68 protein-coding genes, 4 tRNA genes and 1 pseudogene (2 of these 73 only partly in view) are annotated in these 55570 nt (G+C 40.0%); 18 read left to right on the top strand and 55 right to left on the bottom strand.

Translation table 11 applies throughout. From position 1 onward, the window contains the following. The 3 genes in view from AC1M9J_RS12750 to AC1M9J_RS12740 are tightly spaced (at most 39 nt apart) and all read right to left on the bottom strand, a layout consistent with a single transcriptional unit that may run on beyond the window. Positions 1-529, bottom strand: the beginning of a protein-coding gene (locus AC1M9J_RS12750; protein WP_481596486.1) for a DUF6670 family protein. Its footprint begins 539 nt before the window's first position; 529 of the gene's 1068 nt are visible here — the first part of the coding sequence; it begins with the start codon at positions 527-529; the stop codon falls past the left edge of the window. An 18-nt stretch (positions 530-547) separates the two neighbouring features. Next, the gene (pssA, locus tag AC1M9J_RS12745) at positions 548-1372 is read right to left on the bottom strand and encodes a CDP-diacylglycerol--serine O-phosphatidyltransferase (protein ID WP_481952418.1); all 825 of its coding nucleotides are present in this window, start codon (positions 1370-1372) and stop codon (positions 548-550) included. Between the two features lie 39 nt (positions 1373-1411). Continuing rightward, positions 1412-2269, bottom strand: coding sequence for a 23S rRNA (adenine(2030)-N(6))-methyltransferase RlmJ (locus AC1M9J_RS12740; protein ID WP_481952417.1), 858 nt, complete (start codon positions 2267-2269; stop codon positions 1412-1414). A gap of 117 nt (positions 2270-2386) precedes the next feature. Here AC1M9J_RS12740 and AC1M9J_RS12735 point away from each other — a divergent pair, with 117 nt between their 5' ends. Together AC1M9J_RS12735 and AC1M9J_RS12730 are read left to right on the top strand one after the other, a co-directional pair. Beyond that, on the top strand, positions 2387-2989 hold the full coding sequence (locus AC1M9J_RS12735; RefSeq protein WP_092768036.1) for a 2OG-Fe(II) oxygenase: 603 nt from the start codon (positions 2387-2389) through the stop codon (positions 2987-2989). Positions 2990-3047: 58 nt separating this feature from the next. Continuing rightward, entirely contained in the window at positions 3048-3575 is a 528-nt protein-coding gene (locus AC1M9J_RS12730; RefSeq protein WP_035269895.1) for a hypothetical protein, read from the top strand. Positions 3576-3600: 25 nt separating this feature from the next. Here the strand turns inward: AC1M9J_RS12730 and AC1M9J_RS12725 are convergent, their stop codons facing one another. The 5 genes from AC1M9J_RS12725 to AC1M9J_RS12705 form a co-directional block, all read right to left on the bottom strand. Continuing rightward, entirely contained in the window at positions 3601-3852 is a 252-nt protein-coding gene (locus AC1M9J_RS12725; RefSeq protein WP_035269894.1) for a DUF2789 family protein, read from the bottom strand. Positions 3853-3971: 119 nt separating this feature from the next. Then, positions 3972-4211 (bottom strand): DUF2789 family protein, encoded by a 240-nt coding sequence (locus AC1M9J_RS12720; RefSeq protein WP_179999322.1) that lies wholly within the window; start codon positions 4209-4211, stop codon positions 3972-3974. A 148-nt stretch (positions 4212-4359) separates the two neighbouring features. Then, positions 4360-5346, bottom strand: coding sequence for a malate dehydrogenase (locus AC1M9J_RS12715; RefSeq protein ID WP_035269892.1), 987 nt, complete (start codon positions 5344-5346; stop codon positions 4360-4362). Between the two features lie 173 nt (positions 5347-5519). Next, complete coding sequence (locus tag AC1M9J_RS12710) at positions 5520-6182, bottom strand: ribonuclease T2 family protein (protein WP_481596487.1); 663 nt, start codon at positions 6180-6182, stop codon at positions 5520-5522. Positions 6183-6208: 26 nt separating this feature from the next. Next, positions 6209-8122 (bottom strand): lytic transglycosylase domain-containing protein, encoded by a 1914-nt coding sequence (locus AC1M9J_RS12705; protein ID WP_481596536.1) that lies wholly within the window; start codon positions 8120-8122, stop codon positions 6209-6211. A 360-nt stretch (positions 8123-8482) separates the two neighbouring features. Between AC1M9J_RS12705 and miaB the strand changes: the two genes are divergently transcribed. From miaB to AC1M9J_RS12670, 7 genes are all read left to right on the top strand, one after another. Next, complete coding sequence (gene miaB, locus AC1M9J_RS12700) at positions 8483-9940, top strand: tRNA (N6-isopentenyl adenosine(37)-C2)-methylthiotransferase MiaB (RefSeq protein ID WP_481952416.1); 1458 nt, start codon at positions 8483-8485, stop codon at positions 9938-9940. A gap of 38 nt (positions 9941-9978) precedes the next feature. Continuing rightward, on the top strand, positions 9979-11064 hold the full coding sequence (locus tag AC1M9J_RS12695) for a PhoH family protein (RefSeq protein WP_092768044.1): 1086 nt from the start codon (positions 9979-9981) through the stop codon (positions 11062-11064). A gap of 30 nt (positions 11065-11094) precedes the next feature. Then, positions 11095-11583: an rRNA maturation RNase YbeY gene (ybeY, locus tag AC1M9J_RS12690; protein ID WP_481952415.1), complete on the top strand. Its 489-nt coding sequence runs from the start codon at positions 11095-11097 to the stop codon at positions 11581-11583. A 74-nt stretch (positions 11584-11657) separates the two neighbouring features. Further along, complete coding sequence (locus tag AC1M9J_RS12685) at positions 11658-11948, top strand: antibiotic biosynthesis monooxygenase family protein (protein ID WP_481952414.1); 291 nt, start codon at positions 11658-11660, stop codon at positions 11946-11948. Positions 11949-12206: 258 nt separating this feature from the next. Next, positions 12207-12887: a hypothetical protein gene (locus AC1M9J_RS12680; protein WP_179999309.1), complete on the top strand. Its 681-nt coding sequence runs from the start codon at positions 12207-12209 to the stop codon at positions 12885-12887. A gap of 141 nt (positions 12888-13028) precedes the next feature. Continuing rightward, entirely contained in the window at positions 13029-13742 is a 714-nt protein-coding gene (locus tag AC1M9J_RS12675; RefSeq protein WP_035265223.1) for a DUF3108 domain-containing protein, read from the top strand. A gap of 82 nt (positions 13743-13824) precedes the next feature. Further along, on the top strand, positions 13825-14400 hold the full coding sequence (locus AC1M9J_RS12670) for a xanthine phosphoribosyltransferase (protein WP_035265221.1): 576 nt from the start codon (positions 13825-13827) through the stop codon (positions 14398-14400). Positions 14401-14436: 36 nt separating this feature from the next. Here the strand turns inward: AC1M9J_RS12670 and AC1M9J_RS12665 are convergent, their stop codons facing one another. The 3 genes from AC1M9J_RS12665 to AC1M9J_RS12655 all read right to left on the bottom strand — a co-directional run bounded on the left by AC1M9J_RS12665 (position 14437) and on the right by AC1M9J_RS12655 (position 17433). Beyond that, entirely contained in the window at positions 14437-15291 is an 855-nt protein-coding gene (locus tag AC1M9J_RS12665) for a MetQ/NlpA family ABC transporter substrate-binding protein (protein WP_481952413.1), read from the bottom strand. Beyond that, positions 15288-16337 carry an isopenicillin N synthase family dioxygenase gene (locus AC1M9J_RS12660; RefSeq protein ID WP_481596490.1) on the bottom strand — a complete coding sequence of 350 codons (1050 nt, stop codon included), beginning with the start codon at positions 16335-16337 and terminating at the stop codon, positions 15288-15290. The genes AC1M9J_RS12665 and AC1M9J_RS12660 overlap by 4 nt, the downstream gene beginning before the upstream one ends. A gap of 115 nt (positions 16338-16452) precedes the next feature. Further along, positions 16453-17433, bottom strand: a complete 981-nt coding sequence (locus AC1M9J_RS12655; protein WP_481952412.1) for an aliphatic sulfonate ABC transporter substrate-binding protein — start codon at positions 17431-17433, stop codon at positions 16453-16455. A 271-nt stretch (positions 17434-17704) separates the two neighbouring features. Here AC1M9J_RS12655 and AC1M9J_RS12650 point away from each other — a divergent pair, with 271 nt between their 5' ends. Then, positions 17705-18079, top strand: a complete 375-nt coding sequence (locus tag AC1M9J_RS12650; RefSeq protein ID WP_035265212.1) for a hypothetical protein — start codon at positions 17705-17707, stop codon at positions 18077-18079. A 51-nt stretch (positions 18080-18130) separates the two neighbouring features. Here AC1M9J_RS12650 and wrbA read toward each other — a convergent pair whose 3' ends face one another. Further along, positions 18131-18727 carry an NAD(P)H:quinone oxidoreductase gene (gene wrbA / locus AC1M9J_RS12645; RefSeq protein ID WP_481952411.1) on the bottom strand — a complete coding sequence of 199 codons (597 nt, stop codon included), beginning with the start codon at positions 18725-18727 and terminating at the stop codon, positions 18131-18133. Between the two features lie 114 nt (positions 18728-18841). On the opposite strand from wrbA, the gene AC1M9J_RS12640 reads away from it, so the two are divergent. Next, a complete protein-coding gene (locus tag AC1M9J_RS12640; protein WP_481597835.1) occupies positions 18842-20086 on the top strand; it encodes a YihY family inner membrane protein in 1245 nt (414 codons plus the stop codon). Between the two features lie 37 nt (positions 20087-20123). Here the strand turns inward: AC1M9J_RS12640 and yddG are convergent, their stop codons facing one another. Then, positions 20124-21011, bottom strand: coding sequence for an aromatic amino acid DMT transporter YddG (gene yddG / locus AC1M9J_RS12635; protein ID WP_481614235.1), 888 nt, complete (start codon positions 21009-21011; stop codon positions 20124-20126). Then, positions 21008-21949, bottom strand: a complete 942-nt coding sequence (locus AC1M9J_RS12630) for a DMT family transporter (protein WP_481952410.1) — start codon at positions 21947-21949, stop codon at positions 21008-21010. Before AC1M9J_RS12630 ends, yddG begins: the two co-directional genes overlap by 4 nt. A gap of 102 nt (positions 21950-22051) precedes the next feature. Here AC1M9J_RS12630 and AC1M9J_RS12625 point away from each other — a divergent pair, with 102 nt between their 5' ends. Further along, positions 22052-22855: an AraC family transcriptional regulator gene (locus AC1M9J_RS12625; RefSeq protein WP_481592032.1), complete on the top strand. Its 804-nt coding sequence runs from the start codon at positions 22052-22054 to the stop codon at positions 22853-22855. Positions 22856-22906: 51 nt separating this feature from the next. Here the strand turns inward: AC1M9J_RS12625 and AC1M9J_RS12620 are convergent, their stop codons facing one another. Together AC1M9J_RS12620 and AC1M9J_RS12615 are read right to left on the bottom strand one after the other, a co-directional pair. After that, positions 22907-23545, bottom strand: a complete 639-nt coding sequence (locus AC1M9J_RS12620; protein WP_481592033.1) for a fumarylacetoacetate hydrolase family protein — start codon at positions 23543-23545, stop codon at positions 22907-22909. A 45-nt stretch (positions 23546-23590) separates the two neighbouring features. Then, the gene (locus tag AC1M9J_RS12615; RefSeq protein WP_035265193.1) at positions 23591-24094 is read right to left on the bottom strand and encodes a YcxB family protein; all 504 of its coding nucleotides are present in this window, start codon (positions 24092-24094) and stop codon (positions 23591-23593) included. Between the two features lie 171 nt (positions 24095-24265). Here AC1M9J_RS12615 and AC1M9J_RS12610 point away from each other — a divergent pair, with 171 nt between their 5' ends. Continuing rightward, a complete protein-coding gene (locus tag AC1M9J_RS12610) occupies positions 24266-25573 on the top strand; it encodes an SRPBCC family protein (protein WP_481952409.1) in 1308 nt (435 codons plus the stop codon). A 74-nt stretch (positions 25574-25647) separates the two neighbouring features. Here AC1M9J_RS12610 and AC1M9J_RS12605 read toward each other — a convergent pair. The 4 genes from AC1M9J_RS12605 to AC1M9J_RS12590 all read right to left on the bottom strand — a co-directional run bounded on the left by AC1M9J_RS12605 (position 25648) and on the right by AC1M9J_RS12590 (position 26388). Next, positions 25648-25724, bottom strand: a tRNA-Arg gene (locus AC1M9J_RS12605). A 360-nt stretch (positions 25725-26084) separates the two neighbouring features. Next, positions 26085-26161, bottom strand: a tRNA-Arg gene (locus AC1M9J_RS12600). 43 nt (positions 26162-26204) lie between these two features. Beyond that, positions 26205-26281 (bottom strand) — tRNA-Arg (locus AC1M9J_RS12595). A 16-nt stretch (positions 26282-26297) separates the two neighbouring features. Further along, a tRNA-Ser gene (locus AC1M9J_RS12590) sits at positions 26298-26388 on the bottom strand. Positions 26389-26650: 262 nt separating this feature from the next. Between AC1M9J_RS12590 and rnr the strand changes: the two genes are divergently transcribed. The 3 genes from rnr to AC1M9J_RS12575 all read left to right on the top strand — a co-directional run bounded on the left by rnr (position 26651) and on the right by AC1M9J_RS12575 (position 31551). Continuing rightward, positions 26651-29089, top strand: a complete 2439-nt coding sequence (gene rnr / locus AC1M9J_RS12585) for a ribonuclease R (protein WP_481608177.1) — start codon at positions 26651-26653, stop codon at positions 29087-29089. Positions 29090-29261: 172 nt separating this feature from the next. Beyond that, positions 29262-31301, top strand: coding sequence for a M3 family metallopeptidase (locus AC1M9J_RS12580; protein ID WP_481952408.1), 2040 nt, complete (start codon positions 29262-29264; stop codon positions 31299-31301). A gap of 40 nt (positions 31302-31341) precedes the next feature. After that, positions 31342-31551: a YheV family putative zinc ribbon protein gene (locus tag AC1M9J_RS12575; protein ID WP_481586819.1), complete on the top strand. Its 210-nt coding sequence runs from the start codon at positions 31342-31344 to the stop codon at positions 31549-31551. 92 nt (positions 31552-31643) lie between these two features. Here AC1M9J_RS12575 and AC1M9J_RS12570 read toward each other — a convergent pair whose 3' ends face one another. The 5 genes from AC1M9J_RS12570 to AC1M9J_RS12550 form a co-directional block, all read right to left on the bottom strand. Beyond that, on the bottom strand, positions 31644-33029 hold the full coding sequence (locus tag AC1M9J_RS12570) for a TRAP transporter large permease subunit (protein WP_373687203.1): 1386 nt from the start codon (positions 33027-33029) through the stop codon (positions 31644-31646). A 1173-nt stretch (positions 33030-34202) separates the two neighbouring features. Then, complete coding sequence (gene rrtA, locus AC1M9J_RS12565) at positions 34203-34790, bottom strand: rhombosortase (RefSeq protein ID WP_092768072.1); 588 nt, start codon at positions 34788-34790, stop codon at positions 34203-34205. Between the two features lie 84 nt (positions 34791-34874). Next, positions 34875-35918 (bottom strand): hypothetical protein, encoded by a 1044-nt coding sequence (locus tag AC1M9J_RS12560; protein ID WP_035265182.1) that lies wholly within the window; start codon positions 35916-35918, stop codon positions 34875-34877. Between the two features lie 537 nt (positions 35919-36455). Then, complete coding sequence (locus AC1M9J_RS12555) at positions 36456-36770, bottom strand: hypothetical protein (protein WP_481592038.1); 315 nt, start codon at positions 36768-36770, stop codon at positions 36456-36458. 61 nt (positions 36771-36831) lie between these two features. Beyond that, positions 36832-37092, bottom strand: coding sequence for an FAD assembly factor SdhE (locus AC1M9J_RS12550; RefSeq protein WP_035265169.1), 261 nt, complete (start codon positions 37090-37092; stop codon positions 36832-36834). Between the two features lie 179 nt (positions 37093-37271). On the opposite strand from AC1M9J_RS12550, the gene AC1M9J_RS12545 reads away from it, so the two are divergent. Further along, entirely contained in the window at positions 37272-38444 is a 1173-nt protein-coding gene (locus tag AC1M9J_RS12545; protein WP_035265167.1) for an acyl-CoA dehydrogenase family protein, read from the top strand. Positions 38445-38492: 48 nt separating this feature from the next. Here AC1M9J_RS12545 and AC1M9J_RS12540 read toward each other — a convergent pair whose 3' ends face one another. The 30 genes and pseudogenes from AC1M9J_RS12540 to AC1M9J_RS12395 all read right to left on the bottom strand — a co-directional run bounded on the left by AC1M9J_RS12540 (position 38493) and on the right by AC1M9J_RS12395 (position 54723). Further along, on the bottom strand, positions 38493-39992 hold the full coding sequence (locus AC1M9J_RS12540) for a flavin-containing monooxygenase (RefSeq protein ID WP_481952421.1): 1500 nt from the start codon (positions 39990-39992) through the stop codon (positions 38493-38495). 179 nt (positions 39993-40171) lie between these two features. Then, positions 40172-40537: a 50S ribosomal protein L17 gene (gene rplQ, locus AC1M9J_RS12535; RefSeq protein ID WP_034587447.1), complete on the bottom strand. Its 366-nt coding sequence runs from the start codon at positions 40535-40537 to the stop codon at positions 40172-40174. Between the two features lie 18 nt (positions 40538-40555). Next, the gene (locus AC1M9J_RS12530) at positions 40556-41563 is read right to left on the bottom strand and encodes a DNA-directed RNA polymerase subunit alpha (protein ID WP_035265161.1); all 1008 of its coding nucleotides are present in this window, start codon (positions 41561-41563) and stop codon (positions 40556-40558) included. 17 nt (positions 41564-41580) lie between these two features. Further along, entirely contained in the window at positions 41581-42207 is a 627-nt protein-coding gene (rpsD, locus tag AC1M9J_RS12525) for a 30S ribosomal protein S4 (protein WP_035265160.1), read from the bottom strand. A gap of 12 nt (positions 42208-42219) precedes the next feature. Further along, positions 42220-42606: a 30S ribosomal protein S11 gene (rpsK, locus tag AC1M9J_RS12520; RefSeq protein WP_001040166.1), complete on the bottom strand. Its 387-nt coding sequence runs from the start codon at positions 42604-42606 to the stop codon at positions 42220-42222. A gap of 19 nt (positions 42607-42625) precedes the next feature. Next, positions 42626-42982 (bottom strand): 30S ribosomal protein S13, encoded by a 357-nt coding sequence (rpsM, locus tag AC1M9J_RS12515; protein WP_035265156.1) that lies wholly within the window; start codon positions 42980-42982, stop codon positions 42626-42628. 106 nt (positions 42983-43088) lie between these two features. Beyond that, positions 43089-43205 carry a 50S ribosomal protein L36 gene (rpmJ, locus tag AC1M9J_RS12510; RefSeq protein WP_000867907.1) on the bottom strand — a complete coding sequence of 39 codons (117 nt, stop codon included), beginning with the start codon at positions 43203-43205 and terminating at the stop codon, positions 43089-43091. A 20-nt stretch (positions 43206-43225) separates the two neighbouring features. Beyond that, positions 43226-44545 (bottom strand): preprotein translocase subunit SecY, encoded by a 1320-nt coding sequence (secY, locus tag AC1M9J_RS12505; protein WP_171076742.1) that lies wholly within the window; start codon positions 44543-44545, stop codon positions 43226-43228. A 45-nt stretch (positions 44546-44590) separates the two neighbouring features. Continuing rightward, positions 44591-45031 (bottom strand): 50S ribosomal protein L15, encoded by a 441-nt coding sequence (rplO, locus tag AC1M9J_RS12500; protein WP_179999269.1) that lies wholly within the window; start codon positions 45029-45031, stop codon positions 44591-44593. Positions 45032-45034: 3 nt separating this feature from the next. Then, complete coding sequence (rpmD, locus tag AC1M9J_RS12495) at positions 45035-45211, bottom strand: 50S ribosomal protein L30 (RefSeq protein ID WP_004786899.1); 177 nt, start codon at positions 45209-45211, stop codon at positions 45035-45037. 6 nt (positions 45212-45217) lie between these two features. Continuing rightward, positions 45218-45715, bottom strand: coding sequence for a 30S ribosomal protein S5 (gene rpsE / locus AC1M9J_RS12490; RefSeq protein WP_035265141.1), 498 nt, complete (start codon positions 45713-45715; stop codon positions 45218-45220). A 2-nt stretch (positions 45716-45717) separates the two neighbouring features. Next, entirely contained in the window at positions 45718-46068 is a 351-nt protein-coding gene (gene rplR / locus AC1M9J_RS12485; protein WP_035265138.1) for a 50S ribosomal protein L18, read from the bottom strand. A 14-nt stretch (positions 46069-46082) separates the two neighbouring features. Further along, positions 46083-46616, bottom strand: a complete 534-nt coding sequence (rplF, locus tag AC1M9J_RS12480; RefSeq protein ID WP_035265135.1) for a 50S ribosomal protein L6 — start codon at positions 46614-46616, stop codon at positions 46083-46085. A 13-nt stretch (positions 46617-46629) separates the two neighbouring features. Then, a complete protein-coding gene (rpsH, locus tag AC1M9J_RS12475; protein ID WP_035265132.1) occupies positions 46630-47025 on the bottom strand; it encodes a 30S ribosomal protein S8 in 396 nt (131 codons plus the stop codon). Between the two features lie 12 nt (positions 47026-47037). Continuing rightward, positions 47038-47343 (bottom strand): 30S ribosomal protein S14, encoded by a 306-nt coding sequence (gene rpsN / locus AC1M9J_RS12470; protein ID WP_067731180.1) that lies wholly within the window; start codon positions 47341-47343, stop codon positions 47038-47040. A gap of 9 nt (positions 47344-47352) precedes the next feature. Then, complete coding sequence (gene rplE / locus AC1M9J_RS12465; protein WP_004809796.1) at positions 47353-47889, bottom strand: 50S ribosomal protein L5; 537 nt, start codon at positions 47887-47889, stop codon at positions 47353-47355. Between the two features lie 16 nt (positions 47890-47905). Then, positions 47906-48223, bottom strand: coding sequence for a 50S ribosomal protein L24 (gene rplX / locus AC1M9J_RS12460; RefSeq protein ID WP_035265122.1), 318 nt, complete (start codon positions 48221-48223; stop codon positions 47906-47908). Positions 48224-48234: 11 nt separating this feature from the next. After that, positions 48235-48603 (bottom strand): 50S ribosomal protein L14, encoded by a 369-nt coding sequence (rplN, locus tag AC1M9J_RS12455; RefSeq protein ID WP_035265119.1) that lies wholly within the window; start codon positions 48601-48603, stop codon positions 48235-48237. A 91-nt stretch (positions 48604-48694) separates the two neighbouring features. After that, positions 48695-48952, bottom strand: a complete 258-nt coding sequence (rpsQ, locus tag AC1M9J_RS12450; protein ID WP_004691314.1) for a 30S ribosomal protein S17 — start codon at positions 48950-48952, stop codon at positions 48695-48697. Next, positions 48949-49146: a 50S ribosomal protein L29 gene (rpmC, locus tag AC1M9J_RS12445; RefSeq protein WP_035265113.1), complete on the bottom strand. Its 198-nt coding sequence runs from the start codon at positions 49144-49146 to the stop codon at positions 48949-48951. Before rpmC ends, rpsQ begins: the two co-directional genes overlap by 4 nt. Continuing rightward, complete coding sequence (gene rplP, locus AC1M9J_RS12440) at positions 49146-49559, bottom strand: 50S ribosomal protein L16 (protein WP_035265110.1); 414 nt, start codon at positions 49557-49559, stop codon at positions 49146-49148. Before rplP ends, rpmC begins: the two co-directional genes overlap by 1 nt. Beyond that, positions 49499-50315 (bottom strand): annotated as a pseudogene (gene rpsC / locus AC1M9J_RS12435) (30S ribosomal protein S3). Before rpsC ends, rplP begins: the two are co-directional and overlap by 61 nt. Position 50316: 1 nt before the next feature. Beyond that, a complete protein-coding gene (gene rplV / locus AC1M9J_RS12430; protein WP_035265103.1) occupies positions 50317-50646 on the bottom strand; it encodes a 50S ribosomal protein L22 in 330 nt (109 codons plus the stop codon). Between the two features lie 11 nt (positions 50647-50657). Further along, positions 50658-50933 carry a 30S ribosomal protein S19 gene (rpsS, locus tag AC1M9J_RS12425; RefSeq protein WP_004281508.1) on the bottom strand — a complete coding sequence of 92 codons (276 nt, stop codon included), beginning with the start codon at positions 50931-50933 and terminating at the stop codon, positions 50658-50660. 19 nt (positions 50934-50952) lie between these two features. Continuing rightward, complete coding sequence (rplB, locus tag AC1M9J_RS12420) at positions 50953-51777, bottom strand: 50S ribosomal protein L2 (protein WP_035265099.1); 825 nt, start codon at positions 51775-51777, stop codon at positions 50953-50955. An 11-nt stretch (positions 51778-51788) separates the two neighbouring features. Further along, positions 51789-52109, bottom strand: a complete 321-nt coding sequence (rplW, locus tag AC1M9J_RS12415) for a 50S ribosomal protein L23 (RefSeq protein ID WP_035265097.1) — start codon at positions 52107-52109, stop codon at positions 51789-51791. Beyond that, the gene (rplD, locus tag AC1M9J_RS12410) at positions 52106-52708 is read right to left on the bottom strand and encodes a 50S ribosomal protein L4 (RefSeq protein ID WP_035265093.1); all 603 of its coding nucleotides are present in this window, start codon (positions 52706-52708) and stop codon (positions 52106-52108) included. Before rplD ends, rplW begins: the two co-directional genes overlap by 4 nt. A gap of 11 nt (positions 52709-52719) precedes the next feature. After that, a complete protein-coding gene (rplC, locus tag AC1M9J_RS12405) occupies positions 52720-53358 on the bottom strand; it encodes a 50S ribosomal protein L3 (protein ID WP_035265091.1) in 639 nt (212 codons plus the stop codon). Positions 53359-53417: 59 nt separating this feature from the next. Beyond that, positions 53418-53729: a 30S ribosomal protein S10 gene (rpsJ, locus tag AC1M9J_RS12400; RefSeq protein ID WP_004725677.1), complete on the bottom strand. Its 312-nt coding sequence runs from the start codon at positions 53727-53729 to the stop codon at positions 53418-53420. 235 nt (positions 53730-53964) lie between these two features. Next, positions 53965-54723 (bottom strand): type 1 glutamine amidotransferase, encoded by a 759-nt coding sequence (locus tag AC1M9J_RS12395; protein ID WP_481596502.1) that lies wholly within the window; start codon positions 54721-54723, stop codon positions 53965-53967. Positions 54724-54875: 152 nt separating this feature from the next. Between AC1M9J_RS12395 and AC1M9J_RS12390 the strand changes: the two genes are divergently transcribed. Further along, positions 54876-55570, top strand: partial view of a PLP-dependent transferase gene (locus AC1M9J_RS12390; protein WP_481952407.1) — the 5' portion only. 508 nt of this gene lie beyond the right edge of the window; 695 of the gene's 1203 nt are visible here — the first part of the coding sequence; the start codon lies at positions 54876-54878; the stop codon falls past the right edge of the window.

Here is a 55570-nt window from a genome sequence, read left to right as displayed (position 1 = left end):
TATATGTTTGTTCTTTATAGGTCACTGTTCCTTTGCATTGACACACTAATGACCAGTGATCAAATAAACCTAATTTTAGTTTGGTAAAGTGCGAAATAATTGGTTGAGTTTGAATATTCAGATCAACGGAAAGTTCATTGTCCTTTCTTATTAATTTGAAGTTTGGGATTGAGCCTTCTAGTTGCTCTCTTTGTCCGAATACAAATTTATTCTCTTTAATCTCGCAATCATTAATGATTGAATAACCATGAAAATGTCCAACCATATGTGGACTAATGCTCGTAATGAGTGAAACAGTATCCAAGGCTCTTGTTTTAATTGCATAATCATTACGCAGCATTGGAACATTCGGCTGTCCGATAATGGTTAAAAAATTAAAATAATGAAGTGGAGATGGTAATCCTGGAATCATCAATCCTTGATGAATAATTTTATAGATTCCTCGTGGACCGTGATAATCCAACCGAAGAGGAAAAGGAGCCTGATTCAGCTGTTTTGAATCGTCCGCTAAACTCATCAACAACTGCATACCAAACTCCTTTTTTATTTATATTGTTTTTTCTCGAGCCAAAAATGTAGTGACGAAACCTGAAAGTGAATAAATTATCGAGAGCACTAAAATACCGACAGGAATATTGTATGTAATCGCAGCAAAGATAAACACAACAATAGGCAAGACTGCGAACGGCACACGTTTACGATCTACGGTTTTAAACGAATAGTATTTAATATTCGAAATCATCAGCAAGCCAACTGCAATAATAATGACTGCATTTATCGTCTGAATCATTGGATCAGATAGGACAAAAATTTCAGGGAAATCACGCCCCACCCAAACCAAAGAAATGATCATTACTGCGGCTAGAGGACTAGCTACACCAATAAAATAGCGTTTATCAACCACACCTATTTGCACATTGAAACGTGCCAATCGGAATGCAGCACAAGCAGTATAGACAAAACATGCAGCCAAACCGATTCGACCTAGATCATGGAGGCTCCAGCTATACATCAAAATTGCAGGCGCAACACCAAATGCCAACATATCTGATAATGAATCAAACTGCTCACCAAAAGGGCTTTGCGCTCCAATTGCTCGTGCGACCCGACCATCTAAACCATCAAATAAAGCAGCGATAAAAATGGCATAAATGGCTTGTGTGAATTCGCCATTCATACTTGCAATAATTGAGTAAAACCCTGACAACAATGCCGCAGTAGTAATCAGATTTGGCCACAGATAAATCCCACGACGCTTAACCTTTTGCCCTTCTTGTGTATGTTCCTCTTCTTCAACTTCGAAAGTAATACCATCAAAGCCCGGAACATTTCTTGGAGAAGATTCAGTTTCAGGTTTATTTATATTTGTCATTGTCATTCGTCCTAACTGTAGCCTTATCTCTCAATATTCTTATTCGCCGACCAACCAACGAACGGCAGCATGACCACCATTTTCACTCATTCTTAAGTGCGGAAAAAGCCATTGCAATGCTTCATCTGCATCTTCAGAAAACTTCCAAGGTGGATTAATCACTAATAAACCACAACCGTTTAATCCTACAGGTGTATCGTCTGGCCATACACATACTTCACAAACCAATTGACGGCGAATACCAGTCTTAATCATTTTTTTCTCAAAACGATCAATCATTGCGCGGTCTTTAATTGGGTACCAAATTGCAAATATGCCTGTAGGCCATTTCTTATATGCCGTAGCGATGAGTTCAACCAACTGCGGAAAATCCTTTCGCTCCACCTCATATGGTGGATCAATCATGACCAATCCACGTTTTTCTTTAGGAGGAATCACACCGAGCAAACCTTCATAAGCATCACGCTCATGCAAACCTGCCCGACGATCACGCACATTCATGTAAAGTTGCTGAAATACATCTCGTTGCATCTCAAAAATTGTTGCTTTATCTGTTTCGCGCATTCCTTCCAAAGCGAACCATGGCGAACCCGGATAAGCGCCTTTTCCGGCACCTGCACGCATATCTTCTACAACTTTAAGATATTGCTTAACACCTTCAGGGGCATTACGCTTAATTGAGTCATCGAGTTTAACTAAACGGTGAATACCATTTAAAAACTCTCCCGACTTCTGTGCTGCAGACGTTGATAAATCGTATTTACCTGCACCACCATGTGTATCAATGTAATGATACGGCTTATCTTTTTGATTAAGACGTGACAAAATCTGAAGCAACAATACATGCTTCATGACATCGGCAAAGTTTCCAGCATGGAAATGGTGACGGTAATTCATGTTTCAATTATTCCTAAGATCAACAATCATTTTAACATGAAAAAGTGTTTCATTCAGAATCGATTATTACTCTAAAATAGCTGACCTTTTTTTTATACAGTAAATAGCGAGATAAATATGGAAGCAGTTGTCATCCCAGGGGATTGGAATGTTGATCAAATCCTTGATGATTTAGATCAACATGGCTTCAGTATCATCGATCATGCATACCCACCAAGCTATTTAAAAAACGTTGTAAATGAATGCCAAATCCATCTTGATGATTTTCGAAATGCAGCAATTCAAAATGGCATTGTCAGCACAATCCGCAGCGATCACATTTTGTGGTTAGATCCAAAACTATCAATTTCCCATCAACACATAAAAACCTTAGATTTACTCTCTCAGGAATTAAATCGTGCATTTTATTTAGGCATTCAAGAAGTCGAAGCCCACTTCGCTTGTTATAATCCTGGTGATTTCTATGCTTTACATCGAGACAACCCTCAAGGCAAAAATGGTCGTGTGATGTCGACAGTTTTTTATCTGCATGAGGAATGGCATCAGCATTGGGGTGGTCAACTAAAGCTACAAGATAAGAATAATCAGTGGCATATTATTGAACCCAAACCTAATCGCATCGCTCTATTTCAAAGCGATTTATTACATGAAGTTCTTGTTGCACACCACCAACGTCTTTCGATTACAGCTTGGTTAAGGACCGCACGAACTTTAATTTAGCGCTTTATTTTTTCGAAGTTGCCTCCATATAGGTTTTAAACCTGATGAGGACTCATCCATGCAATCAAATACCAAGCTAATTATTCAACGCATTGGTGAAACAGACCAACTTTACTTACAAAAAAATACGCCTGAGCTTGCCTTTGAACGTGCCGAATTGCGTTTAGAGCTGGTCAGTATGAGTAAGCTTCGTCAGGAACAAATTCATTTTCTTCAAGAAGCGATTGTTCTTCTTGAACAAGGTCGAGTAGATTTCGAAGAAATGCCAATGCGTTTGTATATTAATCTTACCCTGATGTTAGCTAGAGCCTACATGATGTATTTTGAGATTACTCAAGATGAAAAATTTGCGATCATCACTCAGCAAATTTTAAAATCATTAACATCGACCAATCATAGTGATGTTTATTTTAATCTGGCTTATGCTTGCGCTTCTCGTAAAGAGTCAGCACTTACACGCCATTGGCTAAATAAATATTTTAAAACTATTGATCATGATTTAGAGGTGATAAGAACTCACCCTGCTTTCAAACAATTTCATGACCAAGAGTGGTTTATCCAGTTAACCAAACCTAAGATGCATTAAAAAAAGCCCCATGAAAGGGGCTTTTTTAGGCCATTTTTAATTTATATGCATCCATATGTAACTGTTGATTAAGTTCATCTATCCATATTGCCCAATCATCATCTTGTACTAAATGACTAATTAAGAAGTCGCGCTGACCTTTATTCCAAAATGGTGCATCATGTAAATTTTGTTGAGCGGAAAGCTGATGTGTACGGATATAGAGTTCAATTGCCGCTGGACTATTTGCCAACCCCAATTGAGAAAACAATAACGCTAAGGAAGGTTTATGTTCCATCAAGGGACTCCCCTTATCAGATTTTAATAAAATTATTATTTAAATAACTTATAAGAAATCCATGAAAAAACCCAGCTTTTGGTCTGGGTTTATTGTTTTAATTTGTGATTATATTTTCATCACTTTGTATCGTTTGTGAGCTGCTCACTCAATTGGTCAATGACAATGGCCCATTCATTATCTTTTTTCCAATGACTAATAATAAAATCGCGTTGCGATGGGTTCCAAAAATCAGCTTCATGCATCGGCGTATTGGGATCAAGCCGATGTGTTTGTATAAATTGATCAATCCCTTCAGGTGAGCTATCTAAGCCCAATTGCTCAAAAAGTAATTCTTGATTTACTTCCATATCCAACATGGATTGCTCCTTGAATTTTCATGATTTTGTTCAAGATAACATGTCAATACAAAGTTCTATGTAGAAGGATTTCTTAAGCATTGTTAAGTTTTGTGCATTAAAAAAGCACTCCGAATGGAGTGCTTTTTTAATTTAGTTGAGAACTAAATTATTTAACCATGTCAGCAATCGCTGCACGTTCTTCTTCTAACTCATTAAGCGTGAAGTTGATACGCTCACGGCTGAATTCGTCAATTTCAAGACCTTGAACGATTTTGTACTCGCCATTTTCACAAGTTACAGGGAAACCGAACATTACGCCTTCAGGGATACCGTAAGAACCATCAGAAGGAATACCCATAGTTACCCATTCGCCGTTTGTGCCAAGAGCCCAATCGCGCATATGGTCGATTGCAGCGTTTGCAGCAGAAGCAGCAGAAGAAAGACCACGCGCTTCGATGATCGCAGCACCACGCTTACCAACAGTTGGAAGGAATACGTCTTTATTCCATGCAGCATCGTTGATTTTGTCTTTTAAGCTTTCGCCGTTTACGTTAGCAAAACGGTAGTCAGCATACATTGTTGGAGAGTGGTTACCCCAAACTGTCATGTTTTTGATGTCAGAAACTGCAACACCAGCTTTTTGAGCAAGTTGAGTTAACGCACGGTTGTGGTCAAGACGTAACATTGCTGTGAAGTTTTTCGCTGGAAGATCTGGAGCAGATTTCATTGCGATATAAGCATTCGTGTTAGCAGGGTTACCTACAACAAGAACTTTAACGTCACGGCTAGCAACTTCGTTAAGCGCTTGACCTTGACCGATGAAGATTTCACCGTTGACTTTAAGAAGGTCAGCACGTTCCATACCAGGACCACGTGGACGTGAACCAACAAGAAGCGCGTAGTCAGCATCTTTGAATGCAACTTTAGGATCATCAGTACCGATCATGCCAGCCAATAATGGGAAAGCACAGTCGTCAAGTTCCATCATCACGCCTTTAAGCGCTTGTTGAGCTTTCTCAACAGGAATTTCTAATAATTGAAGAATAACTGGTTGGTCTTTACCCAACATTTCACCGCTAGCGATACGGAATAAAAGGCTGTAACCAATTTGACCAGCAGCGCCAGTAACGGCAACGCGAACAGGTTGCTTCATGTAATTATCTCCAGTTGAGAGGATAGTCAATGCGATTAAATAGCTGTTCTATCTAATCTTAATAATCATAAACGGCGAAGATTGTACTCCAATACTTTGACAGATGCATTGAAAAGAGAATGAATTTCAACAAAAGTCTGATAGGAAATATAAATTAACTTCGCGGAAATAAATTAGTAGGCGCCCTCTATGTCAAATCTATTTGGGCAGGTCGAGACAATATCAGACGCACATGACTTGAATTGACCATTCGTGCGATAACAGATTTCAACCCCCGTTAACACTGGGCGACCATTTAAGCTTTGGCATTGAAATTCAATACCTTGGCTGGGTAATTTTGGGTTGAGTTTGATGAATTGTGATCGTAATGTCGCCATAGAGACTGTTTTACGATCCACTCCTGTTAAGGAATCAGGAACTTTTAATTGGTCTGCATGATTAATAATGGTACGAAAATACTGACTGGCATTCATTGGAACGCAACCACCATAGTTGGCCCATAACCTAATTCTAGCCTGCTCATCAGGCATCACCCTAGCAACAACCCTCTTCTGTAGCGGTGCCAAGGTGGCAGATGAACTCGTTTGGCAATCATGACGACTGGTTTCTGGGATAAGACCCTTTATCGTCAGTGAATATCCTTCTAGGCATTTACGGTGTTTCGCTTTTGTTCGATCTAATGCACAAATGGCAGGTGTCATCTGTACTTGAAGCACATATCCTTGTAAACCTTTCCCGGATGCCATCACATCTGCTGAACACAACAAAGCCCCTACGCTCAAACTACAGAGGAGGTAAGTGTGTTGACGACTAAACAGCAGTTTTGCGTGATTCATCCAAGCTCACAAAAGTAGTTGAAATGCTATTGCGTATTTCTTACTGGAATAGGCGGCATACGACTTTCGATCGCTTGCGGCCCCTGACCAAGCAAAACACCATAATGAGCAGCATTGGTCATAACTTTCTTCACATAGTCACGTGTTTCATGAAGTGGTATTGACTCTGTGTATTGATCCGCCGCAATACTTTTAAACTCTGGTTGCCAACGGCGTGCTCTAGTCAGCCCTGCATTATAGCCAGCCGTAGCTAGAACTGGACTGTTACTCAGCATACCTTGAATCATTGACAGGTAATATGTCCCATAACGAATATTGGTATTCGGATCTGATAATGCAGCAGGATTATACGTTTCACCCATTTTTCGTGCCACATCTTTTGCTGTTGCAGGCATAATTTGCATCAATCCACCAGCACCTACATGTGAACGGGCCGTGGTTACAAAGCGACTTTCTTGACGCATTAAACCATAAGCCCACGAAGGATCAATCCCTGCATTTTTACTATGCGTCACCACTAGATTTTGATGTGGTGTCGCATAACGATATGCATAGTTATGACGTTTAAGTGTTCTTTCCGCCGCATAAATAGCACGGTCATACCACCCCATTTCTGTGGCACGTTTTGCCGCAGCCAGTAATAGACCATCATCTTGCTTAAGATAAGCTTGGCGGACAGCCCAATTCCATTCACGGTTTGTGTAAGTTGCTGAAGCATTGATATTGCGTAATGCAAAAGCACGTCTAAAGTGAATATCTTGATCTAAACGTTGAATATCCTGTGCGCTTGGTTGTGCTCGATCATGTGCTTCATTATAACGAATACCTAAATGATCTTTTGCCAACAGATTGTGATAATCATCGCCAGCGGCAGCTAATCGTTGATAAATACTTTTTGCAGCTTGCTTGGAAGCTTGATCTTTGCGATTTTCATACGCTCTCGCCATCCAATATTGCCAGCGATCTTCTTGTTTTTGCGTAACGCTCATACTATCTATGGCGCGCAACACACTTTCCCACTCACCAAAACGAATCGCTTGACGCGCGTAAATTTCAGCCTCTTCTGGTGTAAAAGGCACGCCATAACTGTAATCAAAGTTCTTCAGCACTTCAGGATTAAAATTATTTTTCATCACTGTCGTGCCTCCAATATACGCCACCGTGCGGTACATATACTTTTGAACATCTGCAGGAACACCTTGCACGACACGAGGAAGATTTTGAAGCGCCGTGTTCAAGTCAGCATCTGCAGCACGACCTAAAGCAAACACCAAATAAGCATAATCTACTGTTGTTCCTTTGGTCGCAGACCATAAATAATTCAAAGGATCTGCCTGAATTTGATTTAATTGTGCTAATGACAAGTTTAAACCCAGAGTTTGTGCTGTTGCGATCGCTTGACCAGACTGTCCCGCTCTAAGTTGCGCATACAGGCGCTGTTGACGATCTGTGGTGGTGAGTAAGGGACTACTTAGCATTAAGCGACCTAAACCATTACACGATTCTGGCTGCGATTCTGTTGTAAACCAGACATCTTTGTATTCAGCGTATACCAATGTATCGCCATTTTTTGCTCTTACTTGCGCAACCGCACAGCTTTCAGCTTGATCAGGATTGGTGACATAAGGTAAAACAAGTTGAGCTGTCTTGAAATCTGCTTGTTTTACCTTTTCTTCGACATAATCAGCAGCTAATTTTTCAGCCATTGCAGATTGAGGATAGCGCTGTGCAAAGCTGATAATATTCGTTGCGGGTTGGAAGCCTAAATTATTATTCAACATCCAATATTCTGGATAATATCCAAGCGCATCATTTTGCATTGCAGAACGATAATATTCGAGCTGAGCTGTATTACCCGAGTTCGCAAATTTAATCGCCTCATTAAATTGCTCTTCAGCCGCATGAGCAGCGGGCAAACAACCTAGTGTTATCAGCCCCATTAAATATTGTTTTAACTGTTTTTGCTTCACTGCTTTTTTTAACACGCTTCTCTTCTCAACTTTAACTCGTCGCTACATTTGGACATGCTTTTTTGCATGATCAACTCTTTTGCAGCGCTTGGCAATTTTAAAATGTATTTTAAATACTCTAATGATCAAGTACTGTTCTGTTATGTAAAGCGCTGATTAACCACTATTATTTTAAAGTATTTTTACTGTAAATCCATAAACTTGATCTGATTTATATATTTGTTCAACCCGTAGTACAAATACTGTAAAATAGCTCGCTTTTATCGAGTGTGGGATTCCCCCATACTTCACCGGAACATATTTATCCCTTTTTATAGGATAGGAGCCTTCATGACGGTTCAAACCTTCATTCCGAATAGTGCCCCAGCTGCCTCAGAAAACACTGTTACCCAGCCACAGCACACCCCAGCCATCGATGGTGCAGTCAAAAAACTGTATATCGAAACGCAAGGGTGTCAGATGAATGAGTATGACAGTCATCGTATGGCCGACTTGCTAGGTGATTCACACGGTTATGTATTAACGACAGACCCTGCTGATGCAGATATTCTTTTAATGAATACCTGTTCAATTCGTGAAAAAGCGCAAGAAAAAGTATTTTCAGAATTAGGTCGCTGGCGCAAGCTGAAAGAAAAAAATCCTGATTTGGTGATTGGTGTAGGTGGATGTGTTGCATCTCAAGAAGGTGACAATATCCAAAAACGTGCACCTTATGTCGACATGGTATTTGGTCCACAAACACTTCACCGTTTGCCACAAATGCTTGATCAACATACGGATCAAATTGAAAAGCCGAAAAAAGAGAAAATCAAACTGGTAGACATCTCATTTCCAGATATCGAAAAGTTCGACTTCTTACCTGAACCTCGCGTTGAAGGTTATAAGGCGTTCGTATCGATTATGGAAGGCTGTTCAAAATACTGTTCATTCTGCGTGGTGCCATACACTCGTGGTGAGGAAGTCTCTCGTCCCCTAGATGATGTACTTGCTGAAATTGCTGGTCTTGCTGAAAAAGGTGTACGTGAGGTTTCTTTACTCGGTCAAAACGTAAATGGTTACCGCGGAGAAACATTCGAAGGTGAAATCTGTACATTTGCTGATCTTCTTCGTCTAGTGGCGGAAATTCCAGGCATTGGTCGTATTCGTTATACAACATCTCATCCATTAGAATTCAATGATGACCTTATCCAATGCTATCGTGACCTACCACAGATGGTTTCTCACCTTCATTTACCAGTTCAAAGCGGTTCAAATGATGTATTGAAGGCAATGAAGCGTAACCACACGATTGACGTTTATATCGATAAGATTGCTAAATTACGCCAAGTACGTCCTGATATGCATTTGTCTTCAGACTTTATTATTGGCTTCCCTGGTGAAACTGATGCTAACTTTGAAGAGACATATCAATTTATTCAAGACTTAGATTTTGATCATTCTTATAGTTTCATCTACTCGAAACGTCCTGGTACACCAGCATCAGAGTTGGAAGATTTAACACCTGAAGATGTTAAAAAAGAGCGCTTGGCTAAAGTTCAACAATGGATCAAGCAATCAAGTATCCAAAAAACTGATGCTATGCTTAGTACTGTCCAACGTGTGCTCATTGAGAGCGTTTCAAAGCACGATCCAAACTTATTGGTAGGAACCGCAGACAATACACGTTTAGTAACATTTATTGGTGATGCTTCTTGGCTCGGACGCTTTGCAGAGATTGAGATTACAGAGATTAAAACCTTAAATTTAGTTTACGGTGAACTCTTGAATCTTGAACCTGACGTGGCGTAATGTAGAGGTATAGATTAACAGACTCTAAAGGAAATCTCTTGACTGCAGCGATTCGACGTACAGTGGCTTTTCCCGGTGTTTCAATGGACCGTTTACAAACCATGCTTGGCGCGTACAACGGTCATATGAAACAAATTGAACAACGTTTAGATGTAAAAATCAGTCAGCGTGGCGATAGTTTTTTTATTGACGGTGGAATTGATGAAGTCGAGAGAGTTGAAAGCTTACTTCAGCGCTTATACGCCGAAGCTGAAGTTTCTCAACAAATCAGCTCTGATTTGATTCATTTAATGATTCAAGGCAGCCAGACTGATCATGAATTACAATTGGATCCTAATCAAGAACACACAGGACTTGACGAAGTCTGGCTCCAAACCCGTAAGGGCCGCATTAATCCGCGGGGGGCCAACCAAAAACGCTATGTACAACGCATTCTTCAAAGTGATATTTCTTTCGGGATTGGTCCAGCGGGTACAGGTAAGACCTATTTGGCTGTAGCTGCTGCCGTTGATATGCTTGAACGCAATGAAATTCAACGTATTCTTTTAGTTCGCCCTGCTGTGGAAGCTGGTGAAAAACTTGGCTTCTTGCCAGGTGACTTATCACAAAAAATTGATCCTTATTTACGCCCACTCTATGATGCCCTGTATGAAATGCTTGGCTTTGAAAAAGTGGCAAAATTAATTGAGCGTCAAATTATTGAAGTAGCGCCACTTGCATATATGCGTGGTCGTACACTCAATCACTCCTTTGTCATTTTAGATGAAGCCCAAAATACAACGCCAGAACAGATGAAAATGTTCTTAACTCGTCTTGGTTTTGGTTCGCGTGCAGTCATTACAGGTGACATTACTCAAGTGGATTTACCACGTGGACAGCAGTCTGGTTTGGCACATTCATTACGCGTGCTTGAAAAGATTAAAGAAATCCATATCACGCGTTTTCACTCACGTGATGTTGTAAGACATCAGCTTGTACAAAAAATTGTAGAAGCATATGAGGGTTGGGACAGTGAACAACATCGTTTAACTGCTGAAGCACGTGCGGAACGTAAAGCACGTCAAGAAGCACTCATATCAGAAAATGATTCTGCTGCTGATGCTCAGCATCAAGATGCAGAGTAATTTAAATCTAATCACGCTCAAGGCAAGATTTTGAAACTCAGTCTCTCATTACAACAATCGTTTGAAGCATCAAACTTGGTGCTCAAACGTGCGTATGTTAAAAAAATTATTGAAACCACCCTTCGTCATATTGATACACAAAGCGATTGTGAAATTGGTATAGCTTGCGTAGATGTCGAAGAAAGTCACAAACTTAACCTTGAATATCGTGGTAAAGATAAGCCAACCAATGTTTTATCTTTTCCAAGCGACTTACCAGATGAAATGGCTGAAATTCTAGACAGTTTCCCTATCGGAGATCTGGTGATTTGTATTCCCGTTGTGCTTCGTGAAGCAGAAGAACAATCTAAAGCACCATTAACACATTTCACTCATATGTTGGTTCACGGTACTTTACATCTGATGGGCTATGATCATGAAACTTCTGAACAAGATGCTGAGGAAATGGAAGTAATTGAGATTGAGATTTTACAAAAACTAGGTTTTGAAAATCCTTACCTGCTTTTGGATAACGAATAACATTCCTCAATGACTTCGGTCTATGCTTCCCGTTATTCGGGAAGCAAATTAAAATAATAAATGAGTATTCAAAAATGAACTTCGTTGTCATCTTCAAAGCTAAAATAAAAAATATTGATGATGAATATGTAATATTGGCTAGCCAAATGCGGCATAAAGCGATGCATGATTACAATTGTACAAAGTTTGAAAGCTATCAAGAGAAGGATAATGAAGTCAGTCTTTCTTATTGGAGTCGGTTAGAAGATATTCAAGCTTGGCAAGACACCCAACATCTTTATGCCCAACAAAAAGGTCGCCTATCATGGTATGACACGTATTCGATTGAGGTCTGTCAGATTCAGCGCGCTTATCAATCTGAGTAAATCGAGTTGATCTTTATATTGATGACATATTTTAGACAAATGAGTTAAATATTGAGCAAGTTCTTCAGATAAAATAAGATAAAGTCATGCGAAACCAATAGATTAAACTTAAATAACGCCTGACCATCAAAACCATAATAAACGTCTTTGTAAACATTACATCGCAATTGGATAAGCTGTTATCCTTCGGCAGTAATCACCTACAAGATATACACTAGCTGACATCTCACAAGATTTAGAGGTAATGGAACTTCACTTATGCCAACGATTATTTCAAATATCGCGAACAAATTTCGTAAAGTCTATCAAAAGGCTGAAGGGTTTATTGAAGAAGAACGTGAATTTCCTGTCTCTCAAGTTTTTTTAAATGCGACTTTCAAGCGCTTTGTGACCGACAATGTCAGCATCCTTGAAGACTTACATGCTGATTTACACGACGATTGGCTTCGACTCTATGCCACTTTGAATGTGAAAGGGCTTTATACCATTCTCTCTGTAGATTTAAAGCTGATTCAAATGGAATTGAATAAAGATGTACAACTGATTGTATTTGAACAAATTAGTGAAACCGAAGTCATTGAAGCAAAATTTCAAACCTTTTGGATGAAAATTGCATTCCGCTCTGCCCTATTTTTCTATCAAAAAATTCTTCGTAAAGATCCACTTGGCATGATTTTAGAGCGGTTTAATGTCATTAAAGTCAAAGACGATCTCTTACATCTCGATTTAAATCAGTGGCTCGGAAAAAATCGCTCGATCATTGAAACATTGGGCAAAGTACACGTCAACCATGCAGAACTTCGTGAAACAGAATTGGTGGTGATTGGTAATGTAAATTTGATGGCTTTATTCAGCAAAATGAATACTGATCGATTCAAATCGAAATCTGATGAAGTGGAAAGTGATCACATTACACCAATTAAACAAAAGGACGACTAGAGCGCAGCGTTTTGATGTCGTCATAAAGCTTAAGCTACAGAAAAATACATTTTCACTGTGATTATTGATTATTTCTCCTTATTTATCAGAGATAATAAAACTTCAAGTGATCCTTCGATACGAAGGTAAAGGAAAATATTTATGGCATTTAAATCGTTTAAAACTTTGAGTGTGATTGCAAGTGTAGGTACAGCCGTGCTTTTCACAGGCTATTCAAGTCAAGCGCTTGCCATGACGCCCTTCCAAGCCTCTTATCAGTTTGCATACAATGGTAAAAACTTGGGGTCAGCAACACGAACCTTGAAAAAATCAGGTAACACATGGAATTACGTTTTTGCAGCTAAAGCAGGTGGTATTGCTTCAGCGACTGAAACCAGTAACTTCACATTCAACAATAATCAGATTCAATCATCCAATTTCAGTCGCACCAGTAAAATTTTGGTTCATAACAATACAATGAGCATTAAATTTAATCCAAGTGCCAAAACCATTAACACCACCAAAGATAAAGAGCAACGTTCATTTGCTTGGAAATCTGGTGTACTGGATGAGTTAAATGCAGAATTGCAAATTCGTGAAGACTTAAAAAATAACGGTTTAAAATCGCAATATTGGATTGCAGATGCTAAAGAAGTTGAATCACGTCGTTTCGTCAAACAAGGCACTGAAAAAGTAGAAACCAAGTACGGTACGTTTGATACCATCAAAGTAGTGATGAAGCATGATAAACCAGGTCGTGAAACGATTTTTTGGCTGTCTCCGAAATTGGACTATTTACCAGTGAAAGTCACACACCAAGATAAGAAATCTTCATACGGGCTCTTACTGACAGGGTATAACGGTCCACAAAATTAAGGCATTTTTTACTTGCTTTTTTGCAGATGCTTTTTAAAATACGTCTTTGCTTAAAAAGGCACCTGCCCTAGAGGATTCTCCCGTGTACGCACTAGAACAGAAAATCTTAAACGAAGGTATCGTTCTATCTGATCAGGTTTTAAAAGTTGATTCTTTTCTAAACCACCAAATCGACCCAGTGATGATGCAACAAATTGGTCAAGAATTTGCTCGTCTATTCAAAGATGCAGGCATCACCAAAATCATCACAATTGAAGCTTCAGGTATCGCACCTGCTGTGATGGCTGGCTTGGAACTTGGTGTACCGGTAATTTTTGCACGTAAGTATCAATCTTTAACTTTAAAAGATGATTTATATCGTTCAAAAGTATTCTCATTTACAAAGCAAGTAGAAAGCACAATTGCTATTTCTAAGAAGCACATTGCAGCAACAGATAAGGTTCTTGTGATCGATGACTTTCTTGCAAATGGACAAGCTGCTTTAGGTCTGGCTGACTTGATTCACCAAGCTGAAGCTGAAGTTGTCGGGATTGGTATTGTGATTGAAAAGTCGTTCCAACCCGGCCGTGATCTTTTACTTGAAAAAGGTTACCGCGTTGAATCACTTGCTCGTGTTGAATCACTTGCAAATGGGACAGTGACTTTTGTTCAAGAATAATGTTGAACATTAAAAAAAGCGCCTAACGGCGCTTTTTTACTTTAATGTGGCAGGATCTAGTTGAATGCCCAATTTTGTACCACCAAAATGCTTTTGAATATAATCCTCAACGTAAGGCTGATGGTAAAGATTTGAAAGTTTTTGAAATTTTGGATCATTCAATCGGTCTTTACGCACTGCAAGTATATTGACATTTTCTAAAGCTTTATCAGTGACCTCTTCTTTAAATATCGCATTTGTTATTACATTTAGTCCACTTTCCAGAGCAATAGTATTTCCAATTGCGGCTAAATCCACCTCAGACAAGACACGTGGGAGTTGTGCACCTTTGACCAATTTAAATTGAAGTGATTTCGGATTTGACTGGATACTTTCAAGAGTTCCAGAAATCGTATTAAAATCAGGCTTAAGTGTAATTAGCTGAGCACGCTCTAATAACCTTAATGCACGTGCTGTATTCGCCACATCATTTGGAATTGCAATTAAGGCCCGATCAGGCAAAGCAATTAGTGACTTGTAGTTTTGAGAATATAACCCCATAGGCTCTAAATAAGTGGTCGCCAAGACAGCAAGCTTATGATGATTCAAGTCATTAAATTCTTTGAAATACGCCCAAGATTGAAATGCATTTACATCAATTTCACCATCGAGCAAAGCTTGATTCAAAGCCACACCGTCATTAATTTCTTTCACCTCAATGTCAACTTTTGCTGTTTTGGCCTGATCAGAATCCGCGATATGTCTCCAAATATCAACATCCGATCCATGTGACCCAATCACGATTGTTTGTTGTGTTTGTTTTGTTTTTTGAGGTTCAGGTTGAGCACTACATGCACTGATAATGAGAATTGGAAAAATAATAAATAAAAATTGGGCGTATTTTGACTTCATGATTTACTCGATATTGTTGTTGATTGTTTGAGTTGTTTAAATTGTGCTGGATAATATTTTTCAGTAACGTCTAAATGAGATCTAAGTCGACCTTTGATACAGTTTTCTCCCACATTTCTCAGTAAAGGATTCAGCGGATCTGTCTCTGGTCCTTGTGCAAGCGTTTTTAAATTATCTGCAAGATTTAAAAGCGGAATTTCACCAGCAAATAAATTGGGAGAAAGAAAATAAGCAACCGAATACCGATCTGCATTCGTTGGAGATATGACTCGATGTTGATTCGCAATCAAATATCCATTTGTGGCAAGCTCTAAAACCTCACCGATATTGACGACAAATGCGTGTTCAACAAATGGTACTTCAATCCATTTGCCTTGACTTAAGACCTGAAGTCCTCCGATCTGGTCTTGTAAAAGTAAAGTTAAAATATTGGAGTCTTTATGAGGGCCTACACCCTGATGATTCATTTGATCAATTGGAGGATAATGAATCAGCTTGAGTAGTTCATGTGGACTGCCTGTAATCAATTGATCAAGTGCTGTGTCCTGCTGCCCCAATGAAAGCAACAAGGCTTTTAATAATTTAATTGCAACTTGTCTGAGATCTCGTTGCCATGCGGTGACTGCGCGTTGAAACTCAGGCCAATTCGAAGGCCACTGATTTGGTCCCTGTAAGCGTCTCCATGTCGGTCCAGTTTCAGGTTCTAATGCTGCCAGTTCAAAACCAATGTCTATTTGTTCTCTAAAATCAGGGTGCAGACGTGTAACTTCGGCATTTACTCGACTATACCCTCGAAAATGCGGGGAATGAATCATAGCGATTTCATCTTTTTGTTCTTGTGGCAGCGAAAAAAACTGCCGAGTAATACGCTGAATCTCTGAAATTTTTTCAGTTGGAATGCCATGACCCGTCAAATAAAAAAAACCAATATCCTTGGCGATATGTGCAAGTCGTTGCAGAAAATCTGCTTGAGTTGATGATTGATCAAATTGACTTAAATTCAGAATAGGAAATGCGTTTAAGCTTTGTTTTAATGGTTGAGTCATGATGCACTCATCTTTCTAATACTTCATTGTATTAATGACTGAAAGATGAATGCTTTTGAAATCATTTAAATTGGATACTTATGCGTCTATAAAAATATGATTCACGTTCAATCACTTACTCTTGCCCAGTCCACACATGATCTTTTAAAGACACGGCATTCGGAATGAGTTTAAGTTGATAAAACAAATCTGCAATTTTTTGTTGCGCCGTGACTGTATCTGTATCGACCAGTTTGGCATAAGCAGGAATATTTCTTTTTTCTAAAACCAGTTTGGTAATATTTTCGTCCAAGCTTGTACTTTGCGCCAAAATTTTTGCGGCTTGATCTGGGTGTTGATTGATCCAATCATCTACTTGATTTAATGTTTGCACAAATTTTTGGGCTTCAACCGCATGTTGTTTTAAAAATTTTGGTGAAGACAAATAGAAGCTATATGCCAATGGCAAAGCTTTTGAATCAATAAGAACACGTGTATCACCTTTAAGCGAAGCAGCACTTGCATAAGGATCCCAAATCGCCCAAGCATCGAGTGATTTTTTATCAATAGCAGCTCGTGCATCTGCAGGCGTTAACCAGACGGGTTGAATATCAGACCAACTCAATTGAGCTTGATCTAATATTTGTGAGAGAAAGTAATGCGCACTTGAACCTTGTGTAACACCAATACGCTTACCTTTTAGATCCTTTAAGCTTTGAATCGTGCTGTCTTTGGGTAACAGCAAGCTGTGTGCATTTTTAGATCCATTTTCATACGCTAAATATTGAATTGGTTTACCTGCAGAAAGTGCGAAAATTACAGGTGTATCTCCTGTATACCCCACATCTATAGCACCGACATTTAATGCTTCTAGTGTTTGAGGACCTGCCGGAAACTCTTTCCATTGAATTTTCACACCAGGAAATGCCTGCTCAAAAGTTTTATTTTGTTTTGCAACGATGAATTTAAGCGCCGCTTTTTGATAGCCAATATTCAAGGTTGTTAATTTTTCATTTAATTCATCTTGCCCCTTAAGATCAGTAGGCTTTTCTTTTGAGCATGCAATGAGGCTAAAACTCAATGTCACAATAGTACTTAGTACAAATAATTTTTTCATTGTCTTGGTAATTTTTTTGATTGGAATAAAAAAATAAGCCAAACTTCGAAAAAAATTAAATCACTATTTGCGCTTAGTTATTCAGTTCAAGATCTAAGCCATCCTGCTCATAAAATATGGTTTTATCCTTAAAAATTAAATTAATCTATTTTCAAATCAATTTTTTATTTTATCTGGCATTACAGTTTTTCTACATTCGGCCATGTTGCAACTTTAAGCGCAATGCTAGAATCTTTTAAATAAATGGATGTATAGATTAGAGCAATCCTAAATGACTGAAAACTTAGAAATACACTGCCCAAAATGCGGTTCAACTGATATTGAAAAACGCAACCATGAACAATTACTGCAAAAAACAGGTGGTGTTCTTCTTTCCGCAGCGGGTACAACTGCGGGAACTGTGGGTGGTGCTGCATCAGGTGCTTCTATTGGTGCTTCCATTGGTGCTGTTGCGGGCCCTTTAGGTGTAATCATGGGTGGCACAATTGGCACTTTTGTTGGTGCAATCAGTGTGGGTGTGACTGGTGGCTTTTTAGGTCATCGTTTTGGAAAAAAAGCGGGAGAAATTGTCGATAAGAATGTTTTCCTCGATTACCAATGCAAAAAGTGCAAACACCGATTTGAACAGAAACATATTTCAAAATAAAAGTGAGCGAGAAGCTCACTTTTTTTATGCCTGATAAAATAATCTTTTAAATTATTTCTTTAACATTTGCAACGCCACTTCACCTAATCGTTTCCCTTGCTCGATACACAGTGATTTTTCATCTTGGCTTAGAGATTGATCGTGTCTAGGACCACTGACATGTGTAGCACCATAGGGTGTCCCACCTGATTTTGTATTCGATAAAGCTGGGTTGGCATTGGTTAAACCCAAAATCAACATTCCATGATGAAACAAAGGTGGCAACATAGTCAGTAATGTACTTTCCTGCCCGCCGTGCATAGAGCCCGATGAACCAAATACACAAGCAGGTTTATTATGCAATGCACCATTGAGCCATAAACTCGTTGTTTGATCCCAAAAATATTTCATTTCTGATGCCATATTGCCAAATCGAGTTGGTGATCCTAATGCAAGTCCCGAACAATGTTGAAGATCATCCAAAGTCGCATAAATATCGCCCTCCTCTGGAATACTTGGTGCTGCTTCGGTCACCACTGTTGCCAACTGTGGAACTGTTCTAATTTTCGCAAGCATTCCAATAGATTCAATTCCTTGAGCAATTAAATGTGCCATTTCCTTGGTTGAACCATATTTACTGTAATACAAAACTAGAACATATGCTTGCATAAAAAGATCATCCAATGAAAAAAGAAAACTATACGGTATTTTTTTTAAAATTTGGTTAAGCTGTGCAACGAACGTACAGAATTTTAACTAAAAAATACTCGAGACTCATTATTTATGGCGGAAATCTTAAAAAAGTTACCTTTCTACAATAAAACATGGTTTCAGTTTATTTTGTTTGTACTACGACGCTTTGAAGCTAACAATTGTCGTGAGCAAGCAGGCTCTTTAACTTACACCACACTTTTCGCTGTCGTGCCGATGTTGACCGTATTCTTGGTTATCATTTCATCGATTAAAGCATTAGAACCTGCTCGGCAACAATTACAACAATTGATCTACAGTAATTTTCTGCCTAAAACCAGTATCGCGTTTGATAAAGCATTGAATGCATTTACTGACAATTCGAGCAACTTAACCATTATTGGTGTGCTGTTTTTATTCTTTACCACAGTAATGATGCTCACTAGCATTGAGACAGCATTCAATCGTATTTGGCGTGTGACAGAAACGCGTAATGGCATTATTGGTTTTATGCGCTATTGGACCATCATTTCATTGGGACCAATCCTGCTGGGTTCGGCTTTTGTGATTTCATCGACTTTAGCGTCTATGAACATCCTAAGCAATAATTTTGCAGGTTATGAATTGAATGGGACGTTTATTTTGTGGGTCATCTCATTTGCACTCACCGCATTTGGTTTTTTTGCCTTGTATTGGACGATTCCAAACCGCTCTGTTCCAATAAAAGCAGCCATGATTGCTGCGATTTTTAGTGCTGTTACCTTCGAGTTACTGAAAAATTTATTCGGCTTCGTGATGACTAACTTTACCAGTTATCAGTTGGTTTACGGTGCTTTTGCAGCAGTTCCAATTTTCCTGTTGTGGATTTATCTCTCTTGGAACATCGTACTGCTTGGTGTTGAGATAAGTTATGCCCTCACAGCATTTCATACAGGTAAGACCGAAACGCGCCATCCAATTCTCATGCTTCTAGATATGCTTGAGTTATTCTATAAAAAACAAAAACAAGGTAAAACCGTAACCGATCTGGAGGCACTTGATATTTTAGGACGCGGTGAAATTGGCCGCTGGCCTAAATATGTTAATCTATTAGAACAGCAGAATATTATTAAACGTACAGATAATAATGAATATGTTTTGGTTAGAAATTTAGATCATCTTGATTTTTGGTCATTTTATAAATCATTGCCTTATACGCTGCCTGATAAAAATGATATCGGAAAAATTCATGAAGATGATGTATGGATGAACCGTATTGGTCCTGCACTGATTGAAGCTGATGATTATCTTGCTGCAAAGCTCTCCGTACCGCTATCGACCATACTTGAAGAAAAATAAACTCTTGCAATAAGAAAAGACCTCTATAGGTCTTTTCTTATTTCGTAGACGGATTATATGGACGTGTAGATTGCCAACAAATAAGTGCGCCTAAGGTCACTAAGACACAACCGATCCAAAAGCTCATTAGAGGTTGCACATCTAGAATCAGCATCGACATCAGACTTGAAAAAATGGGCATAAAATACGTTGCCAAAATTAAAATTTTGAGATGTCCATATTGCATGCTTTGGTTCCAATTGCTGTAAGCCAAGCCAATTAAGCTGCCAATGACTACAACCATCAGCCATGTCATCAAATTCAGCTCAACAAACGGTTCTCGCATCACAAAATGTACAGCCCACAACCCAACTGCAGTCATTAGAAAAAGAAATGGAACAGCATTATGACCTTCTGCATATTTCTTGGTAAATATACTGTACAAAGGCCATAGTACGGCGCCGATGAAAGCAAATGAGTACGCCAATGGATTTTCAAGCACGGCCACCAATATGCTTTTCGGCTCGAGAATATCTGGATTAACAACCATCATTAACCCAAGAATGGCACATGCAAAGCCAGTAATCACCCAAATATTCGCGCTCAATTGCCGTGCAAGAATCGAAAATACAATCAGCAAAGGAGGCCAAAGATAATTAATCATTGCTATGATTAATACCTGTTCTCGATGCGTTGAAAGTGCAATCGAAATTAAAAACAGGATCTCGTAGCCAACAAAAAGAGCACCACAGCCCCATAAGTATTTTTTAGGCATGAGTGAAAGCTTGGGAAAACCATTTTTCCATAACATGAACAATGCACTAAAACTATAGATCAGTGCCACCGCCTGTATCGGGCTTAATGATTCAGTTACAAGTTTCACCACCGCAACCAACGAGGCCCAAATCAAAATCGAGCTTAATCCCAGCCATGTGTACTGATTCAATGGAATGCTCCAATTCTTGCGCTGATTCGATCAAAATAAATTCTCAAATAGCGGTGCAAAGATACGATCATAATCCCTGCAAGAACCATACTAGAACCGACCAAGAAACTTGTTTCGATCTCCTCATCTAACAGCCATACACCAAACAACATACCGAACATGGGGGTCAAAAACGAAAACACACCTAAGCCATTTGCTAAATAAGTTCGTAACAACCAAAACCATAGCAGCAAACTTAAAAAAGACATGACAACCGCATGAAATGTTAAGCTCAGAAACGTCAGTTGTGACCAGCGTACATCTGCTTGTCCAGTCCAAAAAGCTAAGGGTAATAAAAAAATAAAGCCCCCAAGCAATTGATAAAATAATGTTTGAGTGGGCGGCGCCTCAGAAAGCGTTGAAAATTTTAAAGAAATCGTAGTCAATGCCCACATCATCCCTGCCATTACAGCAAGAAAATCTCCCCATAAAATATGGTTGAGTTGACTTTGAGCTTGATCACGCACTAAAAAAGTATAAGCGATGCCAAAAAATGCGAACCAAATACCAAACCACTGCAAGTGATTCAATTTTTCAGCTTTTACTTTCCAATGTAAGCCTAAAGCCACAAAAATAGGCGCGGTATAGAGCAGAACAACAGTGTGCGCAGCACTGGTGTACCTGAGTGCCTCAGCAACCAAATAAAATTCTGCAGAAAATAAAAAGGCTAACCAAATTCCAGGAACAACATAACGGTAATGAAACAGTTGTCGCACTCGTTGTCGATACAATAATGGAACGACAAGCAAGGTTGCCAAACCACAGCGCAATGCGATTTGCATCAGAGGACTAATATCAGTAGCTGCAAGTTTCAAGATAATTTGCTGTAAACCCCAGACTAAACACAATACGATCATTAAGCTTGACGCCTGAAGGTCAAGACCTCTTCGCTCACCCATGAGTGGCACTCTTCACACAAACAAGTCGTCACTATACTGCTGACTGAATTAGAATATATAATTCAAAACAGACAACAAATACATTTATTCAGGCAATTTAATATGCCAAAACGCCATCCACATGAACTATTCGTTCAGTTAGATAATTATGATCATATCCAAGAGAATCTTTGGCTAACATTCCGCAATGATCCAGCCCATTCGGAATATCCTAAACACGGTCATGCATGGGGCGAATTTATCTATGCATTTGATGGTGTAATGGAAGTTCATATTGATCAAAATCAATATTTAACACCTCCGCCCTACGGAATTTGGCTACCGCCGCATCTGCATCACAGCAGTATTAATCTCACAGCTGTTTCTCATGCCACCTTATACGTGCATGAAAGCCTGTGTGATGCATTGCCCAAACAAGCAGGTATTTTACTAAGCTCCCCCTTAGTGACGGCGCTACTCAATGAACTCAGAAAAACTTATTTCAAACATGATCAACCCGAATATCAACGACTTTTAATGGTTTTACTGGATCAATTAAAAAGCTCACCCCTGCTCAAAAGCTACTTGCCCCATTCTGATCATCCTGCATTACAAACGATATTTACCTACATCCATGAGCATCTCAGTGATCAGCGTCCACTGAGAGATTATGCTCAAATGGTGAATATGAGTGAGCGCACTTTATCTCGCCTATGTGAAGCTGAAATTTCGATGTCGCTCAATGAATGGCGTCAACGCTTTAAAATTACACGAGCATTAAGCTTATTGTCTGAAAATAAAACCGTTGAACATATTGCTCTAGATTTGGGCTATGCCAACGCCTCAGCCTTTATCAATATGTTTAAACGCTGGATGCACATCACGCCCCAACAGTTTCGTAAAAACATCAATTCAGACAATCTCTAGCCATAAAAAAAGGATGAACCATCATCCTTTTTAATTGAGCTTGATGCATCATTAATGCACTTGCGTAGTCCACACAAAATCTTGTTTTAAGCCAGTCAAAGTCATTTTGAGCTGATCACCCGATTCTAATGGTCCCACACCTGCAGGCGTACCCGTCATGACAACATCACCAGACATTAAGCTAAAGTTTTGACTGATTTCTGCCAAAAGCGCTCCTAATTTAAAAATCAGTAACCCCGTATCACCATGTTGCCTAAGTTGATCATTAATTTCGAGCTTAAACTGGACTTGATCTAATGCTGGGACCTGATCAAGCGAAATCCAATCTGCCAAAATACAAGATCCATCAAATGCTTTCGCACGTTCCCAAGGTTGTCCTTTCTTTTTAAGCTGATCTTGTTGATCTCTTAAAGTCAAATCCAAACCAAGGGTGACTGCACCTACTGCTGCTAATGCCTCTTGAGGATCCTTAACGTTTTTGAGCGGTCGATCTATTCGTAATGAAAGTTCACATTCATGATGACACTGTCCCAATGCACGATTCCAATCAATCCCTTCTGCTAAGGACACCAAGCTACTCGGCGGCTTGATAAATAAGACAGGTTGATCAGGAATCGCATTACCTAATTCTTGAGCATGCGCAGCATAACTGCGACCGACACATACAATTTTTGATGGAACTGCACTCATGAAAATCTCTCTTATTTATAGTTTGAGTAATGAACTCATCAAAACTTAACGTTTTTGGAATGTATTTTCAAACAGTGTTCTGTCTACATCAGACTCAAATGCACGTTTTGGAATAATGACAACTGTATGATTTTTGAGTTCAAGCATATAGGTCAATTTACCCACTACAAATTTTTGTACTTCACTGTAGGCAAATGCTTGTTTAGGACGACCACTTGAAAAAAGCTCGGCAGAGTTTTGAAACAAATCGATACCTTGTTCAGTCTTACCAAATTGATATTTTTCAAACTGACGCTTGAACATCATAGGTAAGAACCAGTAACGCATAACGATTTGTAAAAAGATAAAGAACGTGCCTAAAGCCACGTAATAGCGCCCTACTCCCTCTAATCCAAGATAAAGCCCCCAAATCACGATCGCAATACTGACAAGTGGCGTTAAAAAACGCGTAAATTGTTTTTTGCCAAAAGTAGCTAATGCAAAACCATCCTGAGACTCTTGTAAATTTAAGAAGTAACGGACAGATAAAACTGGTTGAGTATCAGACATAGGGGATTCAACAATCGATTTTCTTAAGCAAAGATATTACACCACTTTACCTGAAATCGAATTGTCGTTTTAATGAATACTGTTGATTACATCATCGCACTATTGATGAAAGCATCACACGATTTACAATGACACAAAATAAAAAGTCTAAATTCATAGTTCAGGATGAAAATGAAATACTTTAACTATCGAGCATTGTGCTTAAGCCTTATTTTTGTACCTAGCTTGTCGTACAGCGCGATTATTGAATGGAAAGAAAATATACCCAGTGCGTTAAAACCATTTCAAAATAATAGTACCGAACTCGCCAGCATCGCAAAAGATCAGATTCTCATCTATGCGCACACAAATACCCAAACATCTATTCCGACACGCAAAAAACAACCCAATCCAAATGTGAAGTTCACATCATCTGCCATCGTATTGCCTGTCAATGAAGAAAAGGTCGCCAAAACGCTTTCACAGTTTGAAAATTTTGTTGGTTTATTCCCGACATTGAAGTCAGCTAAAATATTAAATCAAGAAAAAAATATCACTCAGGTTCAATATAAAATTTCCATTCCAACACCAATACCAGTGCTCAACTTTAATGAGACCATAGTGTTTCAGCATCATATTGAAGGTAATACTATTTCGAGTTTGATTGTGGATGCACCCGTTCCTTATGGTCTAGGCAAATTTGAATGGTTCAAATTGGATCAAAATCATACTCTTCTGACCCTAACGCAATGGGGAGATTTGAACCAACCTAAAGGTTTTCTATTTAGCAAAGTTCTGAATGCAGTGCCTGAAGCAAAAATGGGAATTCCAAGTGGTACACATGCATTTTTACTTGAATCAATTCGAAAAAAATTAACAGCACCTTCTTCGAGTACGCTCAAACCAGGTCAATTTCCATCCGACCAATTAACGACAAATCAATTGGCCAAAATCACACAAATCAGTCGTATCACCGAACACCCTGTAAGTTTTGTCCATACACCGACAACCGTGCCTTATCAACACGGTGCAGAATCAATGCGTTTTGTGACGACGTATCAGTATTATTCCCAACCAGTGCAACAATTACAAAAATGGACACAGCCTGTACATTATAAAAAGCTGTTTCCCCGTCAACTCAAATCTATTGATATCGAAACCCTAAAAGACCAAACGCAGTTGGCAGATTTTAAAGTTGAACTCGGGTTAGGAGTTATTCAAATTCCATTCCGATTTAAACTGAATTTTAGCTTTCCTCAGTCGAATCAGAATAGTTTTTATGCTCAAGGCGGTGATCTGAAATACATTAAAGGAAAAATGCAATTTGATAAGTTTCAACAAGGTACTTTATTGAAAATGACGAATGCTGGAAAAATAGATGAAAAAGCACCGTTCCTGATTCGTGCAGCACGGAGCTTGCCTTATCATGATGTGCTCCCTACAGTTGGGGCGAATGTCGTCTTTGCATTGAAAGTCAAAAACGAAGAGCAGAAGAAATAAGATAAAAAAATAGACACAAAAAAACCGCAATTAAGCGGTTTCTTCTCTTTTTTACATCTTAGAGATGATCAAGTTGGTGCGCTCAGAGAGATTCGAACTCCCGACCCCTTAGTTCGTAGCCAAGTGCTCTATCCAGCTGAGCTATGAGCGCGACGTCTTGATGGAGTGCATTATATATGAATATTATTATTTGTTAAGTACTTTTTAATAAAATTTAAATCAAGCGAACAGTATTTATACGTAAATGTAAATTATGGCTAGATAATCAACAATTTAAGAGATGGTCAACAAGATCAATCCAAATTCCAAACAATCCTGAGTTGGATTGATGATGTTTTTATAAGAGCTAATATCTATTAATTAAAAATAATATGTGTAGAAATTTTAAAATTTATTTCTTTCTTAAGTAGCTAATAAAATATGATGATTTATAGCATCACTTCATTCTAGAAACAAAAAAACCGCAATTAAGCGGTTTCTTCTCTTTTTTACATCTTAGAGATGATCAAGTTGGTGCGCTCAGAGAGATTCGAACTCCCGACCCCTTAGTTCGTAGCCAAGTGCTCTATCCAGCTGAGCTATGAGCGCGTACTTGAGTGTCTTACGACTTCGTTACATCGATTAACTTGATTGGTGCGCTCAGAGAGATTCGAACTCCCGACCCCTTAGTTCGTAGCCAAGTGCTCTATCCAGCTGAGCTATGAGCGCATTTCAAGTTTATCGTTGGCGGTGAGAGAGGGATTCGAACCCTCGATACCAGTAATAGGTATGCTTCCTTAGCAGGGAAGTGATTTCAGCCACTCATCCACCTCACCGTAACGAGACGCCATAATACAAACTTCGTCCCTACTCTTCAAGTGAGAATTTAAAAAATTCTATGTTTTTTGTTCAATCATATATTTTTTAAACAATTTTCAGTTTTTTTGCCTTTAATCTGCATTAATTTCACTTTAATACTGTCTATTCTGCATCTCTTTTATAATTTATGAACTAAAAACACTTTATTGCAATCATTTACGTGCAGTATTTCTCATCATGTCTTATGCTAAACTTATCTTCTGATATGAAGCCAAAGACATTATGAAAAATTGGGTCGACCCTGAAGCCAAAGCGGAAGCTGAACGTTACGATAATCCTATTCCAAGCCGTGTTCTGATTCTAGAAACGATTGAGAATAAGAAAAAAGCATTGTCTCATGCAGACCTTGTGGAACACTTCGAAATTGCGGATCAAAAAAGTATTGAAGCACTTAGTCACCGTTTAAGTGCGATGGTTCGTGATGGTCAATTGACGAAAGAAGGTTATAAGTTCCAGCTTATGGCAGATCAACCTGTTCATGATGCGACCATCTATATCAATAGCAAAGGTTTAGGGGTTGCGAGTATAGATGGTAAGAAAGAAGAATATTTGTTACCTGAGCGTGAATTACGTCAAGTCTTCCATGGTGACCGAGTTAAAGTTCAACAGACCTCTGTTGACCGTAAAGGTAAACCATGGGGTTTCATTACTGAAATTACCCAACGACGCGTCAAACAAATCATTGGGAAACTCGCAGAATATGAAGGTGAATACTTCATTCAACCAGCAAATCCAAATGCGCATCAACCGATTACCTTAGAAAAAGAACTCATTGCGCATGCGAAAGCTAAAGTTGGTGATTCTCTTCGAGTTGAAATTGATGATTTTCCAAATCGTGAAGAGTTTGCTACAGGTCATATTATTCAATCTATGGCCGACAAATCTGATACTGAAATTATTATTCCTCAAACCATTTTAGAATATGGTTTACCTTACGAATTTCCAGAAGAAGTAGTTCAAGAAGCTGAAAGTTTTAAAGAACCGACAGCACGAGATCGTCAAGGACGCATTGATTTAAGAGATTTACCCTTAGTCACAATTGACGGTGAAGATGCGCGTGACTTCGACGATGCTGTCTATGCAGAAAAACGTCCTGGTGGCGGCTATCGCGTCGTGGTTGCAATTGCAGATGTCAGTCATTATGTTCGTATTGGTAAACCTTTAGATGATGAAGCACAAGAACGCGGTACGTCTGTGTACTTCCCTCACTTTGTCTTACCGATGTTGCCTGAAGCACTTTCAAATGGCTTATGCTCACTCAACCCAAATGTCGATCGTCTATGTATGGTCTGTGATTTGAATTTAAGTCGCGCAGGTAAAGTCACAAAATTTGAATTCTATCCGTCGGTGATGCACTCTAAAGCACGACTCACCTATGACCAAGTTGCAAAATATTTTGAAGGTGATAGTCAAGCTGTACCTGAAGATCGTACAGTGCGTAAATCACTGAATACATTATTCCAACTTTACCAAGTATTAAAAGGTTTACGTGCAGAACGCCATGCAATGGAATTTGAAACCGTTGAAACGTACATGACCTTTGATGAACTTGGTGGAATTAAAGAAATTCTACCAAGATCACGTAACGATGCTCATAAACTCATTGAAGAATGTATGTTGTTAGCCAATGTCGCTGCTGCTGAATTTGCTTTAAAACACGAAATTCCAATGTTGTATCGTGTGCATGAGCCACCTGAATTCTCACGCATTCAAAAAGTTCGCGACTTTGTTAAGTTATTAGGTTTGAAATTCCCTGATCAACCTACGCAAGCGGACTACCAAGCGGTCATTGAAGCCACTAAAGACCGTATTGATGCGCCAAGTATTCATGCTGTGCTTCTTCGCTCCATGATGCAAGCTTATTATGGGCCAAATAACGCTGGTCACTATGGTTTGGCGTATGAGGCATACACTCATTTCACCTCTCCAATTCGTCGTTATCCAGATTTATTATTACATCGTGCTATCAAAGCACACCTGAAAAATAAACCTGCACCAGTCTCAGGTGGCGCACTAGAAGAAGCCGGTAATCATTTCTCGGCAACAGAACGTCGAGCTGATGAAGCTTCTCGCTCAGTAACCACTTGGTTAAAATGCCATTATATGCAACAGCATCTTGGTGAAGAGTTTGTTGGCGTCATTAGTGCTACGGCTGAGTTTGGTCTATTTGTCACTTTAAAAGATTTATATGTCGATGGTATGGTCCATGTAAGCCAGCTTGGCGATGACTTCTTTGTCTTCGATCAAGCGAGTCAAAGTTTAGTTGGGCAAAATCGTGGTCAGACCTTCGGTTTGGGTGATGAAGTACGCATCAAGGTTGCAGGTGTCAATTTAGAAGAACGTAAGATTGATTTTGAATTGATTCAACAACTCAGCCATGCAGGTCGCGCTATTCGTAGTCGAGCACCACGTGTCGTAAAGGAAAAACCGGTCACCAAGCAAGAAGCGTTAAATCGCATGTTGAATGAGCCTGTCGAACTCCTAAAAGATAAAGATGAAAACGGTGAACGCCCTGTTCGTAAGAAAAAGTCCAAGGCAAAACCAAGCTCTTATTCTAAAAAATCAGACAAAAAATCTGATGGAAAAGTAAAAGATAAAGCGAAAAAGAAAGCTAAAGTGAAAAAGAAAAAGTCGAATGCGAAAGCTAAATTAGACTAAATCTTTAAAGAGCGCTACGGTGCTCTTTTTTTTAAGCTTTATTTTTTTAATTTATAATCAAGTGCACCGATTCTTTATTTAGCACTTACGTAAATAATTGAATGTATCACTTGATTTAAAGTCCATAAACCCCTACATCTAAATGAAGTAAATGAATCAATTAGGTCCTTGAATGACTTTAGAAAAGGCAACTTTGCCTGTACCCGATTTTTCTCAAATTACACTTGATCAACTTAAAGCACAGATTGAACAAGCGATTCAAAATGGTCAACACTTTATAAACCAACTCGAGAAAGTCCCAGACACGGTACAATTACAATTAAATGTGCTCGATCAAATCGATGAATTAGAAAACCAAATGAGCGAATCTTGGGGAATTTTGTCTCACTTAAATGCTGTGATGAACAATCCTGAAACCCGCGAGATTTATCAGTCTCTTTTACCTAGCTTAAGTGAATACTACACACAATTAGGGCAACATACTGCGCTCTATCAAACCTACCAACATGTGCATGATGCACCTATTTTTTCGGATTTACCAGAAGCTCAACAGAGTGCGATTAAACTTGCACTTAGAGACTTTAAACTCTCAGGCGTGGCTCTAGAAGGCGATGCAAAAAAACGCTACGCAGAAATATCAGCTCGTTTATCGCAGCTTTCTTCAGATTTTTCTAACCACGTTCTTGATGCCACACAATCATATTTCAAACCATTAACTGAAGATGAACTTGCTGGTTTACCTGCGAGCAGTATCGAACTGCTAAAGCAATACGGTCAACAACGTGAACTCGATCAAGCCGTGGCGACATTGGATTTCCCTTCTTATCTTGCGATCATGACTTACGCAGATAATCGAGAGCTTCGCGAAGCCTTATATAAAGCATATACCACGCGAGCGTCGGATCAGTCAGATCACCCTGAATATGACAATACTGCGGTGATGGAAGAAATTCTCAAATTGCGCCAAGAAATGGCTCAACTTTTAGGTTTTGATCATTATGCAGCATATTCACTGGCAAGTAAGATGGCTCCAAGTGTTGAAGCTGTAGATCAATTCCTGATTGAGTTGGCAGAACATGCTCGTAAACCTGCCCTACAAGAAATTGAGGCATTAAAAGCAATTGCTCAATCTTATGGTGTAGATGAACTACAACCTTGGGACACGACGTATTTCTCGGAAAAACTCAAAGTTCAACAGTTTAATCTGTCTCAGGAAGCACTTAAGCCATACTTCCCTACCCCTGTCGTCATTCAAGGTTTATTTAAAATTGTGGAGCGTTTATATGGTATTCAAGTCATTGAACGTGAAGCACCAGTATGGCATCCAGATGCACGATATTATGAGCTTGAAGATCAAGGCAGTGTCATAGGTGGATTCTATTTTGACTTGTACGCTAGAAGTGGGAAACGTGGTGGAGCATGGATGAGCGGATTCCGCTCACGTATGCAAACCAACAATGGCATGCAGAAACCGATTTGTTACATGGTCGGTAATTTTACACCACCGATTGGTCAACAATCTGCGCTTTTGACACATGATGAAGTCGTTACTCTTTTCCATGAGTTTGGACATGGTCTGCATCATATGCTCACAGAAGTAGATCATATCTCTGTAGCAGGCACACATGGTGTCGCTTGGGATGCCGTCGAGCTGCCAAGTCAGTTTATGGAATTCTGGACTTGGGATAATGAAAGCTTGGCTTTAATCAGCCAACACATTGAAACCAAAACACCGTTACCTGAAGAACTCCTTAAGTCTCTTTTGGATGCGAGATTTTTCCAATCAGGCATGCAAACCCTTCGACAGCTTGAGTTTGCCATGTTTGATTTGAATATACATAAACAATCTCCTGCTTTAGATGCAACAGGTATTCAACAATCCTTAAACGAAATTCGTGAACAATATGCTGTTCTCCCTACAGCACCATACAACCGATTCCAAAATAGTTTTAGCCATATTTTCGCAGGGGGTTATGCCGCAGGCTACTACTCTTACAAATGGGCTGAAGTTTTAGCAAGTGATGCATTCGATCGCTTTGAACAAGAAGGGATCTTCAACCAAGAGACTGGACTTGCTTTCCGCAAGGCAGTGCTGGCTGTAGGCGGTAAAGATACAGCGCTTGATGCCTTTGTTAAATTTAGAGGTCGTGAGCCTAAAATTGATGCATTATTACGCCATCAAGGTTGGACGAATGACACTAAAACTGCTTAAACTACGCTACTAATTTTTGAAGGTGAGAGTCATTATGTCGATCAAACGTCGTTTCATTGCAGGTGCAAAATGTCCGAAATGTGAAGCTATGGATCGTATTGTCATGCTCACTTCAGGTGATTCAGAATGGATCGAATGTATTGAATGCAACTATTCTGAAAATCGTCCGACACACATTGACGAACCTCAAATGCCTGAGGTTGCAGACGAAATTGGTGTTATTCAATTTAAACCTAGTCCAAGAAATTAAGATGCTTAAAGTCAATAAAGCCAGCTCTATAGAGCTGGCTTTATTGTAAATTCATTAAAAAATAAGCACCCGAAGGTGCTTATTTTATTTAATTATTGATACCAACCAAATAACTTAAAGATATAAGGTACATAGGCGATAATTAACATAGCTGGAATCATCACAATCAGAGGAAGAATCCAACGTTCGTATTTGTAGTAGAACGTTTTATCTTTCACTTCTGCATCGGCAGCAGCCACCTCTTCATCACCAATCGACTGCCTTGCGAGCAAGTGATTGAGTGCAACTGGAGGTGATACATAACCCAATTCGAAACCAATTAAAGCAATCATCCAGAAGTGAACAGGATCTATACCATAAGCGTAGGCGACAGGAGCAACTGTTGCTGAAATTAAGATGACAGCACCAAACGGATCCATAATCATCCCGACGAATACCATGAGACATACGATCAAGGTAATCACGATATAGATATTTTCAATATCCGTTGGGAAGTGTTCCATCAACTCGATACGCTCTAAGTATCCACCAACGCTGACAGACAATGCCATTAAGATCACAAGCGCCCCGATATGTCCGACTGTTTCACTTGCAGATACATGAATTGACTTCCAGAAACTCACTTTACGTGCAGGATTGTCTGGACTATCCTGTGCTGCAATTTCAGATGCTGACACTCGCGCCTTAGCTGCTTCTTGTTCAACCGAAGTATGGCTTAATGTCGTATCCCAATGTCCTACTGGTGCGAGCGGTGCTGGTTCATGACGTAATTTTTCATAAAGCACCATGACAAGTAAGATGATTGGCATCATGACTGGTGCAGTAAACTCATTCAAGTTGGTATTTAACGCATACTTGTAGAATGCCCACACAATCAGGAATACGATCACATAAGGAACTACTGCCACTAATGCCTTAGCTGAATTCGGGAATGCAACTGATGGCGCTGCAATACGGAATTTTTGCTCAGCAAAGAACAGTGAAATCAATAAGAACAAAGTTGAAGTGATGAGGAAAACACCAATACCATATTGGTATAACAAGTCAGTCGTCACTTCTTTGTTCAGCGATGCAACAACAACAATCAATAGACATGGACGGAGTACCACACCAAGCGAACCTGACATTGCAGCCGTAGCCAAAGCGAATTGACGGCGTCCGCCCGCATTCCAAACTTCTTTATAAATGATCGCACCTGCAGCGATTACAAAAATACCTGATGCACCTGTATAAGCTGTAGGTAATGCAGCAGCAAGTAAGATTAACCAGGTAAGCGTTTCAGGCGCTAGATTCCATGGACGTAAAATGTTTAGGAATTTATCAACAATCAAGGTCTGCTTTAGCAGCATACCTGCCCAAATGAACAGTGATAAATTAAGGAAAATGGTAGAGAACTCAACCAGCTGCCCTAAATAAATCCCTTGACCCATTGGATAGTCCATCACAAAGGTAAAGTTAAATCCTGTTGTGATCGCCATATAGGCATAAAGTGGGACTGACAATAATGCCATGCCAATCGTACCACCTGGCTTCGCATTTTCTGGTACACGGAACAATTGGTACAAACTAATTAATGTCAGTGTACTGAACAAGATTATCCATAACCAATAGATGATTGTCATCTCACTGGTTGGCGGAACACCAGAGTTCAATACAGATCTATACTGACTGATCGCTGAACTGGTTAAGAAACTGTTCGCAAGTATCATTGCGACAGCGTAAACCCGATAATCTAAAACAGAACTTGGACCGCGTAGACCAATGTGGTGGATTTTAAGTGTTGCAGTGATCGCTGCAAGTACCACCATGATAATCAATAGAACTGCCTTATTTTCCGTACCAAATTGGAAAATACCAAAGAAAGTTGTTTCCATGGTTCGGTAAGTTCGTATTGAAGGATTATCTTCTAAATACTGAATTGACTTATCGTAGAAGGCATATTTTTCTTCACATAACTGTTGACCAGCCAATACAGAGGCACGAACATCTTCTTCAGACGTTGTACCAAAGATATCTGCAAATTCATCTTTTGCATTGGCTTGCATTTGGTTTTGAACCAAAAGGTCAATATTTGGATTTCGATCACAGACTGGCTTTTCAGGTTCGGCACGCAAGAATGAATACTGCATACCAATTTTTTCGTCACCGTATAGACTTTCACCTATACGTAACATCTGCCCGTGAATCATTTCTCCTGTCCCGATGATGAGCGTCAGTAACAGTAGAAGCAAAATCGTAAACGCAGATATCCACTCAGTCCATATATAACTAAGTAGACCTAACCCAGATCTCTTTTTAGAAGGCTCTTGCATTGTTATTCCATTATTTAATACTGCTATACATTGCCTGTACAGCTCATCTTTTCTAATTCGGGCTTAGGCAAAATCCTTTACCTAATTTCCTTACCACTTTTATCACATGAATCTGACTGATTTTTTTTTAAAAAAGAATGACTGACTTTTCCATTTTTTTTAAATTTATGCCAATTTTCATCAATTCACCTCTTAAGAGCGAGATAAAAACCAACTAAATCAGTAGGCTATACCATACTGTATTTCTTTTTTTAAACAAATATGACCTTAAAAAAATAAATGCAAAAGATTTGAATCTGATCACACATTAAAATAAGTGATAATTAAGCATCAGAGGAATTAAGAGATGTGTGTGTCCTTCACGGAGATATGCTGATAAATTAAAAAGAGCATGCTGAGTAATGCCCCCCATATTGCACCTGTTAAATGTGCTTCAACCAATACTGGGCTACCAATCATTTGCGCAGTATCGAGAGAACCAAAGATATTTTCCCACAAAATTTTGCCCGTGATTAAAGCTAATACAAGCAGCGAGAATTTACGTTCTTTTTCAAATTTAAAAAAATAAACTGCCAAAGCCATATACATACCATGTAGCACCCCTGATAGACCTGCATAAGCTTCAACGCGAGGATAAACATAAAAAAAACTTAAACTAATTAATGGCGGGAGTGCGATCAACAAGTACAACATGTACCTAATTTTGACATATGGGAAGATGAATGGTAGGCAGGCTAAACCCACCATATTCAATGCATAGTGTATCCATCCCACATGTACATAGTGAGCTGTCCATACTCGCCAAATTTCTTCATCCAATACAGGACGCCAATAGAAAAAATACTCCTGAAAAATCTGCAAACTAGCAGCAATACTGATACAGCATGCAATAAACAGTATTTTTCGAATCAGGATAGTATCTTTCATCTTTCGTATTCCTAAAAGAAAAAGAGCTTAAAGCTCTTTTTCTTGAATAACTCCATTTTTAATTTTGAACAAAATTAAAAAATCTTATTCGCCTAATGTGTTCTCGAAAAGATCATCGGCTTCATTGGTCGCTTGATCATCCCAGAAGCTCGACATTCCATCTGCTTCAGTTCGGACACCTGTATTCTCCGTCCAATAACGGTCTGAGATCGCTTGTATCATTTGTCCTGCCATATTATCCAATAACTTAAACTCTGGATTTACAGGAACTTCTTCAGCACGTGAAGCGGCATAAGAACGTAATGCATCACGTATTTTTGCATCGTCACCACTGGCTTGTGCTGCAACAGCATACAAGGCATGCGATAAGCGTACTCCTTTTTGCTCACCAATTTGCATAGATTGTTTAAGCGTTTGGTATGGATCTGGTTTACCTGCATCAGCTCCAGGTAATAATGTCCAAATCACTGCTCGAGTAGCATTCGGTACGCCCCAGAACTTGTTGTTATCGAGGCAGACCATGCCACGTTCAACAATTGCTGCGATATCTTTAGGAACATGCACTTGACCACCAGAAGCAATATCATTGGTCATCGCTTGTAAGCCACTTAACATACCTAACAGATATACTGTTTGGTCAAGATTACGACGCATAGTTGGACATGAGTCACCTAAATTATATTTATATTTAGACTGCCAACGCTCCGCAAACAATTGATAACCCGTATATTGACGTTCGGCAGCAACAGCAGCCCAGCGCTTTTGTTCAATACGCGCATCTTGTGCTTCTGTCACTTGACCTGCTTTTGATGCTCTTAGGTATCTTAATTCTGCATCTAAGGCACGATTTTCTGCACACATCCCTGAAGCTGAATATAAAAGAACTGCCATACGGGTCGGATCAGCACCCATATCTTTAGTCGCCATAATCACAGGAGTCAAAGCTGTGCCCTGATTACACACCATATCCACATCACCCATTGAGAGTACTGGCGGTAAGATGTGTTTTTCACTAAACGCAAGTGATGCATTCGCACCAGTTTTGATTACGTATGAACATCCAGATAAAGTTGTAGCTGCTACAACCGCAATTGCCGTGAAAAGACCTTGAGTCTTTAATTTAGACATACTTCCTGTCCTCAATTTTATAATTTTGTCATCCTTGCGATTTAAAATATCAGATGCAATCGCTGAATAAAAGTGCAGCAATGCACTTCATTAACAATTAGTCTGTCATTGATCTGAATTGAAATAATTGACTTATTTTTTGAATTGTTAAAATTTTGGGCAAAAAAAAGTAGCATTGCGACGGTTCGGCACATGCTACTTATTAAATGGTAAACTCAAGAGAGTTTATTTTGTTCGTTGTTGTGGTGTTCAATTCGTTCCTTCAGCACAGTTCCTAGTCTTCCAATTATAATTGCCATAACAGCAGCAACCACTAGAAACAACCACATATGAATTTCGCTCATTTTGAAATTCCTCATTAGCTGTTGGTATATTTAATGTACTTTAGAAATTTAGATTTCATCGCATTTTTGTCTAACAATTTGATTTTCTTTCATTTTCGTCAAACAATTCATTTTTTGTTCATACTATACGTTTTTAAATAATTGTTTTTTATTATGTTTTAAATTTTAAAATAAAGCACTTTTTGTCTAACAATTAGCCAAAATTTGCATGAGTAATCAAGCTTTTCCATTGTTTTTCATCTATTTGATCTCTCCAAATCACCAAAGAATCTAATTTCTTTTCGTTAAAACTGAGTACCACCAAGTAATGAAAATGAAAAACTCGAGTCAGTTTTGCTTGGTATATTTTTGGATTTGAAGTCATTTGAATCGACCATAAATCTTTGTCTAGTTTTTGTAATTCACTTAATTGTGGTTTTTTTCTAAAACTCCACCAGATAATCAGTATAAATATAATACTGCTTAAAGCATAAATGAGCTCAATACTGATTAATAAAGTAATACTCATGATGAACATAAAGAAAGCGTGAAACACAGCTGAATAAAGGCTGTGTTTCAGTGAATAACGCTCATGGATTATGGACATAATCTTTTAATTTTTGAATAAATTGGCGCAATTCAGGTCGAGGTGGTTCAGAAACCTCCATAAACCAATCCAATAAATCAGGATCTTCTTGCTCAACCAATTCAGCAAACATTGCTTTCTCTTCAGGTTCAGCTTGCAAATAGTATTGCTTTACATAAGGATCAAAATACACGTCAATTTCTTTTAACCCACGACGTGCGCGATAGATAACTTTACGCTCTTCAAGCGTTAATTCATCGTACATTTTTATCCCCTAATCTGTGTTCATTCCATTTTAACTGAAGCCATGAGCTTTGTGTTTTAAAAATATCAATTGACCAAATTCATCAGCATTTCTTGTGTTTTGAGCATTCAACACATTGCACCAATGTTCAGGCTCTCTTATGTTGTGGCTAATCTAATAACACTTATGGAAATATAAATATGCAATCAGGCGCAATTCGACCAATTCCTAATATGTTGCCTCGAAAATTATTCAATGCAGAACATGAAGCCTTTCGTGATACTGTCCGAAAATTCTATGAAAAAGAAGTCGTTCCAAATATTGCCAAATACGAAGAACAACAACATGTAGATCGTGACTTATGGAATAAAGCGGGTGAAATGGGTCTATTGTGCACCACAATGCCTGAAGAATATGGTGGATATGGTGTAGATCGACTCTACAGTATGATCCTCATTGAAGAACAAGCTTATGCAATGGATTCATCAACTGGTTTTTCATTGCATTCGGATATTGTTGCGAACTACCTGAATAATTTTGCCAACGAAGAGCAGAAGAAAAAATGGCTCCCTAAAATGGCTTCTGGCGAAGTTGTCACTGCCATTGCGATGACTGAGCCTGGTACAGGTTCAGACTTACAAGCTGTACGAACTTCTGCAGTTTTAGATGGCGATGAATATGTTATCAATGGTTCTAAAATTTTTATTACCAATGGTTATCTATGTGACATGGCGATTGTTGTGTGCAAAACAGGTAATAGTGATAAAGGTTCAGCCAACTTATCGCTTATCATTGTCGAAGCTGATCGAGCAGGATTCACCAAAGGTAAACCACTCAATAAAATTGGTATGAAAGGACAAGATACTTGCGAATTGTTCTTTGATAATGTTCGTGTACCAAAGGAAAATTTGATTGGTATGGAAGGCATGGGCTTCATCATGCTTATGAAAGAACTCGCTTGGGAACGTATGCTTGTAGCGATTATCTGCCAAGCTGGTGCAGAAGCTGCCTTTGCACACACAGTACAATATACAAAAGATCGTAAAGCATTTGGCAAGCCAATTGGCGCATTTCAAAATACACGTTTTAAGCTAGCAGAACTTCGAACTGAAATAGACTTTTGTCGTTCTTATTTAGATCGTTGTATGGAATTACAGCTTGAGGGTACGTTAGGTGTAGATGCGGCTGCAGCTGCAAAATATAAAATTTCTGATATGTTCTCTAAAGTCGTCGATGAATGCTTGCAGTTACACGGTGGCTATGGCTTCATGCTTGAATACCCTATTGCACGCGCATATATCGACAACCGTGCAAATCGTATTTATGCAGGTACCAATGAAATCATGAAAGAACTCATATCACGTTCTTTGTAGATAGAAAAAGGAAGCTTTCGCTTCCTTTTTTATTTTAATAGCTATTCATTAAGACACTAATTTAGGCTTTTTTACAGACTGTGCCGGAGCCTTCGCAAATTTTAAAATACCATCATTAAAAGTCGCATTTTTGAGATCTTTACGATCAGCTAAATAGTTATGCGTTGCCATCCAAGGTGCCTTAGTACCTTGTTTTGGAAGTTGATCAGCCGCACGCGCAATATAACCTGATGACATTTCACCCATAACTGTTTCATCGAGCATTGCAGAATGGTCAGTTGGTGCGACAACTTCATCATAACCGTTCTGATCCATAAATTTGAATAGACGGCAAATATAATCAGCGACTACATCTACTTTTAAGGTCCATGACGCGTTCACATAACCAATGACCATCGCCATATTTGGTACATCACTTACCATCACACCATTATAAAGCATATGTTCGCTAGTCTTGATCGGCTGACCATCAACAGTCGCTTTGATACCGCCCATAATTTGAATTTCTAGACCAGTCGCAGAAACAATGATATCTGCATCTAAGTGTTTACCAGATTTCAATTGAATACCATTTTCAGTGAATGATTCAATATGATCTGTTTCAACACTTGCTTTACCACTACGTAAAATTTTGAATAAATCACCGTCTGGCACTACACATAAACGTTGATCCCAAGGATTGTAATTTGGGGTAAAGTGTTTCATATCCACTTTACCTTTCAACTGCATTTCAATAGATTTAAGAAGTAACTTGCGAACCAGTTGAGGTTGTTTTTTTGACAAAGCAAAAATTGCACGTTGCATTCCGATATTACGAGCACGCGTGAACTTATATGCCATGTCCTCTGTCATAAATTTACGTGTTTTGTCATAAACAAAATCAATCGAAGGAATTGAAGCAATATAAGTTGGTGAACGTTGTAACATTGTTACATGCCCAGCCCCACCTTTTGCCATTGCTGGTACTAAAGTGATTGCAGTTGCTCCACTACCAATGATAACTACTTTCTTGCCGGTATAATCTAAATTTTCAGGCCAAAATTGTGGATGAATCAATTGACCTTTAAATTTATCTTGATTTGGAAAATCAGGTTGGAAACCTTGATCGTAGTTATAATAGCCTGTGCAGCCTAAGACAAAATTAGCTTGCCAAGTTTGTTTCTTTTCATTTTGATCTTCGATTTCTACAATCCATTTTTTGATTGAAGTATCGTAATTCGCAGAAACTACACGATGCTCAAAATGAATTTTTTCTTTAATATTGTACTCACTTACAACTTCACCCAAGTAACCTTTAATCGAAGCGCCATCTGCAAGCACATTCGCTTTACGCCATGGCTTAAAATTGTAGCCAAAAGTAGACATATCTGAGTCGGAGCGAATACCTGGGTATTTAAACAAATCCCACGTTCCACCGAAACTTTTACGACGTTCGAGTATTTCAAATTTACGGTTCGGATTATTTTTAATTAAATGTGCTGCAATTCCAATTCCAGAGATACCAGCACCAACAATAAGAATATCGACTTGCTTATCCATTTCTTTTATTAACCTTTTTATAAGAACATTTTTATTAAAACATATTTTTGACAATACACAATGTCAAGTTTGACTAAAAGTTGCAAAAAACATATCAATTCAGGTCAAGTAATGCCAATTGTTAGACAAAAAAAGGCCGGTTTATTCAACCGACCTTTTTTGAACAACTTGCGATGTTCTACACGAAATTATTTAACTTCGCGATCTACTAGCTCAACGTAAGCCATCGGTGCAGCATCACCTGCACGGAAGCCCGCTTTAAGAACACGTAGATAACCGCCGTTACGTTCTTTGTAACGAGGGCCAAGAACGGTAAATAATTTACCAACAGTTGCTGCTGAACGAGTACGAGCAAACGCTAAACGACGGTTTGCTACTGTATCGACTTTAGCTAAAGTGATTAAAGGCTCAGCTACACGACGTAACTCTTTTGCTTTAGGCACAGTTGTTTTGATCAACTCGTGTTCAAACAAAGAATTAGCCATGTTTTGGAACATCGCTTTACGATGACTGCTTGTACGGCCTAATTTCACACCACTATTACGATGACGCATGGTGATAGTCCTACTTAATTAACGACTACGATAGGCAAAACGATCGTCCATACGTAAACTAGCTGGTGGCCAGTTTTCTAAACGCATGCCGAGTTGTAAGCCTTTTGAAGCCAGAACATCTTTGATCTCAGTCAACGATTTTTTACCTAAGTTAGGAGTTTTTAACAACTCAACTTCAGTACGTTGAACAAGATCACCAATGTAGTAAATATTTTCTGCTTTCAAACAGTTAGCAGAACGAACAGTAAGCTCTAGATCATCTACTGGACGAAGCAAGATTGGGTCAACTTCTTCACGAGGTTCTTGAGCAACTGGAGCTTGATCTTTCTGAAGATCAACAAAGATTGCAATTTGTTGTTGCAAGATTGTTGCCGCTTTACGGATCGCTTCTTCAGGATCAACAGTCCCGTTTGTTTCAAGATCAATGACCAACTTGTCAAGGTCTGTACGTTGTTCTACACGAGCATTTTCAACTGTGTAAGAAACACGTTTAATCGGGCTATAAGACGCATCTAATTGTAAACGTCCCACTGGGCGAGTTTCACCTTCTGGGAAGCGAGAATCAGAAGTCTCATAACCACGACCTTGAACAACTTTCAAGCGCATTTTCAATGAGCCTGAAGCACTTAACGTGCCGATCAAATGTTCAGGGTTAACCACTTCAACATTGTGAGGTAAACGAAGATCAGCGGCAGTTACATCGCCAGGACCTTGTTTCTCTAATGTCAAATATGCTTCATTTTGATCGAACAGCTTAATAGACAATCCTTTAAGGTTCAGCAAGAGCTCGACGATGTCCTGCTGCAAGCCTTCTAAAGTACTGTACTCGTGCTCGACGCCTTCAATCTCAACTTCAACCACAGCAGCGCCAGGTAAAGATGATAAAAGAATGCGACGTAAAGCATTACCTAGAGTATGACCAAAGCCACGCTCTAAAGGTTCTAGAATCACTTTTGCCGAGGTCCCGCTTGCCGCTTCGACCTTGATCGCTTGCGGAGTTAGAAACTCGTTTGCAGTACGCGTCATTATTGCTACCTCAAGGATTATTTAGAATACAATTCAACAATCAAGCTTTCGTTGATTTCAGCAGGTAAATCAGAACGATCAGGTGCAGATTTGAATGTACCTTCTAATTTAGAATGGTCAACTTCCATCCAAGAAGGAGTTCCACGTTGAGCAGCCAATTCAATTGCGTTTTTAATACGTAATTGTTGTTTAGCGCCTTCGTGTACTGCAATCACGTCACCAGCTTTAACTTGGATTGACGCGATGTTAACACGACGACCATTTAAAGTGATTGAACGGTGAGATACAAGCTGACGAGCTTCTGCACGTGTAGAACCAAAGCCCATACGATAAACAACGTTATCTAAACGGCTTTCAAGCAATTTCAACAAGTTTTCACCTGTTGCGCCTTTAACACGAGCAGCTTCTTTATAGTAGTTACTAAATTGACGTTCTAAAACACCGTACATACGACGTACTTTTTGTTTTTCACGTAATTGTAGTGAGTACTCTGATTGTTTACCACCACGAGCTCCACCATGTTGGCCAGGAGCTTTAGCATGTTTTTTTGTCTTAACATCAAACGGTTTAACGCCTGATTTAAGTTGCAGGTCTGTCCCTTCGCGGCGAGAGAGTTTGCATTTTGGACCAATATAACGAGCCATGAATGTTTCTCCTTACACGCGACGTTTTTTAGGTGGACGGCAACCGTTGTGAGGAATTGGAGTCACATCGGTAATGCTATTAATTTTATAACCCACTGCACCTAAAGCACGAACCGCAGATTCACGACCTGGACCAGGACCTTTAACAAGGACGTCCAAGTTTTTCAAACCGTAATCTAAAGCAGCTTTACCAGCAACTTCAGCAGCTACCTGAGCAGCAAACGGAGTTGATTTACGTGATCCACGGAAGCCTTGTCCACCTGAAGTGGCCCAAGCCAGTGCATTACCTTGACGATCGGTAATAGTCACAATGGTGTTATTAAAAGAAGCGTGAATGTGTGCAACACCTTCAGAGACGGTACGAGTGACCTTCTTGCGTGTGCGAGTATCTTTAGCCATCTTTTAGCTTCCAGAAATCTTATTTCTTAATAGGTTTGCGCGGACCTTTACGGGTACGTGCGTTAGTTTTGGTGCGTTGTCCGCGGACAGGCAAGCTGCGACGATGACGAAGACCGCGGTAGCAGCCTAAATCCATTAAACGTTTAATGTTCATGGAAATTTCGCGACGTAAGTCACCTTCGGTCGGAACCTTAGCAACTTCTGCACGAATCGCATCAAGCTGAGCGTCATCTAATTCACGGATCTTAGTAGTTGGTGCAATACCAGTTGCAGCTAAGATTTGCTTAGCAGTATGGCGACCAATACCAAAGATATACGTAAGAGAGATAACAGCATGCTTGTTATCCGGAATGTTTACACCGGCAATACGAGCCATTCACTTTCTCCAAAAAGGCAGTAGAGATAATCAACCGCCCCACAAAATCTTTGAGGGGCGGATAATAACCTAATTAGCCTACTGAAATCAACAGGTCTTGATCAGATTAACCTTGACGCTGCTTATGACGAGGTTCAGCGCTACAAATCACGCGGATTACCCCATTACGACGGATAACTTTACAGCTACCACAAATTTTCTTTACAGAAGCTTGAACTTTCATGATGAAACCTCTAAGTGCGCTTATCCCTTAGGATGAGCAGTCGTTTTACTCATTAGTGTTTGATTATCATATTGGCGCGATGTGAGATGTGCCTGTAGTTGAGCCATAAAGTCCATTACTACAACAACCACGATCAACAGTGATGTACCACCCAAATGGAATGGAATACCAAAAGAACTTTGAAGAACCATCGGCATTAAACATACAACAGTGATATAAATCGAACCGATAAATGTTAAACGACTAAGAATATGATCTAAATAACGAGCAGTTTGCTCACCTGGGCGGATACCAGGTACATAAGCTCCACTACGCTTTAAGTTTTCTGATACTTCTTTAGGACTGAAAACTAGTGCCGTATAAAAATAACAGAAGAAAATAATAAGCGCACCGAATAGCACCAAATATAATGGTTGTCCAGGCGATAAAACTAATGCCAAATCTTGTAGTGTACGCTTAACGATCCCTGCATTAGGATCAGAACTACCTAACCATTGACCTAAACTTGCAGGAAACAGCAATAACGAACTTGCGAAAATTGCTGGAATTACACCCGCCATATTTATTTTTAATGGTAAGTGAGTCTGCTGTGCAGTAAATACTCGGCGACCTTGCTGCTTTTGAGCATAGTTAACAGGTATACGACGTTGTGCTTTTTCAATAAACACAATCGCAGCTAAAACAGCTAAAGACAATAAGCCAAATATAGCAATACCAATTAAACTTGATTGACCATTTTCCACAAGGGTAAATGATTGCACAACCATACTTGGTAAACCAGCAACAATACCTGCAAAGATGATCATAGAGATCCCATTACCAACACCACGTTCGGTAATTTGCTCTCCCAACCACATTAAGAACATGGTACCTGCAACTAAAGACGTTAATGCAGGAATATAGAATGCTAAACCTGAAGTAAAGGTAATCCCTTGACTGATCAGACCCGCACACATACCAATACCTTGTACAATTGCAAGGAATAATGTGCCGTAACGCGTATATTGGTTAATCTTACGCTTGCCCTGCTCGCCTTCTTTTTTCAATGCTTCCAGCGAAGGAACAACCGTTGACATTAACTGCACGATAATCGATGCAGAAATATACGGCATGATCCCCAACGCAAGAATGGACATTCGTTCCAATGCCCCGCCTGAGAACATATTAAACAAACCAAGGAAAGTACCCTGGTTTGCATTAAAGAAACGTTCTAAAGCGACATTATCAATACCTGGCAGCGGAATATGCGCTCCTAGTCGAAAGACCACCAAAGCACCAATTAAAAACATTAATCGGCGTATAATTTCACGATATTTAACGTGAAATGGTTGACCTTTCATCATGTGAACATGACCTGTAGAACTAGGAGACATAGACACTCGCGATTACTCCTCGACTTTACCGCCAGCAGCTTCAACAGCAGCTTTAGCGCCTTTAGTCAATGCAACACCTTGAACAGTGAATGCACGAGTGATTTCACCAGAAAGAACGATACGAGCACGAATCATATCTTTACGTACAACGTTCGCTGCTTTTAAAGTTTCAAGAGACACGATATCGCCTTCAACTTTGTTAAGTTCAGACAAACGTACTTCAGCAGTTTTCAAAGCCAATTGGCTAGTGAAACCGAACTTAGGTAGACGACGATATAATGCAGTTTGACCACCCTCAAAACCTGGACGAGTACCACCGCTCTTACGTGAGTTTTGACCTTTGACACCACGGCCACCAGTCTTACCAACGCCAGAACCAATACCACGGCCTAAACGAAGGTTATCACGTTTAGCACCTTCTGCAGGTGCAATTGTATTTAAACGCAGAGTCATGGCTTATTCCTCTACACTAACCATATAGTAAACTTGATTGATCATACCACGGTTAGAAGGAGTATCTTGAACTTCTACAGTGTGACCAATACGACGCAGACCTAAACCTTTAAGGCTAAGCTTGTGATTTTTCAAGCGATGCGATGCAGATTTAGTCTGGGTAACTTTAATCGTTTTCATGATTGATTACCCTTGAATTTGTGCTACTGAAAGACCACGTTTCGCAGCAACTTTCTCAGGAGAAGTCATATCACGCAGACCATTAAAAGTCGCGTTTACTACGTTCGCAGCGTTAGTAGAACCATAACATTTAGTTAATACGTTACGTACACCAACAGCTTCTAAAACAGCACGCATAGCGCCACCAGCAATTACACCAGTACCTTCAGAAGCAGGTTGCATGTAAACACGGCTAGCACCGTGACGAGCGTTGATAGGGTGCTGAACAGTACCATCAACAAGTTCAACAGTAATCATGTTGCGACGAGCAGCTTCAAGTGCTTTAGAAATAGCAGCTGGAACTTCACGAGCTTTACCACGACCAAAACCTACGCGACCATTACCATCACCCACAACAGTTAATGCTGTGAAAGAGAAGATACGACCACCCTTAACAACTTTGGCTACACGATCAACGGCAACCAGCTTTTCAACAAGACCTTCGTTTTGTTCAACTTTAGCCATGATTAGAACTCCAAGCCGTTTTCACGAGCAGCATCAGCCAAGGCTTTGATACGACCATGATATTTGAAACCAGAACGGTCAAATGCAACTTTAGTTACGCCAGCTGCTTTAGCACGTTCAGCGATTAAAGCACCAACTTTAGTAGCTGCTTCAACGTTACCTGTAGTACCACTACGTAACGTAGCATCTAAAGTAGAAGCTTGCGCTAATACTTTGCCACCATCTGCTGAGATTACTTGAGCATAGATGTGACGCGGAGTGCGGTTTACACACAAACGAGTCGCACCCAATGCACGGATGTGCAAGCGTGTGCTTTTCGCACGACGCAAACGGGTTTGTTTCTTTTCGTTCATAAGAACCTCGCGCCTTATTTCTTCTTAGCTTCTTTACGAAGTACAACTTCATCAGAATAACGAACACCTTTACCTTTATATGGCTCTGGTGGACGGTAACCACGGATATCTGCAGCAACTTGACCTAAAGCTGCTTTATCAGCAGATTTAAGCACGATTTCAGTAGCTGTAGGAGTTTCAGCAGTTACACCTTCAGGAAGGTTGTAATCGATCGGGTGAGAGAAACCTAGGTTAAGGTGAACTGTGTTCCCTTTAACCGCAGCTTTATAACCAACACCGATAAGTTGTAACTTACGTTCGAAACCTTCGCTAACACCTTTAACAAGGTTGTTAAGCACAGCGCGAGCAGTACCAGCTTGCATCCAAGCATCTTTAGATTCAGCTTTAGGAGCAACAGCTAGAATACCGTCTTCCTGTTTTAGCTCGACCAGCGCATGCAGGTTGAAAGACAAAGTACCTTTGCTGCCTTTCACTTCGACCTGCCGGCCGTTCTGAGTAACTGTTACACCGTTAGGTACAGTTACTGGGGCTTTAGCCACACGAGACATGAGGAATCACCTATTAAGAAACAAAAGCAATAACTTCACCACCGATACCTGCAGCACGTGCAGCGCGATCAGTCATGATGCCTTTGCTTGTAGAAACAATTGCAATACCTAAACCTTGCTTAACGCTTGGAAGGTTATCTTTACCGCGATATTGACGTAAACCTGGACGGCTAACGCGCTTCACAGTTTCAATAACTGGTTTGCCTTCGAAATATTTTAAAGTCAAAGTAAGTGTTGGTTTGCCTTCAGCATCCGCAACAGCTACGTCAGCGATATAACCTTCTTGTTGAAGAACGTTAGCAATCGCAACTTTTAACTTTGAGTTTGGCATAGAAACAGTTTGTTTCTTCGCCATTTGTGCGTTACGAACACGTGTTAACATGTCGGCAACGGTATCTTGCATACTCATTTATAGTGCTCCTTACCAGCTTGCCTTAACAACGCCCGGTACATCACCTTGCATTACTGTGTCACGTAATTTGTTACGGCTTAAACCGAACTTACGGAAGTAACCATGAGGACGACCAGTTAAACCACAACGGTTACGAAGACGTACTGGAGATGCATTACGTGGTAATGCTTGTAACTTCATCATCGCTTCGAAACGCTCTTCGTCGCTTGCATTTACGTTTGCAATAACAGCTTTTAATTCAGCACGTTTTGCAGCGTATTTAGCAACAGTAGCTTCGCGTTTCAATTCGCGATTAATCATACCTTTCTTAGCCATATCGACCTCTTATTTGAACGGGAAGCCGAATGCACGCATAAGCGCACGGCCTTCGTCATCGGTGCGAGCAGTCGTAGTGATGGTAATATCCATACCACGAATACGGTCAATCTTATCAAAATCGATCTCAGGGAACATGATCTGTTCTTTAAGACCCATAGAGTAGTTACCACGACCGTCAAATGATTTCGCAGAGAAACCACGGAAGTCACGGATACGAGGGATCGCGATAGAGATCAAACGGTCTAAGAATTCGTACATGCGTTCGCCGCGTAAAGTAACTTTACAACCAATCGGCCAACCATCACGGATTTTGAAACCAGCGATAGATTTACGAGCTAACGTAAGAACTGGTTTTTGACCAGCGATAGCTTGCATATCAGAAAGAGCACCATCAAGGAGTTTTTTGTCAGCAGCTGCTGCACCAACACCCATATTGATCGTGATTTTAGTGATGCGAGGGATCTCCATCACATTCTTAACGCCCAATTGTTCTTGTAATTGAGCTTTAAGTTCGTCGTTGTAACGCGCTTTAAGTCTGGCCATTGCCTATTTCAACCTATTACTTCGCTACCGCCACTGATTCACCATTTGATTTGTAAACGCGAGTTTTCACGCCATCAATCACTTGGTAACCAACACGGTCAGCCTTTTGGGTTGTAGCATTAAAAATTGCCACGTTAGAGATATGAAGCAAAGCTTCTTGTGTAACGATAGCGCCTTCAGCACCTGTTGCACGGTTAGGCTTTTGATGCTTCTTAACTAAGTTAAGACCTTCAACCTTAACTCGGTCATTAGAAACAGACAAAACAGTACCTTGTTTGCCTTTTTCTTTACCTGCGATCACGATTACTTGATCGCCTTTTTTAATCTTAGCCATGATTGCCTCTATTATAGAACTTCAGGAGCCAATGAAATGATTTTCATGAACTGTTCAGTACGAAGTTCACGAGTCACTGGTCCGAAAATACGAGTAGCAATCGGAGCTTTGTTGTTGTTCAAAATAACAGCAGCGTTATCATCGAAACGAATAACAGAACCATCTGGACGACGGATACCGAATTTTGTACGTACAACTACTGCATTCATTACGTCGCCTTTTTTAACACGGCCACGTGGAATTGCTTCTTTTACAGTAACTTTAATAATGTCGCCAACTGAAGCATAACGACGATGTGAACCACCAAGTACTTTAATACATTGTACGCGGCGAGCACCACTGTTGTCTGCTACGTCGAGCATAGTTTCGGTCTGAATCATTGCCCTACTCCAAAACCGAGCATCACCGGTCACAATTTCGAAAGGCTCAAAGAGTACTCGAAATTGACCGATGATGCAACAAGAACGTTATTTACTCAGCAGCTGCTTCAACAACTTCAACTAAAGTCCAAGACTTAGTTTTAGAAATTGGGCGGCTTTCTTTGATAGTTACAACATCGCCAGTTTTAGCAGTGTTGTTCTCATCATGAGCGTGTAATTTTGTTGAACGGCGGATTGATTTGCCATACAACGGGTGTTGAACGCGGCGTTCGATAAGAACAACGATAGACTTGTCCATCTTGTCGCTTACTACTTTGCCTGTTAACGTGCGAACTGTTTGCTCACTCATTGTGCGTTCCCCTGTTTTTCGGTAAGGAGGGTCTTGATGCGAGCAATAGTTTTACGAGTTAATTGCACTTCGTGCGATTTACCCAATTGACCAGTTGCTTTAGCCATGCGAAGACGGAATTGGTTCAACTGTTGCTCATCAAGCAAAGCTGTCAATTCTTCTACCGACTTTTCACGTAGATCTTTAGTTTTCATTACATTACCGTCCGAGTCACGATAGTGGTTTTAAACGGAAGTTTAGCAGCAGCAAGCGTAAATGCTTCACGCGCTAATTCTTCGTTCACACCTTCCATTTCGTACAGGATCTTACCTGGTTTGATTTCACAAACCCAATATTCCACAGAACCTTTACCTTTACCCATACGAACTTCTAATGGTTTTTCAGTAATTGGTTTGTCCGGGAATACACGGATAAAGATCTTACCACCACGTTTTACACGACGGCTGATTGTACGACGCGCTGCTTCAATTTGACGCGCAGTCATGCGACCACGTTCAACTGATTTAAGTGCGATAGTACCAAAAGATACTGTGCTACCGCGATGTGCTAGACCAGTGTTACGGCCTTTTTGCACTTTACGGAATTTAGTACGTTTAGGTTGCAACATGGATTATTCTCCTTTTTCAGCAGAACGATCATTGCGACGACCACGACGCTCTTGACCTTCACCACGACCGCGACCACGTTTAGCTGGACGTTCTTCAGCTGGAGCTGGGTTCATGACTTGTTTCATGCCGCCCAAGATCTCACCACGGAAGATCCAAACTTTAACGCCGATCGTACCGTAAGTAGTTTCTGCGCGAACCGCTGAATAGTCGATGTCAGCACGAAGAGTATGTAGAGGTACACGACCCTCACGATACCATTCAGTACGTGCAATCTCTGCACCGCCTAAACGACCAGAAACTTCAACTTTGATACCTTTCGCACCAGCACGCATAGTGTTTTGAACCGCACGCTTCATAGCACGACGGAACATTACACGTTTTTCTAATTGAGAAGCAATTGCTTCACCAACTAGACGAGCGTCTAAATCTGGACGATCAATTTCGTTGATGCTTACTTGCGCTGGAACACCCATAATATTGGTAAGTTCGCGCTGTAATTTTTCAATGTCTTCGCCTTTTTTACCGATCACGATACCAGGACGAGCAGTGCTAATTGTTACTTTAGCAGCGCCTGTTGGACGTTCGATAAGAATATTGCTCACCATCGCATTCTTAAGTTTTTTGTTTAAAAACTCACGAACTTGAAGATCTTTAAGCAAGTATTCAGCGTATTGTTTCGGATTCGCATACCAGTTAGCGTTATGACGTTTCACAACACCTAGGCGGATACCGATTGGATGAACCTTCTGACCCATATCAAACCCCTACCTTAACGGTGATGTGACAAGTACGCTTAGTAATACGATCTGCACGGCCTTTAGCACGTGGCAAAATACGTTTAAGGCTCATGCCTTCATCAACGTAGATCGTAGAAACTTTAAGATCGTCTACATCTAAACTGTTATTATGTTCAGCATTTGCAATCGCAGATTCCAACGCTTTCTTAACTAAAACTGCAGCTTTTTTGTTGCTGAAGTTTAGGATGTTAAGAGCGTGCGCAACAGATTTGCCGCGAATCAAGTCTGCAACCAAACGAGCTTTTTGTGCCGAGATAGCGGCACCGCGTAATTTAGCAGTTACTTCCATCATAGCACCTATTAACGTTTAGATTTCTTGTCAACACCGTGACCACGGTAAGTACGAGTCGGTGCAAATTCACCAAGCTTGTGACCAACCATATGCTCAGATACGATTACCGGAACATGGTTACGACCATTGTGTACAGAAATTGTTAAACCAACAAAATCCGGGAGGATCATCGAACGACGCGACCAAGTTTTGATCGGCTTACGGTTATTAGCCGCGATAGCCGCTTCAACCTTAGCGAACAAGTGCGCATCGACGAATGGGCCTTTTTTCAGAGAACGAGGCATTGTCAGATTCCTTTACTTGTTACTTAACGCGACGGTCGCGAATGATCATCTTAGTCGTACGCTTATTGGTACGTGTCTTGTACCCTTTAGCTTTTTGACCCCATGGGCTTACAGGTTGAATACCTTTGTTACGCCCTTCACCACCACCATGCGGGTGATCTACCGGGTTCATCGCCATACCACGAACGGTAGGACGAACACCACGCCAGCGTGAAGCACCAGCTTTACCTAGTGAACGTAAGTTGCTTTCTTGGTTAGAAACTTCACCAAGAACTGCGCGACATTCAACGTGTACTTTACGCATTTCGCCAGAACGTAGACGAATAATTGCGTAAGAACCGTCACGACCCAATAACTGAGCAGAAGCACCAGCAGAACGCACTAATTGAGCGCCTTTACCGATTTTAAGCTCGATATTGTGAAGAGTAGAACCGATAGGCATGTTACGAAGTGGTAAGCAGTTACCTGGACGAATTGGAGCATCGTTACCAGATTGAACTTTATCACCAGCACGTAGACCTTTAGGCGCAATGATATAACGACGCTCACCGTCAGCATACAAAACTAATGCAATGTGTGCAGTACGGTTAGGATCGTATTCGATACGCTCTACAGTCGCAGGAATGCCATCTTTGTTACGTTTAAAGTCAACAATACGGTAATGTTGCTTGTGACCACCACCAACGTGACGTGTAGTAATGTGACCGTTGTTATTACGACCACCAGTACGTTTTTTAGCTTCTACCAACGGAGCATAAGGCGCACCTTTGTGAAGATGGTCGTGAACGACTTTCTCTACAAAGCGACGTCCTGGAGACGTTGGCTTACATTTTTGAATAGGCATAATTCTCGTCCTTATTCCGCTGTGCTTTCAGCGGTATCGCCCAAGTCAGCCATTTCTACATCTTGGCCAGCTTTCAGGGTGACGTATGCTTTTTTAACATCAGAACGACGTCCGATAGTTTTACCAAAGCGTTTAGTCTTACCTTTAGTGATAGTCGTGTTAACTTTAACAACTTCTACACCAAATAATTGTTCAACTGCTTTTTTGATTTCAAGTTTGTTTGCATCGATAGCAACTTTAAACACTTGAACACCAGCAGTTTCACCTAAAACTTGTGCTTTTTCTGAGAATACAGGTCCTTTTAGGACTTGATAGATACGTTCGTTGTTCATCCGAGTTCTACCTCAATTTTCTTAGCAGCAGCTACAGACATAACAACTTTATCGAACGCGATCAAGCTAACAGGATCGATAGCAGCAGCATCAACCACATCAACGTGTGGAAGGTTACGAGCAGCTAGATACAAGTTCTCATCAACAGCATCAGTAACGATTAATGCACGAGTAGCATTCAAGTCGTTAAGTTTTGCAAGCAATTCTTTAGTTTTTGGAGCAGCTACAGCAAACTCTTCAACTAAAACTAAGCGATCTTGACGAACAAGTTCAGCTAGGATGCATTGCATAGCACCGCGATACATTTTACGGTTTACTTTTTGAGACCAGTCTTGTGGACGAGCAGCAAAAGTTTTACCACCGCCAACCCAGATTGGGCTACGAATAGAACCAGCACGAGCGCGACCAGTACCTTTTTGACGGAATGGTTTTTTACCACCGCCAGAAACGTCTGCACGTGATTTCTGAGCTTTTGAACCTTGACGACCACCAGCTAAATAAGCTGTAACAACTTGGTGTACAAGAGCTTCATTGAATTCACGACCGAACGCAACTTCTGATAATTCAACAGCAGAGCCGGAAACAGTATTTAAATTCACGTTATTTCCCCTCAAGCCTTGATAGTAGGACGAACAGTTACGTCACCACCGGTAGCACCAGGAACCGCGCCTTTAACTACAAGAACTGAACGCTCTGTATCGATAGCAACGATTTCAAGACCCTGTGTAGTTACGCGTTCAGCACCTAAATGGCCAGCCATTTTTTTGCCTTTGAATACGCGACCAGGAGTCTGGTTTTGACCTGTAGAACCTAGAACACGGTGAGAAACAGAGTTACCGTGAGTAGCGTCTTGAGTACGGAAGTTCCAACGCTTAACACCACCTTGGAAACCTTTACCTTTAGACTGACCAGTTACGTCAACGATTTGACCCACTGTGAACAAATCTACACCGATAGTTCCGCCAACTTCACGACCTTCAAGATCAGCTTCTGTAACACGGAACTCTTGAACTAAACGACCAGCAGCAACACCCGCTTTAGCGAAGTGACCTTTCTGAGCATTAGTAACGCGAGATTCGCGACGTTCACCAGTAGTGATTTGAATCGCTTGATAACCATCAGTTTCAAGCGTTTTGATTTGAGTGATGCGGTTAGGATCAACCTCAATCACTGTAACAGGTACAGAAACACCAGCATCTGTAAAGATACGTGTCATACCGCACTTGCGACCGACTAAACCAATAGCCATGTGCATAAACCTCTAAAAAAGCGGCTTAATTAACTTAGAGTGTTAATTAACCGAAAGCCTTAACCCAATGCGATCTGAACGTCTACACCAGCTGCAAGATCTAATTTCATCAATGCATCTACAGTTTTGTCTGTAGGTTGAACGATGTCGATCAAACGCTTGTAAGTGCGGATTTCATACTGATCACGCGCGTCTTTGTTAACGTGCGGTGAAGTTAGAACGTTAAAACGCTCGATGCGAGTTGGCATCGGGATTGGACCACAAACTTGTGCGCCAGTACGTTTTGCTGTTTCTACGATCTCTTGAGAAGATTGATCAATTAAACGGTGATCAAAAGACTTCAAACGGATACGGATTCTCTGGTTAGACATACCAGTAAACTCCAAGCCAAATATATAAAGAATCACCCATGACGCATCTCCCCCTGTCCGAAAACAAGGCAAGTGTCAGAGGCAGTGAAAATCACTAAGGTCGTGATCGATGCCACGACTGTAACGATCTAAACAACAATCAACGTTGTTTAGCCCTTAATATCAAAGGGTCGCCCATTATAACGATTGTTTAACTGTTAAGCAAACCTATTTATCTTTTTTTCTCAATTTACGGTTAAGCGTTGGCGGCTTTCTTTTGTACACCCTGCCCGAACCCCAATACATAATCAATTGCATCGATCAGCAATTCATTCCCTTTTTGAAACCTCGTTTTTTTTGTTTGTTTTAAGGTATCTAATGATTGTACATAAGTGCCAGAAAATACCTTCTCATGCTCTTCATTCTCAATATACATTTGTAAAACTTTCGGCGTTATTTCTGGATGAAACTGAAAACCCAGCACATTCTTTCCAATTTGGTACATTTGATTTGCACACACATTATTTTCAGCCAGTCTGACGCCTCCTTTAGGAATCTCAAAAGTCTCACTGTGCCATTGCATTATTTCCAATTCTTTAGGTATTTCAAAGTAATCTGATAAACCATGTTGAGTTCTGAAGACATTAGTCCAACCTAACTCTTGTTGTTCATTTAAACGTACACTTGCTCCCAAAGCATTGGCTATAAGCTGACCTCCGAGACACAAACCAATTGCAGGCTTGCCTAGTGATAAATATCGACGGATCCATCTTTTTTCTATTTTTAGCCATGGATAATTTGCCTCATCATTTACACTCATTGCTCCACCCATGATGATGAGTAAATCAATATCTTCAATTGCTGGTAACGCCTCGATTTCTAATGCCATCTCAACAGGTAATGCAAAAAACTCCGTAGCACTAATTTGTGCTCCAATTGATTTTAAATATTCATAACAACTTCCGAACCCTTCACCAGCAATATGCTGAAAGTAATGCACTTTTAATGGCTTCATTTTCCAACCCGAACTTTTCTTATATTGCACTAGCAGTTGCAAAAATGAAGCCAACCTATAGGTTGTTAAATAATTTTAAACAAAGCACAGCTATGCAGTTTTTTAGTAGTATGTTTTGTTAGTTATAAAATGACGGTTTATACAGGTAAATTGTGAAAATAAATACGCAAACTCAACTCATACATAGCCCTAGAAAAGCACCTCAACTTTTAAATAGTATTCAACCCCCTATTTATCGTGCATCAACGATCATTTTTGAAAATACCGATGCTCTTTTCAATCGCCATTGGACCGATGCTTATGACTATAGTTACGGAACACATGGCACCCCTACCACGTTTACGCTAGGCGACAATATTGCACAATTAGAAGGCGGAGAATACTGCCTCCTTGCACCAAGCGGACTCGCTGCAATCAACTTGGTGAATTCTTGTTTTTTAGCACATGGTGATGAAGTTTGGGTCGCGGACAATATTTACGGTCCAAATATGGAGCATTTGCGAAACCTAGAATCACGTTATGGTATTGCCGTTAAGGTCTATAACCCAATTGATGTTGAGAGCTTTAAACCCAGTGATAAAGCTAAGTTAATTTGGTTAGAAGCTGCAGGATCTGTAACACTCGAATTTCCAGATTTAAAGAATCTGGTCAAAAAAGCTCAAACGCATAAGATCCTTACCGCACTTGATAATACTTGGGGAGCAGGTCTGGCTTTTAATGCTTTTGATTTTGGTACAGAACACTTAGCAGTCGATATCACCGTCCATGCACTCACCAAATATCCAAGCGGTGGTGGTGACATTCTCATGGGGAGTGTCGTTACAAAAACCAAGGATTTATACCACAA

Source organism: Acinetobacter sp. ANC_7588 (assembly GCF_056783995.1).
Note: the sequence above shows the minus strand (reverse complement) of the source record. Positions and strands in the feature narration are given on the sequence as shown.

Bases quoted from the DNA above. Each gene is read 5' to 3' on its own strand.
- pssA (WP_481952418.1), bottom strand. From the start codon at position 1,372: ATGACAAATATAAATAAACCTGAAACTGAATCTTCTCCAAGAAATGTT.
- AC1M9J_RS12740 (WP_481952417.1), bottom strand. From the start codon at position 2,269: ATGAATTACCGTCACCATTTCCATGCTGGAAACTTTGCCGATGTCATG.
- AC1M9J_RS12735 (WP_092768036.1), top strand. From the start codon at position 2,387: ATGGAAGCAGTTGTCATCCCAGGGGATTGGAATGTTGATCAAATCCTT.
- AC1M9J_RS12730 (WP_035269895.1), top strand. From the start codon at position 3,048: ATGCAATCAAATACCAAGCTAATTATTCAACGCATTGGTGAAACAGAC.
- AC1M9J_RS12725 (WP_035269894.1), bottom strand. From the start codon at position 3,852: ATGGAACATAAACCTTCCTTAGCGTTATTGTTTTCTCAATTGGGGTTG.
- AC1M9J_RS12720 (WP_179999322.1), bottom strand. From the start codon at position 4,211: ATGTTGGATATGGAAGTAAATCAAGAATTACTTTTTGAGCAATTGGGC.
- AC1M9J_RS12715 (WP_035269892.1), bottom strand. From the start codon at position 5,346: ATGAAGCAACCTGTTCGCGTTGCCGTTACTGGCGCTGCTGGTCAAATT.
- AC1M9J_RS12710 (WP_481596487.1), bottom strand. From the start codon at position 6,182: ATGAATCACGCAAAACTGCTGTTTAGTCGTCAACACACTTACCTCCTC.
- AC1M9J_RS12705 (WP_481596536.1), bottom strand. From the start codon at position 8,122: ATGGGGCTGATAACACTAGGTTGTTTGCCCGCTGCTCATGCGGCTGAA.
- miaB (WP_481952416.1), top strand. From the start codon at position 8,483: ATGACGGTTCAAACCTTCATTCCGAATAGTGCCCCAGCTGCCTCAGAA.
- AC1M9J_RS12685 (WP_481952414.1), top strand. From the start codon at position 11,658: ATGAACTTCGTTGTCATCTTCAAAGCTAAAATAAAAAATATTGATGAT.
- AC1M9J_RS12680 (WP_179999309.1), top strand. From the start codon at position 12,207: ATGCCAACGATTATTTCAAATATCGCGAACAAATTTCGTAAAGTCTAT.
- AC1M9J_RS12675 (WP_035265223.1), top strand. From the start codon at position 13,029: ATGGCATTTAAATCGTTTAAAACTTTGAGTGTGATTGCAAGTGTAGGT.
- AC1M9J_RS12665 (WP_481952413.1), bottom strand. From the start codon at position 15,291: ATGAAGTCAAAATACGCCCAATTTTTATTTATTATTTTTCCAATTCTC.
- AC1M9J_RS12660 (WP_481596490.1), bottom strand. From the start codon at position 16,337: ATGACTCAACCATTAAAACAAAGCTTAAACGCATTTCCTATTCTGAAT.
- AC1M9J_RS12655 (WP_481952412.1), bottom strand. From the start codon at position 17,433: ATGAAAAAATTATTTGTACTAAGTACTATTGTGACATTGAGTTTTAGC.
- AC1M9J_RS12650 (WP_035265212.1), top strand. From the start codon at position 17,705: ATGACTGAAAACTTAGAAATACACTGCCCAAAATGCGGTTCAACTGAT.
- wrbA (WP_481952411.1), bottom strand. From the start codon at position 18,727: ATGCAAGCATATGTTCTAGTTTTGTATTACAGTAAATATGGTTCAACC.
- AC1M9J_RS12640 (WP_481597835.1), top strand. From the start codon at position 18,842: ATGGCGGAAATCTTAAAAAAGTTACCTTTCTACAATAAAACATGGTTT.
- AC1M9J_RS12630 (WP_481952410.1), bottom strand. From the start codon at position 21,949: ATGGGTGAGCGAAGAGGTCTTGACCTTCAGGCGTCAAGCTTAATGATC.
- AC1M9J_RS12625 (WP_481592032.1), top strand. From the start codon at position 22,052: ATGCCAAAACGCCATCCACATGAACTATTCGTTCAGTTAGATAATTAT.
- AC1M9J_RS12620 (WP_481592033.1), bottom strand. From the start codon at position 23,545: ATGAGTGCAGTTCCATCAAAAATTGTATGTGTCGGTCGCAGTTATGCT.
- AC1M9J_RS12615 (WP_035265193.1), bottom strand. From the start codon at position 24,094: ATGTCTGATACTCAACCAGTTTTATCTGTCCGTTACTTCTTAAATTTA.
- AC1M9J_RS12610 (WP_481952409.1), top strand. From the start codon at position 24,266: ATGAAATACTTTAACTATCGAGCATTGTGCTTAAGCCTTATTTTTGTA.
- AC1M9J_RS12580 (WP_481952408.1), top strand. From the start codon at position 29,262: ATGACTTTAGAAAAGGCAACTTTGCCTGTACCCGATTTTTCTCAAATT.
- AC1M9J_RS12570 (WP_373687203.1), bottom strand. From the start codon at position 33,029: ATGGCGATCACAACAGGATTTAACTTTACCTTTGTGATGGACTATCCA.
- rrtA (WP_092768072.1), bottom strand. From the start codon at position 34,790: ATGAAAGATACTATCCTGATTCGAAAAATACTGTTTATTGCATGCTGT.
- AC1M9J_RS12560 (WP_035265182.1), bottom strand. From the start codon at position 35,918: ATGTCTAAATTAAAGACTCAAGGTCTTTTCACGGCAATTGCGGTTGTA.
- AC1M9J_RS12555 (WP_481592038.1), bottom strand. From the start codon at position 36,770: ATGAGTATTACTTTATTAATCAGTATTGAGCTCATTTATGCTTTAAGC.
- AC1M9J_RS12550 (WP_035265169.1), bottom strand. From the start codon at position 37,092: ATGTACGATGAATTAACGCTTGAAGAGCGTAAAGTTATCTATCGCGCA.
- AC1M9J_RS12545 (WP_035265167.1), top strand. From the start codon at position 37,272: ATGCAATCAGGCGCAATTCGACCAATTCCTAATATGTTGCCTCGAAAA.
- rplQ (WP_034587447.1), bottom strand. From the start codon at position 40,537: ATGCGTCATCGTAATAGTGGTGTGAAATTAGGCCGTACAAGCAGTCAT.
- AC1M9J_RS12530 (WP_035265161.1), bottom strand. From the start codon at position 41,563: ATGACGCGTACTGCAAACGAGTTTCTAACTCCGCAAGCGATCAAGGTC.
- rpsD (WP_035265160.1), bottom strand. From the start codon at position 42,207: ATGGCTCGTTATATTGGTCCAAAATGCAAACTCTCTCGCCGCGAAGGG.
- rpsK (WP_001040166.1), bottom strand. From the start codon at position 42,606: ATGGCTAAAGATACTCGCACACGCAAGAAGGTCACTCGTACCGTCTCT.
- rpsM (WP_035265156.1), bottom strand. From the start codon at position 42,982: ATGGCTCGTATTGCCGGTGTAAACATTCCGGATAACAAGCATGCTGTT.
- rpmJ (WP_000867907.1), bottom strand. From the start codon at position 43,205: ATGAAAGTTCAAGCTTCTGTAAAGAAAATTTGTGGTAGCTGTAAAGTT.
- secY (WP_171076742.1), bottom strand. From the start codon at position 44,545: ATGAAAGGTCAACCATTTCACGTTAAATATCGTGAAATTATACGCCGA.
- rplO (WP_179999269.1), bottom strand. From the start codon at position 45,031: ATGACTCTGCGTTTAAATACAATTGCACCTGCAGAAGGTGCTAAACGT.
- rpmD (WP_004786899.1), bottom strand. From the start codon at position 45,211: ATGAAAACGATTAAAGTTACCCAGACTAAATCTGCATCGCATCGCTTG.
- rpsE (WP_035265141.1), bottom strand. From the start codon at position 45,715: ATGGCTAAAGTTGAACAAAACGAAGGTCTTGTTGAAAAGCTGGTTGCC.
- rplR (WP_035265138.1), bottom strand. From the start codon at position 46,068: ATGAACGAAAAGAAACAAACCCGTTTGCGTCGTGCGAAAAGCACACGC.
- rplF (WP_035265135.1), bottom strand. From the start codon at position 46,616: ATGTCTCGTGTGGCTAAAGCCCCAGTAACTGTACCTAACGGTGTAACA.
- rpsH (WP_035265132.1), bottom strand. From the start codon at position 47,025: ATGAGTATGCAAGATACCGTTGCCGACATGTTAACACGTGTTCGTAAC.
- rpsN (WP_067731180.1), bottom strand. From the start codon at position 47,343: ATGGCTAAGAAAGGTATGATTAATCGCGAATTGAAACGCGAAGCTACT.
- rplE (WP_004809796.1), bottom strand. From the start codon at position 47,889: ATGGCCAGACTTAAAGCGCGTTACAACGACGAACTTAAAGCTCAATTA.
- rplX (WP_035265122.1), bottom strand. From the start codon at position 48,223: ATGGCTAAGATTAAAAAAGGCGATCAAGTAATCGTGATCGCAGGTAAA.
- rplN (WP_035265119.1), bottom strand. From the start codon at position 48,603: ATGATTCAGACCGAAACTATGCTCGACGTAGCAGACAACAGTGGTGCT.
- rpsQ (WP_004691314.1), bottom strand. From the start codon at position 48,952: ATGAGTGAGCAAACAGTTCGCACGTTAACAGGCAAAGTAGTAAGCGAC.
- rpmC (WP_035265113.1), bottom strand. From the start codon at position 49,146: ATGAAAACTAAAGATCTACGTGAAAAGTCGGTAGAAGAATTGACAGCT.
- rplP (WP_035265110.1), bottom strand. From the start codon at position 49,559: ATGTTGCAACCTAAACGTACTAAATTCCGTAAAGTGCAAAAAGGCCGT.
- rplV (WP_035265103.1), bottom strand. From the start codon at position 50,646: ATGGAAGTAACTGCTAAATTACGCGGTGCCGCTATCTCGGCACAAAAA.
- rpsS (WP_004281508.1), bottom strand. From the start codon at position 50,933: ATGCCTCGTTCTCTGAAAAAAGGCCCATTCGTCGATGCGCACTTGTTC.
- rplB (WP_035265099.1), bottom strand. From the start codon at position 51,777: ATGCCTATTCAAAAATGTAAGCCAACGTCTCCAGGACGTCGCTTTGTA.
- rplW (WP_035265097.1), bottom strand. From the start codon at position 52,109: ATGAACAACGAACGTATCTATCAAGTCCTAAAAGGACCTGTATTCTCA.
- rplC (WP_035265091.1), bottom strand. From the start codon at position 53,358: ATGGCTATTGGTTTAGTCGGTCGCAAGTGCGGTATGACACGTATCTTT.
- rpsJ (WP_004725677.1), bottom strand. From the start codon at position 53,729: ATGTCTAACCAGAGAATCCGTATCCGTTTGAAGTCTTTTGATCACCGT.
- AC1M9J_RS12395 (WP_481596502.1), bottom strand. From the start codon at position 54,723: ATGAAGCCATTAAAAGTGCATTACTTTCAGCATATTGCTGGTGAAGGG.